This window comes from Pseudomonas sp. JL23, from assembly GCF_056933585.1.
In genome coordinates this window covers 2,333,594-2,390,716 of the sequence record NZ_CM167795.1, presented here as the reverse complement: position 1 = coordinate 2,390,716, position 57,123 = coordinate 2,333,594, and the positions used below count along the sequence as shown (strand labels likewise).

The following is a 57,123-nucleotide window of genomic DNA, read 5'->3' as shown; positions in this document are numbered from 1 at the left end:
GGTCAAGGCCATTCAGCAAGGCGACTATACAACCCCCCTGCCCGTGCCAGAGGACGCCGAACTGGGTGATCTGGCCCGGCATATCAACAATCTGGCGCGGGATCTGGAGGGCGCCAGTCAAGAACAGCAACGCGCCATCGATCAGTTGATCCGCACGCGTGAAGAGGCCGAACGTGCCAACACGGCAAAGTCCGACTTCCTGGCCATGATGAGCCACGAGCTGCGTACGCCCATGAACGGCGTACTGGGCATGCTGCAGTTGCTCGAAACCACGAAAATGACCGATGAGCAGAGCGAATATGCCGCCCTGGCTACCGAATCCACGGAACACCTGCTGCGGGTAATCAACGACATCCTCGACTTCTCGCGAATCGAGCGCAATGCCATGGAAATGGAAAGGATCGTCTTCAATCTGGTGGAATTAATCAACACCACGACCCAGGCCTTTCACCATGACGCCCAACAACGCGGGCTGACTCTGGCGGTGCATATACAGCCAGGTCTGGAAGCCTTCACCGTGCAGGGTGATCCGACGCGCATCCGGCAAATTCTGGTCAATCTGGTCGGCAACGCCTTGAAATTTACCGAAGTCGGCAGCGTACGCATCCATGCCAACTGGTGTCGCAACGCCGACGATCAGATCACCCTCATCTGCACCGTGCGCGACACCGGCATCGGCATTCCCCCGCAGCGACTGGAATCGATGTTCAATGCGTTCCAGCAGGCCGACAGCTCGATCTCCCGGCGCTATGGCGGCACCGGCCTGGGCCTGCCCATCGCCCGTACCCTGGCCGAGCGCATGGGCGGAACCTTGCGCGCCCAGAGCGAAGAGCGCTTGGGTTCGGTATTCACCCTGGACATTCCCCTGACCCTGGTGCAGCGCCCGCCCAATGTACTTGGCGTGACCGTCAGCGGCTCTTATGAAACCCAGCGCAGCTCACATGTGCTGCTGGTCGAGGACAATCCGGTCAACCGCACGGTAATCGAAGCCATGCTGCGCAGCCTGGGTCTGGAAGTCAGTGTCGCAGGCGATGGCGCCGAGGCCGTCGGCATGGTCGAAGCAGGCGAATACGCTGCGGTACTGATGGATTGCCGACTGCCGGTCATGGATGGTTATCAGGCCACGCGCCTGATCCGCCAGCATGCGCACCTGGCGAACCTGCCAATCATTGCCCTGACCGCCAATGCCCTGTACGGCGACCGCGACGCCTGTTTACAGGCGGGCATGAATGATTATTTGGCCAAACCCTTCAAACGCAGTGATTTGCAGCAGGTTTTACAGCGTTGGCTTGCCTTTGAAGCATCTGCGACTGGCGATAAATGATAAATTGCGGCAGTCTTGGCAACCGGATCGACCCCAGCCATCTGCTGGACGACAAATTTCAGTGCACAGGTGTACTTTCATTTTCCCTGTGCTGTGACTTTCACTACAACGCAATAGTCTATGGGTAGGCTGATCGCCAAGTCCCTGCGATTGAAGCACGCAAGGACCGGAGGCCGGGCACATGACCCCCTCCCTGCCGCACATGACTATTGAGGAGCTCGCATGACCAAACAAAACGCCTTTACCCGGGAAGAATTGCTGAGTTGCAGTCGCGGCGAGCTTTTCGGCCCAGGTAACGCGCAACTGCCCGCCCCCAACATGCTGATGGTCGATCGCATCACCCACATCAGCGAAGAAGGCGGCAAGTTCGGCAAAGGTGAATTGGTCGCCGAGCTGGATATCACCCCGGACCTGTGGTTCTTCGCCTGCCACTTCGAGGGCGACCCGGTCATGCCGGGCTGCCTGGGCCTTGATGCCATGTGGCAGCTGGTCGGTTTCTTCCTCGGCTGGCAGGGTCTGCCGGGCCGCGGCCGCGCCCTGGGTTCGGGCGAAGTGAAATTCTTTGGCCAGGTCCTGCCGACCGCCAAGAAAGTCACCTATAACATTCACATCAAGCGCGTTCTGCGCGGCAAGCTGAACCTGGCCATTGCCGATGGTTCGGTGAGCGTTGATGGCCGCGAGATCTACACTGCCGAAGGCCTTCGGGTCGGCGTGTTCACTTCCACTGAAAATTTCTAAGGGTATTCGCATGCGCCGCGTCGTTATCACTGGTCTGGGCATTGTTTCCTGCTTGGGCAATGACAAAGACACCGTCTCCGCCAACCTGCGTGCAAGCCGCCCTGGCATCCGTTTCAATCCGGAATATGCCGAAATGGGTCTGCGCAGCCAGGTTTCCGGCTCCATCGACCTCAACCTCGAAGAGCTGATCGATCGCAAGATCTATCGCTTCGTCGGCCACGCAGCGGCCTACGCCTACCTGGCCATGAAAGACGCCATCACTGACTCCGGCCTGACCGAAGAGCAGGTATCCAACCCGCGCACCGGCCTGATCGCCGGCAGCGGTGGCGCATCGACCCTGAACCAGATGGAAGCGCTGGATATCCTGCGCGAAAAAGGCGTCAAGCGTGTCGGCCCGTACCGCGTCACCCGGACCATGAGCAGCACGGTTTCCGCCTGCCTGGCCACCCCGTTCAAGATCAAGGGCCTGAACTACTCCATCGCTTCGGCCTGTGCCACCAGCGCGCATTGCATCGGCAACGCCATGGAACAGATCCAGCTGGGCAAGCAGGACATCGTCTTCGCCGGCGGCGGTGAAGAAGAGCACTGGAGCCAGTCGTTCCTGTTCGATGCCATGGGCGCCCTGTCGACCCAGTACAACGAAACGCCGGAAAAAGCCTCCCGCGCCTACGACGCCAAGCGTGACGGTTTCGTCATCGCTGGTGGCGGCGGCATGGTGGTGGTCGAGGAGCTGGAACACGCTCTGGCCCGCGGCGCCAAGATCTACGCGGAAATTGTCGGCTACGGCGCGACTTCCGACGGCTACGACATGGTTGCGCCGAGCGGCGAAGGCGCCATCCGCTGCATGCAGATGGCCATGGCTACCACCGAAGGCCCGATCGACTACCTGAATACCCACGGCACCTCGACCCCGGTCGGCGACGTCGCGGAAATGAAAGGTGTGCGTGAAGTCTTCGGCGCCAACGCTCCGGCCATCAGTTCGACCAAGAGCCTGTCCGGTCACTCCCTGGGCGCCGCAGGCGTTCACGAAGCGATCTACTGCATGCTGATGATGGAAGGCAACTTCATGGCTGGCTCGGCCAACATCGACGAGCTGGACCCGGAAGTGGCTGACATGCCGATCCTGACCAAGACTCGCGAAGATGCGAAGATCGATCAGGTCATGAGCAACAGCTTCGGCTTCGGCGGCACCAACGCCACGTTGATCATGAAGCGCTGGTCTGGTAAATAATCGCACCGGTAAGTAATTGCCGTCGCAGCACTACAATCAAGGCGCCCAACAGGCGCCTTTTTTGTGCCTGCAGGAAATAGCACAGCGGTTCAAGATGGGACTTTGTGGGAGCCGGCTTGCTGGCGATCGAGTGCGAAGCGCTCGCAAAGATGTCAGTGCCTGGTCCGACGCCATCGCCAGCAAGCCGGCTCCCACATGGTACACACCAGCCACAAAGACTCATTTCATTTCGAATAATTGCGCAACCCCAGAGGCCCCCATGTCCGTCATCGTCAGCAGTACCTCCAGCGAAGGCTTTCGCCACAGCGTCGACATCAACGAGCGCCACACCCTCGCCACCGACCTGCCGGTCTCTCTGGGCGGCGAAGATTCGGCGCCCTCGCCCCATGATTATTTCGATGCAGCACTGGGCTCCTGCAAGGCCCTGACCGTCAAGCTCTACGCCAGGCAACACGACATCCCCCTCACGGGCATTCGCGTCGCGGTCAGCCATGACGACAGCGAAGAGCGCAAAGGCAAATACAGCCTCAACGTCGAACTGACGCTGGAAGGCGATCTCACTGAAGAGCAGCGCACCCTGCTGCACCGTATCGCTGACCGCTGCCCGGTGCATAAACTGATGACCACCGCCGAAATCACCATCCAGACCCAGCTGGCCTGACCAGGGAGCCGAGCATGCTGATCATCAAACCCCGCGCCGAAGACGTCGAAGGCCAGCCGATCCTGCGCCCGTTGCCGTCAGCACAGTGCCGCAGCGTCGGCCCCTTCGTGTTCTTCGACCATATGCTGGAAACCGACTACCCGGCAGGCAGCGGCATGGATATCCGCCAGCACCCGCATATCGGCCTGTCGACCCTGACCTATCTGTTCGAAGGCGAGTTGCTGCACAAGGACAGCCTCGGCAGCGATCAGCGGGTACTGCCCGGCGAAGTGAGCTGGATGACTGCGGGCAGCGCCATCGCCCACGTCGAACGTACGCCCGCAGACCTGGTAGCCAAAGGCTCACGCATGCACGGCCTGCAGATCTGGCTGGCTTCGCCCAAGGACCACGAGCAAGGACCTGGGCACTACAGCCATCACCCGGCAGCCAGCCTGCCGACCAGTGACAACCTGGGTATCCGCATCCGCATGATCGCCGGCAGCGGCTTCTGCCTGACCTCCCCCGTGCCGGTGCTCTCAGGCACGCTGTATGCCGAATTGCACCTGCAGACCGCCACCACCCTGCTGATCCCCACAGAGCACGCCGAGCGCGCGCTGTACGTCCTGGAAGGCGAAGCCACCCTCGATGGTCAACCGGTAGAACCCCGCAGCCTGATCGTGCTGGACAGCGGCCAGGAAGCGATCCTCAGCGCCGACAGTGAATGCCACGCGGTATTGATCGGCGGAGAAGCCCTGGACGGGGCAAGGCGGATGAACTGGAATTTCGTTGCCAGCGACCCGACCCTGATCGACCAGGCACGGCAACGCTGGGCAGCGGGCGATTGGCCGACCGTGCCGGGGGAAATTGGCAGGATTGAGTTGCCGGGTAAACGCTGATTCAGACGGATTTTCGGACGCGTTGGAGCGAGTCTTGCCCGCGAAGGCGATGGATCAGATATCAAATATGTGTCGGGTACACCGGCCTCTTCGCGGGCAAGCCTCGCTCCAACGGGCCCAGCCCTGAGGCCGGGCCAGCTTAAATCAACCCTTGAACACTTCATCCAGCAAGTTATGCATGGACTTGAATGCTCGGGTAGCGACTTTCTCGTCGTACATCATCATGCCCGGAACATTGGCATGCGGGTCGGTGAAAGAGTGGAATGCGCCGCCGTAGCTGAGCAGTTGCCAGTCCACACCCGCGGCGTTCATCTCTTCTTCGAACGCCGGCAGTTGCTCTTTCGGCACCAACGGGTCGGAAGCGCCGTGCAAGACCAGGACCTTACCCTTGATGTTATTGGCATCGCTCGGGTTTGGTGTGTCCAGAGTGCCGTGGAAAGAGATCGCCGCCTTGAGATTGGCACCTGTACGGGCCAGTTCCAGAGCACAGCAGCCACCGAAGCAGAAGCCAAATACGGCGATCTTGTCAGCATCCACGGCAACGTCGGTTTGCGCCACGAGCTGGGCCAGGGCCGCCTTGGTACGCACGTTCAACAGTTGACGATCATTCTTCAACGGCATCATCGCCGCAGCGGCCTCGTCGTTGTTGGACGGACGTACGCTTTGCCCGTACAGGTCGGCCAACAGCACCACATAACCCTGCTCCGCGACCTTTTTGGCGATCTTCTCCGCGCCTTCACTGACACCCATCCAGTTCGGGGCCATCAACAGCCCGGGGCGCGACGAAGTGGTGTCGGCAGAATCAAACACCAGACGGCTTTCATACGGCTGGCCATCGATCTGGTAAACCACGGAACGTACAGTAACGTTGCTCATTGCTGACTCCTGACTCATTGATTAAGAAAGACAAAGGCTAAACAAACAAAACCCGCCGAAGCGGGTTTTGTTCAGAGCATCGATTTAAACCGACAATTCGACCAAAAGCTTGTTCAAACGGCGCACGTATGCGGCCGGATCCTTCAAACTGTCGCCTGCGGCCAGGGCCGCCTGATCGAACAGGATGTGGGACAGGTCGCCAAAACGCTCTTCGTTCTGCTCGGCGTCCAGCTTGCCGATCAGTGGGTGAGCCGGGTTGAACTCGAAAATCGGCTTGGAATCCGGCACTTTCTGCCCGCTGGCTTCGAGGATCTGGCGCATTTGCAGGCCCAGATCCGCTTCGCCGATGGCCAGGATCGCTGGCGAGTCGGTCAGGCGATGGGAAACGCGCACTTCGGCGACAGCATCGCCCAAGGCGGTTTTCAGGCGCTCGACCAGACCTTCCTTGTCCTTGGCGACTTCTTCCTGAGCCTTCTTGTCCTCTTCCGAGTCCAGCTTGCCCAAGTCCAGATCACCGCGCGCAACATCAACAAAGCCCTTGCCGTCAAAATCGCTGAGGTAGCTCATCAGCCATTCATCGATACGGTCGGTCAGCAGCAGCACTTCGATGCCTTTCTTGCGGAAGACTTCCAGGTGCGGGCTGTTCTTGACCTGGGCGTAGGTTTCGCCGGTCAGGTAGTAGATCTTGTCCTGACCTTCCTTGGCGCGGGCCAGGTAGTCGGCCAGGGCCACCACCTGCTCGCCGCCCTCCTCGTTGGTTGAGGCAAAGCGCAGCAGACCGGCGATTTTTTCCTTGTTGGCGAAATCTTCGGCCGGGCCTTCTTTCATGACCTGGCCGAAGTTCTTCCAGAAGCCCTTGTATTGCTCAGGCTCGTTCTTCGCCAGTTTTTCCAGCATGTCCAGCACGCGCTTGGTCAGGGCCGTCTTCATCGAATCGATGATCGGGTCCTTCTGCAGGATTTCCCGGGAGACGTTCAGAGACAGGTCATTGGAGTCGACCACGCCCTTGATGAAGCGCAGGTACAGCGGCAGGAACGACTCGGCCTGGTCCATGACGAACACGCGCTGCACGTACAGCTTCAGGCCACGCGGGGCTTCACGCTGGTACAGGTCGAACGGCGCGCGGGCCGGCACGTAAAGCAGCGAGGTGTATTCCAGCTTGCCTTCGACCTTGTTGTGGCTCCAGCTCAGCGGGTTCTCGTAGTCGTGGCCGACGTGCTTGTAGAACTCCTGGTATTCCTCGTCCTTGACCTCGGTGCGTGGTCGGGTCCACAGCGCGCTGGCGCGGTTGACGGTTTCCCACTCCAGTTCCGGGGCAGCCTCGCCTTCGGCAGCGGCCTGTTCTTTAGGCAGCTCGATCGGCAGGGCGATATGGTCGGAGTACTTCTTGATGACGTTGCGCAGGCGGTAGCCGTCAGCGAACTCGTCTTCGCCACTTTTCAAGTGCAGGACGATACGGGTGCCGCGCTCGGCCTTCTCGACGTTGGCCACTTCAAAGTCGCCCTCGCCCTTGGAGGACCAATGCACGCCTTCGCTGGCCGGGGAGCCGGCACGACGGCTGTACACGTCAACGCGGTCGGCAACGATGAAAGCGGAGTAGAAGCCCACACCGAACTGGCCGATCAGGTGCGAATCTTTCTTCTGATCACCGGACAGGTTCTTCATGAAATCGGCAGTGCCGGATTTGGCGATGGTACCCAGATGGGTAATCACATCGTCGCGGTTCATGCCGATGCCGTTGTCTTCGAGGGTGACGGTTTTCGCATCCTTGTCGAAGGTCACACGGATTTTCAGCTCGGCGCCGCCTTCGAGCAATTCTGGCTTGGCCAGGGCTTCGAAGCGCAGTTTATCGACGGCGTCAGAGGCGTTCGAGATCAATTCGCGAAGGAAGATTTCCTTGTTGGAATACAGCGAATGGATCATGAGGTGCAGCAGCTGCTTTACCTCGGTCTGGAAGCCCAGGGTTTCCTTTTGAGTTTCCACACTCATGGTCATCAAACTCCAATTGGATGGTGTAAGTCATACGACAACGGCGTCTGCCTTTGCCGAACGGCGGGATGACAACAAGGTGGGGGCTGGGCAGGAGATTTCAAGAGCAGGAAAAAGTAGATTTGCCGGATCGTGGTTCGCGCGGGCCTTGTGGCACTTCGCGGGTATTGTCCGGACGCGTCGCGATACATATTCACTACATGCTTTCTATTGTTTGCGCCGTAACGCGGCTGAAACAGTTAATTGCGGGCGATGAACATCCGGTTGAACTTAATTAAAAAGACGAGGCTCGAAAGGCACGTAGCTACTCAATAAGGAGAAACACCCCATGCGTAACACTTTAGCTTATGCCTTGATCCTGTCTGCCACCCTGGGTCTTGCCGCGTGCGACAAGAAATCCGACGACACCCAGAAAAAAGCCAATGATGCTGCACAGCAGTCGCAGGAGTCCATGCAGAAAGCACAGGACAAGGTAAACGACGCGGCCAAGGAAAGTCAGGAAGCTGCGCAAAAGAACGCTGAAGCCGCGCAACAGCGCGCGCAGGAAGCCCAGGGCCAAGCCCCGAAAACCAGCAACTAGCCTTCAACAGGCCAAGCAGTATTCAAACAACAAGGCCCGCTATTCGCGGGCCTTGTTAGTTAAGCAGGCAGACTAAGCCAATACTTCGCGACGCTTGCCTAACAGCCGGTCACACACAAATGCCACGACCAGGGTAAAGCACGCCGGCACCAGCCACGCCAGGCCCTGATCACTCAGCGGCAAGTGCGCAACGACTTGCGGCAGATGCTCGCCAAGCCCCGCACCCTTCAGCGCATCGATGATCCCGAACAGCAACGACACCAGCATCACCGGTGCGACGATGCGCCCCTGGGAATGCCAGAAACCCTTACAGAAGCTCAAGGCCACCAGAACGATGCACGGCGGGTAGATGGCCGTCAGCACCGGGATGGAGAACTGGATCAGCTTGGTCAGACCCAGATTCGAGACCAGCAGCGAGAACGCCGCCAACAGAATCACCAGGGTCTTGTAGGACAGCGGCAGCACGCGGCTGAAATACTCGGCACAGGCACAGGTCAGGCCCACTGCCGTAACCAGGCAGGCCAGGGAAATCAGCACCGCGAGAAAACCGCTGCCCAACGAACCGAAGGTGTGTTGCACATAGACGTGCAGCACAGCGGCACCGTTGCTCGCCCCCGCTGCCACGGCATGACTGCCGGAACCCAGGCGGAACAGGCTGATATAGACCAGCGCCAGGCCAAGACCGGCAATCAACCCGGCAATGATCGCGTAACGGGTGATCAGCCGGGGCGACTCGACACCACGGGAACGGATGGCATTGACGATGACAATGCCAAAGACCAGGGCACCCAAGGTGTCCATGGTCAGATAGCCATTGATAAAGCCCTGGGAGAAAGGAGAGGCGACGTAGGCAGACTCTGCGACGCCGATCTCGCCCGCCGGCAAGGCAAAGGCGGCAATGCCAAGCACCGCCAGGGCAATAATCTTCAGCGGCGCAAGGAAACGCCCTACCGTGTCCAGCAGGCGACCGGGGTAGAGGGAAATCCAGAACACCAGCAGGAAATACACCGCACTATAGATGAACAGCGCCAGGGGACTTTCGCCGGTCAGAGGCGCCAGGCCCACCTCAAAGGATACCGTCGCCGTACGCGGTGTGGCGAACAGCGGCCCTACTGCCAGATAGCAGACTGCGGCGAGAATGCCACCGGCGACCTTGCCAATGGGGCTGCTCAGGCTGTCCATGGCGCCACCGACCTTGGCTAGGGCGACCACGGTGATCACCGGCAGACCTACGGCCGTGACCAGAAAGCCCAAGGCCGCCATCCATACGTGGGGCCCGGCCTGCAAGCCGACAATGGGGGGGAAGATGATATTGCCAGCCCCTACGAACAGGGCAAACGTCATAAAACCAAGTGCCAGGATGTCCTGACCTTTCAACACTTTCATCGAGAAAACCACACTGCCAAATCGGAATTAGAGAGCGATTTCCCAATGGGTAAGGGAAATGTTGCCTGTCCTTTTAGGACAAGCCCGGCCTGTGCAACGACCCCTTGTGAGGGCCGGTAGGCACAAAATGGCGGCTAGCCTAACCAATTCGGCAATTTATTGCACTGATACAGGGCATTCCAGGCGATGAACGCACGCTTTTATGGCGACGAGCGAGAGATTTTCCGGCATCTCGGCGCTGAGCACACAGACCCCCTGTGGGACCAGCTTTAGCCGAGAAGGCATCGCGCCAGATCAGGAAAATGCCCAGCCTGTCCCGGCCCCTTCCCGGCTAAAGCCGGTCCCACAGAAAGGCTGCATTTCAAGGCCCAGAACGCACAAAGGCCACCCGAAGGTGGCCTTTGCTGGTTGCGAGTCAGTCAGCCGAAGCTTACTTGACAGCCCAACCGGTCAGCTCAGCCAGGGCTTTGCCGATATCTGCCAGGGAACGCACGGTTTTCACGCCAGCGTCTTGCAGAGCAGCGAATTTCTCGTCTGCAGTGCCTTTGCCGCCGGAGATGATTGCGCCCGCATGGCCCATGCGCTTGCCCGCAGGGGCAGTCACACCAGCGATGTAAGAAACGACTGGCTTGGTCACGTGTGCCTTGATGTAGGCAGCCGCTTCTTCTTCAGCCGAACCGCCGATCTCACCGATCATGACGATCGCTTCGGTCTTCGGGTCTTCCTGGAACAGTTTCAGGATGTCGATGAAGCTCGAGCCCGGGATCGGGTCACCGCCGATGCCGACGCAAGTCGACTGACCGAAACCGGCGTCAGTCGTCTGCTTGACAGCTTCGTAGGTCAGGGTGCCGGAACGCGACACGATACCGACCTTGCCTGGCAAGTGAATGTGACCTGGCATGATGCCGATCTTGCACTCGCCCGGAGTGATGACGCCTGGGCAGTTAGGGCCGATCAGGGTAACACCCAGCTCGTCGCACTTGACCTTGGCATCCAGCATGTCGAGGGTAGGGATACCTTCGGTGATGCAAACGATCAGTTTGATACCGCCGAAGGCAGCTTCCAGGATCGAATCTTTGCAGAAAGGAGCCGGAACGTAGATCACGCTGGCGGTAGCGCCAGTTTGCTCTACCGCTTCACGAACGGTGTTGAACACAGGCAGGTTCAGGTGAGTGGTGCCACCCTTGCCTGGCGTCACGCCGCCAACCATTTTGGTGCCGTAGGCAATGGCTTGTTCGGAGTGGAAAGTACCCTGCGAACCGGTGAAGCCCTGGCAGATAACTTTGGTGTCTTTATTGATCAGGACGCTCATTATTTGCCCTCCGCAGCTTTGACGACTTGTTGAGCAGCGTCGGTCAGGCTGGTAGCAGCGATGATGTTCAAGCCGCTTTCTGCCAGTACTTTAGCGCCCAGTTCAGCGTTGTTGCCTTCAAGGCGAACAACAACCGGGATTTTCACGCCGACTTCTTTCACTGCGCCGATGATGCCTTCGGCAATCATGTCGCAACGAACGATACCGCCGAAGATGTTGACCAGTACTGCAGCGACGTTGGTGTCGGACAGAATGATCTTGAACGCTTCGGTAACGCGTTCTTTGGTAGCACCGCCGCCCACGTCGAGGAAGTTGGCTGGTTTGCCGCCATGCAGGTTGACGATGTCCATGGTACCCATGGCCAGGCCAGCACCGTTGACCATGCAACCGATGTTACCTTCCAGGGCTACGTAGTTCAGTTCGAACTTGGCAGCGTGCGCTTCGCGCGGATCGTCCTGCGACGGATCGTGGAAAGTCTTCAGCTTAGGCTGACGGTACATGGCGTTGGCGTCGATGTTGATCTTGGCGTCGAGGCAATGCAGATCGCCGTCAGCCTTGATCACCAGCGGGTTCACTTCCAGCAGGGCCAGATCGTGATCCTGGAACAGTTTGGCCAGACCAACGAAGATCTTGGCGAACTGGGCAACTTGCTTGCCTTCCAGACCCAGTTGGAACGCCAGGTCGCGACCCTGGAATGGCTGAGCGCCAACCAATGGATCGATAGTGGCCTTGAGAATCTTCTCAGGAGTGTCGTGAGCGATCTTCTCGATGTCCACGCCACCTTCGGTGGAAGCCATGAACACGATACGACGGCTGGAACGATCCACAACAGCGCCCAGATACAGCTCTTTGGCGATGTCGGTGCAGGATTCAACCAGGATCTTGGTGACTGGCTGACCATTGGCGTCAGTCTGGTAAGTGACCAGACGCTTGCCCAGCCACTGCGAAGCGAACGCTGCTGCGTCTTCTTTGCTGCGAACCAGCTTCACGCCGCCCGCTTTACCGCGGCCACCAGCGTGAACCTGGGCTTTGACAACCCACTCGCTGCCGCCGATTTTGTCGCAAGCTTCTGCTGCTGCTTCCGGGGTGTCGACTGCGTAGCCTTTGGAAACTGGCAGGCCGTATTCAGCAAACAGCTGCTTACCCTGATACTCGTGGAGATTCATGCTTATTACCGTCTTCGTTAGGTACTGCGCATTCGGTGCTGCACATCGTGGGTGCCGCACCACCTGTGACCGCTTGTCCCGATGATTGCAGGAAGATTCCTGCAGTCACCGGGAGGTCGAGTCCAACGGACCTTCCGCGGTGAGTCTTGCTCGCAAGGCTCACGACGGGCAGTCCGTCGTGGTTTTCTTTCTTAGCGTTTTTTCTTGTTCTGGATGTGGATGGCACCGCCATTCACAGCCAGGGCTGCTTCGTGCAGCGCTTCGGACAGCGTCGGGTGGGAGAAGACCATCATGCCGATGTCTTCGGCACTGGTGCCGAACTCCATGCCGATCGCGCCCTGCTGAACCAGCTCTGCAGCGCCTGGACCAATGACGTGTACACCCAGTACACGGTCTGTCTTGGCGTCAGCGATGACCTTGACGAAACCGCCAGTGTCGTTGGCTGCCATTGCACGGCCACTGGCCGCGAACGGGAAGCTGCCGACGTTAACTTCAACGCCTTCGGCCTTCAAGGTCTGCTCGGTTTTACCAACCCACGCGATTTCCGGGTGAGTGTAGATAACCGATGGGATCAGGTCGTAGTTCATCTGGGTCTTGTGACCCTTGATGCGCTCAACCACCATGATGCCTTCTTCCGAAGCTTTGTGTGCCAGCATCAGACCACGGACCACGTCACCGATCGCGTAGACACCAGGAACGCTGGTCTCGCACTGATCGTTGACGAAGATGAAACCGCGCTCGTCGATATCGACGCCGCTATCGGCAGCCAGCAGATCGGTGGTCACAGGACGACGGCCTACCGCAACGATCAGGCGGTCAAACGTGATGTTCTGCTCACCGTCTTTGTCGGTGTAGTTGACGACAACTTCATTGCCGTTGACTTTCGAGCCAGTGACGCGAGCGCCCAGCTTGATGTCCAGACCCTGCTTGGTGAAAGTCTTCTGAGCTTCCTTGGCAACGGCTTCGTCAGCGGCTGGCAGGAACTTCTCCAGGGCTTCCAGAACAGTCACCTTGGAACCCAGACGCGACCATACCGAACCCAGTTCCAGGCCAATAACGCCAGCACCGATAACGCCCAGACGCTCAGGCACGGCCTGGAATTCCAGGGCGCCGGTGGAGTCGACGATGACGTTCTGGTCGACCGGAGCCGGTGGAATGTCGATCGGACGCGAGCCGGAAGCCAGGATGATGTTGTCGGCTTCGATGACTTCGGTGGTGCCGTCAGGCTTGGTCAGCTCGACTTTCTTGCCGGCCAGCAGTTTGCCGTGGCCTTGCAGGGAAGTGACGCCGTTAGCCTTGAACAGGCTGGCAACGCCGCCGGTCAGGCCCTTGACGATCTGGGACTTGCGGCCAACCATCGCGGCCACGTCCATCTTCACTTCGGAAGTGGAGATACCGTGTACTGCGAAGCCGTTCTTGGCTTCGTAGAACTTCCAGGAGCTGTCCAGCAGCGCCTTGGATGGAATGCAACCGACGTTCAGGCAAGTACCGCCCAGGGCCAGCTTGCCCTCCTTGTCCTGATACTTCTCGATGCAGGCAGTCGTCAGACCAAGTTGTGCAGCCTTGATCGCGGCGACATAACCGCCAGGGCCAGCGCCAATCACTACTACGTCGAATTTCTGGGACATAAAAAAGAGTTCCTCTTTAGCTGCGAGCTTCAAGCTGCGAGCTGCAAGCCGGTCCGCGGTGTCCTGCGGATTCGGCATGCGACCATTTCATTGAGTGCAACGTACAGGCCCCGGGCAGCGAGCGAACCGCTTCTATCTTGAAGCTCGTCGCTCGCAGCTCGGGGCTGCCTCATCAGATATCCAGCAGCAGACGAGCCGGATCTTCCAGCAGGTTCTTGATGGTAACCAGGAAGGTCACGGCTTCTTTGCCATCGATCAGACGGTGATCGTAGGACAGAGCCAGATACATCATCGGACGGATAACAACCTGACCGTTGATCGCCATAGGACGCTGCAGAATGTTGTGCATGCCCAGGATGGCCGCTTGCGGCGGGTTGACGATCGGAGTCGACATCATCGAGCCGAAAGTACCACCGTTGGTGATGGTGAAGGTACCGCCAGTCATCTCGTCGATGGACAGCTTGCCGTCACGGGCTTTCTTGCCGTAGGCAGCGATGCCGCCTTCGATTTCAGCCAGGCTCATCTGCTCAGCGTTGCGCAGGACCGGAACCACCAGGCCACGGTCGCTGGAAACCGCAACGCCAACGTCGGCGTAGCCGTGGTAGACGATGTCGGCACCGTCGATCGAGGCGTTGACCGCAGGGAAGCGTTTCAGCGCTTCGGTTGCAGCCTTGACGAAGAACGACATGAAGCCCAGGCGTACGCCGTTGTGGGACTTCTCGAACAGATCCTTGTACTTCGAACGCAGAGCCATGACTTCGGTCATGTCGACTTCGTTGAACGTGGTCAGCATCGCCATGTTCGACTGAGCTTCAACCAGGCGCTTGGCCACGGTGGCGCGAACGCGGGTCATCGGTACGCGCTTCTCGGTGCGGTCGCCAGCGGCGAACACAGGAGCAGCAGCGCCGGCAGCGGCAGGCTTGGCGGCAGGCGCAGCAGCTGGAGCGGATTTCTTCGCTTCAACGGCAGCGACTACGTCTTCCTTGGTCACGCGGCCATCTTTACCCGTGCCCTTGACGCTGGCCAGGTTGATGCCGTTTTCTTCAGCCAGTTTGCGGGCAGCAGGAGCAGCAACTGCGTCGTCGTCAGCAGCGGCAGGTGCGGCAGCAGCTTGCGCCGGTGCAGCAGCTGGAGCAGCGGCGGCGGCAGCAGGAGCAGCCGATGCGGTGCCACCAGCGTCCAGGGTAGCGATCAGTTCGTTGGACAGGACGGTCTCGCCCTCGCCTTTTACGATCGATGCCAGTACGCCGTCAGCTTCGGCCAGTACTTCCAGGACAACCTTGTCGGTCTCGATGTCGACCAGCAGTTCATCACGCTTGACCGCCTCGCCCGGCTTTTTGTGCCAGGTGGAAATGGTGCCGTCGGCAACGGATTCCGGGAAAGAGGGGGCTTTGATCTCGATAGCCATTATCTGTAATTCCTTAATTCGGTTTCTAATGCGCGAAGGCGTTAAACAGTGAAGGCATCTTGCAGCAGTTTTTCCTGCTGCTCGGCGTGCATCGATGCATAACCACAAGCGGGTGCTGCAGAAGCATCACGACCGGCGTACTCGAGAACGAGGTTGCGGTTGTGGTTGCCAATGCTGCGACGCAGGTGATGCTGACTGCTGTACCAGGCGCCCTGGTTCATCGGCTCTTCCTGACACCAGACCACATTGGTCAGGTTGCCGTACGGAGCGATGGCTTCCATCAGGTCGTCTTCCGGGAACGGATACAGCTGCTCGATACGCACGATGGCGATATCTTCGCGGCCTTCGGCACGACGTTTTTCCAGCAGGTCGTAGTAAACCTTGCCACTGCACAGAACCAGGCGAGTCACCTTGGCGGCATCGAGGGTGTCGATTTCCGGGATGACGGTCTGGAACGAACCGTGGGCCAGATCTTCCAGGGTCGAGATTGCCAGTTTGTGACGCAGCAACGACTTCGGAGTCAGGACAACCAGCGGCTTGCGCAGCGGACGGATCACCTGGCGACGCAGCAGATGGTAGATCTGCGCCGGCGTGGTCGGCACGCATACCTGGATGTTGTGCTCGGCACACAGCTGCAGGTAACGCTCCAGACGTGCGGAGGAGTGCTCCGGACCCTGGCCTTCATAACCGTGCGGCAGCAGCATGGTCAGACCGCACAGACGGCCCCACTTGTGCTCGCCACTGGTGATGAACTGGTCGATCACGACCTGGGCGCCGTTGGCGAAGTCGCCGAACTGGGCTTCCCAGATGACCAGGGCGTTTGGCGAGGTCGTCGAGTAGCCGTATTCGAAGGCCAGTACCGCTTCTTCCGAAAGGAAGGAGTCGTACAGGTCGAAACGTGGCTGACCGGCATACAGGTTCTGCAGAGGGATATAAGTGCTTGCATCCTTCTGGTTGTGCAGAACGGCGTGACGGTGCGAGAACGTACCACGACCGATGTCCTGGCCAGTCATACGGATCGGATGGCCTTCGAAGGCCAGCGTCGCGTATGCCATGGTTTCGGCATAGCCCCAGTTGATCGGCAGGCCACCGGCTTGCATCTTCTGGCGGTCTTCGTAGATCTTCTGCACCTGGCGCTGAACCACGAAGCCTTCCGGCAGTTCCATCAGCTTGGCCGACAGTTCCTGGAGGGTCTTGAGGTCGAAGCTGGTGTCGTGGCGCGCGGTCCAGGCATGGCCCAGGTATGGACGCCAGTCGACGAACAGTTCCTTGTTGGGCTCTTTGACCAGGCTCTTCACAACGTGCATGCCATTGTCGAGGGCGTTGCGGTACTCGTCGACCTGAGCCTGAGCGGCATCGGCAGTCAGAGCGCCGGAGTTCACCAGTGCCTCGGCATACAACTCACGGGTAGTGCGCTGCTTGGTGATCTGCTGGTACATCAACGGCTGGGTGCCGCTTGGTTCGTCAGCTTCGTTGTGGCCGCGACGACGGTAGCAGACCAGGTCGATTACCACGTCACGCTTGAACTGCATGCGGTAGTCGATGGCCAGTTGGGTCACGAAAACAACGGCTTCAGGGTCATCGCCATTCACATGGAGAATCGGCGCCTGGATCATCTTGGCAACGTCGGTGGCGTACTCGGTAGAGCGCGCGTCCAGCGGGTTGCTGATGGTGAAGCCGACCTGGTTGTTGATGACGATGTGTACGGTACCGCCGGTCTTGAAGCCGCGGGTCTGGGACATCTGGAAGGTTTCCAGAACCACACCCTGGCCTGCGAAGGCAGCATCACCGTGCAGGGAGATCGGCAGAACCTTGTCGCCAACGGAGTCGTTGCGACGATCCTGGCGGGCACGAACCGAACCTTCGACCACCGGAGAAACGATCTCCAGGTGAGACGGGTTGAACGCCATGGCCAGGTGGACTTCGCCGCCTGCGGTCATGACGTTGGACGAGAAGCCCTGGTGGTATTTGACGTCACCGGAACCCAGCTCGACCTTCTTCTTGCCTTCGAACTCGTCGAACAGCTCGCGCGGGTTCTTGCCGAAGGTGTTCACCAGCACGTTCAGACGGCCACGGTGGGCCATGCCGATGACGACTTCCTTGGTGCCGTAGGAACCGGAACGCTGGATCAGTTCGTCGAGCATCGGGATCAGGCTTTCGCCGCCTTCCAGACCGAAACGCTTGGTGCCCGGGTACTTGGTGCCCAGGTATTTTTCCAGGCCTTCGGCAGCGGTGACACGCTCCAGCAGGTGAGCCTGGATGTCGGCGGAGAACGCAGGACGCCCACGCACGCTTTCGAGGCGCTGCATGAACCAGTTGCGCTGCTCGGAATCGACGATGTGGGTGAACTCGGCGCCGATGGTGCGGCAATATGTCTGCTGCAACGCCTCGAGAATTTCGCGTAGGCTGGTCTCTTCTTTGCCGATGAACAAGTCACCTGCGCGGAAAGTCGTGTCCAGGTCGGCGTTGGTCAAACCGTAGTGGTTGATCGACAGGTCGGCGGGCACAGGACGCTGCCACAGACCCAACGGGTCGAGCTTGGCGCCTTGATGGCCACGCATACGGTAAGCCTGGATCAAACGCAGGACTTCGACCTGCTTCTTCTCGTGTTCGCTGCTCACGCTTGCGGCCGATACCGGTTGAGCGCGGCGCTGGTTTTTCGCCAGCAACACGAAATGATCGCGAATCGTCGAGTGCGATACATCGGTGGCAGAACTGCCGTCAGCTGGCAGCTTCTGAAAGTAGGTGCGCCACTCTTCTGGCACAGCGTTAGGGTCGTGCAGGTAGAGCTCGTAGAGCTCTTCCACATAGGCAGCGTTACCACCGGAAAGGTGGGCACTGTTCCACATGCGCTGCATCACGCTTTCTTGCATGCTTGGTCACCCTCGGTTAGGGGACACCACCGGCGAAAACGCCCCACAGCCTCGAAAAATCAAGCTGAAAGGAATCACGCAGATAGTCCGGGTACCAGCCCGGATGCCCCTGCTGGTCTCAATTACGTCAAATAAGAGCCGCAGCTTTGTGAGCTACCGCTCAAGTTAATACTGTGGCGCCGGCTCGAGCCTGCGCCACAGGAGTTACAGGTACAGCGGTTTACGGTGCAACAGTTGAATCTGAATCAGACGCCACTTTGCAGGAGCATGTTGCGGATATGGCCGATTGCCTTGGTAGGGTTCAGACCCTTGGGGCAAACGTTCACGCAGTTCATGATCCCGCGGCAACGGAATACGCTGAACGGATCGTCCAGGGAAGCCAGACGCTCGGCGGTCTTGTTGTCACGGCTGTCAGCCAGGAAACGGTAGGCTTGCAGCAGTGCAGCTGGACCGAGGAACTTGTCCGGGTTCCACCAGAAGGACGGGCACGAAGTCGAGCAGCAGGCGCACAGGATGCACTCGTACAGACCATCGAGCTTTTCGCGCTCTTCCGGAGTTTGCAGACGTTCGATGGCCGGAGCCGGAGTGTCGTTCAGCAAATATGGCTTCACCTTCTCGTATTGCTTGTAGAAGATGCTCATATCGACGACCAGGTCACGAATAACTGGCAAACCAGGCAGCGGACGCACCACCAGCTTGTTGTTCTTGACCACGGCGGACAGCGGCGTGATGCACGCCAGGCCGTTCTTGCCGTTGATGTTCATGCCGTCGGAACCGCACACGCCTTCACGGCACGAGCGACGATAGGAGAAACCTTCGTCCTGTTCCTTGATCAGGGCCAGTACGTCCAGAACCATCAGGTCCTTGCCACCGGTATCAACGTCGAACACCTGGGTTTTAGGCGCCGAGTCGCTGTCGGGGTTGTAACGATAAACTTCGACTTTCAACATAGCAGCCACCCTTAGTAGGTCCGAATTTTCGGTTCAAACGCCGGTACAGTCTTCGGCGCAAAGTTGACTGCACGTTTGGTAACCCGCTTCTCGCCTGGGAAGTACAGGGTGTGGCACAGCCAGTTTTCGTCGTCACGGTCTTCGAAGTCTTCGCGAGCGTGAGCACCGCGGGACTCTTTGCGCACCTCTGCAGCAACGGCAGTGGCTTCGGCGACTTCCAGCAGGTTCTGCAACTCCAGCGCTTCGATACGCGCGGTGTTGAAGCCCTGGGACTTGTCGTTGATCTTGACGTTGGCGATACGGCCACGCAGATCAGCCAGTTGCGCGATACCTTTCTGCATGTACTCGCCGGTGCGGAACACGCCGAAGTAGTTCTGCATGCAGCTTTGCAGCTCGCGGCGCAGGCTGGCGACGTCTTCGCCCTCAGTGCGCTCGTTGAGGCTGTTCAGGCGGCTCAGGGCAGCTTCGATGTCGGTGTTGCTCGCGTCAGCGTATTCAACGCCTTCGGTCAGGGCTTTTTCCAGGTGCAAGCCGGCAGCGCGGCCGAATACCACCAGGTCGAGCAGCGAGTTGCCGCCCAGACGATTGGCACCGTGAACCGATACGCAAGCCACTTCGCCTACCGCGAACAGACCCGGGATGATCTGGTCAACGCCGTTGGCGTCCTGGGTCATCGCCTGGCCATGGATGTTGGTGGCAACGCCGCCCATCATGTAGTGGCAGGTTGGAACTACCGGTACTGGCGCGACAACCGGGTCAACGTGAGCGAAGGTCTTGGACAGTTCGCAGATGCCTGGCAGACGGCTGTGCAGCACTTCCTCGCCCAGGTGGTCGAGTTTCAACATCACGTAGTCGCCATTAGGACCGCAACCGTTGCCGGCGATGATTTCTTTCACCATCGAACGGGCAACCACGTCACGACCGGCAAGGTCTTTCGCGTTCGGAGCATAACGCTCCATGAAACGCTCGCCGTGCTTGTTGATCAGGTAACCGCCTTCACCGCGGCAACCTTCGGTAACCAGTACACCGGCGCCGGCGATGCCGGTCGGGTGGAACTGCCACATTTCGATGTCCTGCACAGGCACACCGGCACGCAGCGCCATGCCGATACCGTCACCGGTATTGATCAGGGCGTTGGTGGTGGACGAGTAGATACGGCCCGCGCCGCCGGTTGCCAGTACAGTGGCCTTGGCCTTGATGTACATGGTTTCGCCGGTTTCGATGCAGATCGCGATCACACCAACGAATGCGCCGTCCTGGTTCTTCACCAGATCAACTGCGTAGTACTCGTTGAGGAAGGTGGTGCCTGCCTTCAGGTTGCCCTGGTACAGGGTGTGCAGCAGTGCGTGACCGGTACGGTCGGATGCCGCGCAGGTACGTGCAGCCTGACCGCCCTTACCGAAGTCCTTGGACTGACCACCGAACGGACGCTGATAGATACGACCGGTTTCGGTACGCGAGAACGGCAGACCCATGTGATCCAGTTCGAAGACCGCAGCCGGGCCTTCCTGACACATGTATTCGATAGCGTCCTGGTCGCCGATGTAGTCGGAACCCTTGACGGTATCGTACATGTGCCAGCGCCAGTCATCGTTCGGATCTGCCGAAGCGATGGCGCAGGTGATGCCACCCTGGGCCGATACGGTGTGGGAACGGGTCGGGAACACCTTGGTGACTACGGCAGTCTTGTGGCCGCCTTCAGCCAGTTGCAGTGCTGCACGCATGCCAGCGCCGCCGCCGCCAATGATGATGGCGTCGAATGAAAGTGTATTTATGCTAGACATGAATCAGATACCCCAAAGAATCTGCACACCCCAGACGAAGTAAGCGAACATCGCAACGCCGCAAACAGCCTGGAACAGGAAACGCACAGCAGTCGCAGACTTGCCCAGCGCCATCGGCGTCAGGTAGTCAGTCGCGATGGTCCACATGCCGACCCAGGCGTGAGCGCCCAGAGCGACCAGAGCCAGCAGGCTGAAGATGCGCATTGCAGTATGGGAGTACAGGCCGTGCCACTGGGCATAGTCGATGCCAGGGTGCGCGACCACGTATCCGATCAGGAAAATGAAATAAGCCGCGAGCACGACAGCGGAGACGCGTTGCGCCATCCAGTCGTAGAGGCCCGAACGCGAGAGGTTCGTAACGCTGGTTACCATATCCAAACTCCTGCCAGAACGATCAGCACCAGGGAAACGGCGATGATGATTTTCGAGCCCAGTCGTCCGCCTTCCAGCGTCTCACCGACACCCGCATCCATGATCAAGTGACGAATGCCCGCCACCAGGTGATACAGCAAGGAGGACAGGAGACCCCACACAACGAACTTGGCCAGAGGGCTGGTCAAGCATGCCTTCACCTCGCCGAAACCTTCCTCGGAACCCAGCGACTTGCTCAATGCGTAAAGCATGATGGCAAGGCCCAGGAAGAGAATGATGCCGGAGACGCGATGAAGAAATGACGTTACGCCGGTGATGGGGAGTTTGATGGTCCTTAGGTCTAGGTTTACAGGTCGTTGGCTTTTCACGGCTTTTTTCACACTGAAGAGCCCCTAACAATCAGGGCAAGTTGTTGGGAAGTGCACTGGTCAGGTACCCACCACCCAGGGAGTGACGCCCCCCAGTAAAACAGGCCCAAAAGCCACTGGCGGTCGGACGGCGAGTATAGACAGTTAGCCAACTAATGACAACGCGCAGGCCTCCCCCTAATAGCGGATTGCATTAGCGGGACAAAAGGCGTAAATGGCAGGGAAATTCGACAAAAACAGGGCTTCAAAGCCTTCTGTAGCAAGACTTTAAGCAAATTGACTTTAGGATTTATCTCACTATAGTGATGCGGGCCCTGCGTGGGGGGTCTGTCTGATGATTTGAAGCATAAATAGGAGGCCATATGGCTGACAAAAAAGCGCAGTTGATCATCGAGGGCGCTGCCCCCGTCGAGCTGCCCATTCTGACCGGCACCGTAGGTCCCGACGTTATTGACGTACGCGGTCTTACCGCCACCGGCCGCTTCACATTCGACCCTGGTTTCATGTCGACCGCCTCTTGCGAGTCGAAGATCACCTATATCGATGGTGACAAAGGCATCCTGCTGCATCGCGGCTACCCGATCGAACAGCTGGCTGACCAGTCCGACTACCTGGAAACCTGCTACCTGCTGCTCAATGGCGAACTGCCAAACGCCGAGCAGAAGGCACAATTCGTCGTCACCGTGAAAAACCACACCATGGTGCACGAGCAGTTGAAGACCTTCTTCAACGGCTTCCGTCGCGACGCCCACCCGATGGCCGTCATGTGCGGTGTTGTAGGCGCCCTGTCGGCGTTCTACCACGACTCGCTGGACATCAATAACCCGCAGCACCGCGAAATCTCCGCGATCCGCCTGGTCGCCAAGATGCCGACCCTGGCCGCGATGGTCTACAAGTATTCCATGGGCCAGCCCATGATGTACCCACGCAACGACCTGAGCTACGCCGAGAACTTCCTGCACATGATGTTCAACACCCCGTGCGAGATCAAACCGATCAGCCCGGTACTGGCCAGCGCGATGGACAAGATCTTCATCCTCCACGCCGACCACGAACAGAACGCCTCGACGTCCACCGTGCGCATGGCGGGCTCCTCGGGCGCCAACCCGTTCGCCTGTATCGCCGCCGGCATCGCAGCCCTGTGGGGCCCGGCACACGGCGGCGCCAACGAAGCCGTATTGACCATGCTCGATGAAATCGGCGATGTCTCCAACATCGACAAGTTCATCGCCAAGGCCAAGGACAAGAACGATCCGTTCAAGCTCATGGGCTTCGGTCACCGCGTTTACAAAAACCGCGACCCGCGCGCCACCGTGATGAAGCAGACCTGCGACGAAGTCCTGCGCGAGCTGGGCATCAACAACGATCCGCAGCTGGAACTGGCCATGCGCCTGGAAGAGATCGCCCTGACCGATCCTTACTTCATCGAGCGCTCGCTGTACCCGAACGTCGACTTCTACTCGGGAATCATCCTCAAGGCGATCGGCATTCCAACCAGCATGTTCACCGTGATCTTCGCCCTGGCGCGGACCGTCGGCTGGATCTCGCACTGGAAGGAAATGCTCTCCAGCCCGTACAAGATTGGCCGTCCACGCCAGCTGTACACCGGCTACGAGCCTCGCGACATCGTGCCACTCGACAAGCGCAAATAAGCGACTCGAACGCACAAAAAAGGGCTGCCGATTGGCAGCCCTTTTTTGATGTAACCATCTGAATTGAAATGCAATTCCTGTAGGAGCGCCTTCAGCCGCGAGAGCGCCATCCCGGCTAAAGCCGGTCCTACTTCTCAGCCACTTCCTTCAACGCCTTCAAGGTATTGAACGGTGCATCGACAACGAACTTGTTGGCCAGCCACGACGGCACGCTACCGCCCGGTTCGGTGTGCACCTGATAGGTCACAGCAGTCTGGTTCGGCCCCTTGGGCACGAACTTCCAGAAGCCATCGACGGCAGCCACACGGACAAAACCCTTCTCTTCCGGGAGGTACTTGGGCTGCCCTTCCAGCTTGCGCGTCAGGCTGCCATCAGCACCGTTGACACTGGTCACCAACAGCACCGAATCCCGCGGCGTGACCGGCCATGGCGTATTGAACTGGGTGTAGGTCCAGACCTTATCGCCATCCTGCTTGAGCGCCTTCTGGCTCTTGCACTCGTGAATCCACTTGCAGGCGCCCGCCACATCCTCCTGGAAGCTGCGGACCTTGGCCATGCTGGCGTTGATCACCGTTTCGCCGCGATAGGCCTTGTACTTGGAACCGGCCACATCACTCAGGGAAACCTTGATCCCGTCTTCGTCCTTGGCCACCTGCCAGTCTTCGGCCTGGGCCACCCCGGCCACCAATACAGTCAGACCGCAAGCCAGCGCTATTCGATGCAGCGAACTCATTGTTTTATTCCTTATTGTCGAAGTTCCAGCCAATCAATTCCGCCGAAATATGTTTTTCAGGCAACTGCCGTGGCCTTCTCCCACCAGCCGATCAAACGAATGGCGTCCGCCTGACTGCTGCCACAGACATCCTCGGCCGCAACAAAGCGCCCGCAGACCGCCGGGCGCTCGGGCTTGCCGAACAGATTGCACAGCAGTTCGACCGACAGATGCAGGCAACGTTCTCCGGCGGGCTTGCCATTTGGCATGCCGGGAATGGGCGAAGTGATGGAGGGCGCGATGCAGCAGGCACCACATCCCGAACGGCAGTCCATGAGACACAAACCTTCATTGAAAAAGACGAGACGCAGGATATTACCCGCTAAAACGACCGTTTGAAAACAGGACGATGAACTGCACAGGGTTTACTGCTTGAACTTGAAATCCAGCGCTGCACCTTCGATGTCATGCCGATCGTTGTTACGCATCTGTAGCTGCATCTCATTGCTCAACAAGCGGCCATTGAGCTGGAACGCCTCTTTGTCACTGGCGTCCTTGGTGCTGAACATCGGCGGCAGGATTGGCTTGTGCGGCGCCGTAATAACCCCTTTGGGCGGGGTCATCTGCTGCACCAGTTCCGGTGGCAGGCTCAGATCCAGCTTGGGCTGGCTCAGGCGCGTGTCCTTGACCACTTCCCTGGCGGGCTTGCTCTTGTTGACCACCGGCTCACGCTTGAGCGTCGCCGTAGAAGTTTGCGATGTGGCCTTGGGGGCTGGCAACTTCAGCGCATCAGCCTTGACCTGGGCTTCCTTGATCGGCGAAGTCTTGACTGGCGCAGACTTGGCCGCCACCACCGGAACTACCGGCACATTGGGCTTGAGCTCATGCACAGGCGCCTGGTCCGCTACGGTAGGCGACACCTTGGCCACCGGTGTCTGCTCCACCTCAGCCTCGACCACGGGCGCCACAGCAACGGGCGGCAGCGCCTGCACAGGAGCTGCAGGCGCCTTGGCAGCGGCCTGGGGCGCGCTGACAGGGGTTTCGGTCTTGGGCTTGGGCACAGGCGGCTGCTGAGCATCACAGGCGCTCAGCAGGGCAATGATCAACAATCCGGCAAAACGGGAAACATTCATAGGCAGAACTGACAACGGCAGAGGTCCATATGCTGGCCTGTTGCAGACCAACTGACAAGACGGAAAGAAATAACCCGTAAATATAGTGACCGCGCCCCTACGAATAAGATCAATAAGCGTGCGCCGCCTCATGGCAAAGCTGCTTGGCCAACATGCCCAACGTCATCAGCGCGCGATCTGCCTCGCGATTCCACGGCATACCGCAGTTGAGGCGGATGCAGTGGTTGAACTGTTCGGTATTACTGAAGATCAGCCCCGGCGCAATGCTAATGCCCTGCTCCAGCGCCCGCACGTGCAGTTCCTGGGTATTGACCCGCCCCGGCAGGCTGACCCACAGGATGAAACCGCCCAACGGCCTGCTCATCTGCGTTCCTTCGGGGAAATGCTGCTGCACACCCAACTGGAAAGCACTGAGATTTTTCCGATATTCCTGTCGGATAAAGCGCAGGTGCCGGTCGTAACCGCCATTTTCCAGGTAGGCCGCCACCCCCATCTGGGTCACGCTGCAGGCCGAATGAGTCGTAAACGTCTGCAGGCGCTGGATATCCGCCTGATACTTGCCCGCAATCATCCAGCCAATACGCACGCCCGGTGAAAGCGTCTTGGTAAAGCTGGAGCAGTAGATAACCCGGCCAAGGCGATCAAAGGATTTCAGCGACTTGGTACGCCCCTGCTCGAACATCAGCTCGCCGTAAACATCATCCTCGACGATCTGGATATCGAAGTCAGAAGCCAGGCGCAGCAAGTGTTTCTGCCGCTCTTCGGGCATGGTGCTACCCAGGGGGTTGCTCAAGCGCGAGGTGAGCACCAACGTCTTGATCGACCACTGGTTGGCCGCCAGCTGCAAGGCCTCCAGACTGATACCGGTGACCGGATCACTGGGGATCTCGATAACCTTCAGGCCCAGCAGATCGGCCAGTTGCAGCAAGCCGTAATAGGTCGGCGACTCCGCTGCGATCAGATCGCCCGGACGAGTCAGAACCCGCAGTGCCATCTGCAGCGCATCGACGCAACCGTGGGTGATGACCACTTCGGACGGATCGACCACCACCCCGGCATCGCGCATGCGGATCGCGACCTGACGGCGCAATGGCTCAAAACCGGGGCTGAACATGTAGCTGAAGGCCCGCGGGCTCTGGAACCGGGTGACCTTGGCGATCTGCTGGTGCAAGGCCCGCACCGGCAGGTAATCGACATGAGGTACGGCGGCGCCCAGGGGAAACACGCCCTCGCGGCGGGACTCCACCAGCACCTGCTGAATGATGCTGCTGCGGGTGACCAGGCCAGGCCGCTCGACCCGCGCAATATCGGGGGTCGGTGCCGTCAAGGCGGGCGTCTGGTGCACATAGTAGCCCGACTGCGGCCGCGCCCGGATCAATCCCTGATCTTCCAGGTTGGCATAAGCCTGCAGCACCGTGGCATGACTGACGTTTAGCTGCGAACTCATCTTGCGCACCGAAGGCACGCGCTCGCCGGGCTGATAAACGCCCCGACGAATGTCCTCGGCCAACTGCTGAGAAATGCGTTGATAAAGCAAAAGATTAGTCATGACCCAGGCCTCGATCCTTGCCGACAGCAGGTTTCCAAAATGAAAACAGTCGGTAATTTACCGCAATAGTTTCGAAGTGTACTGGGACAGTTTGACGCAGGGCCAGCACTATTGCGCATTGCCAAAAAATAATTTATGGCAAATATGCCAATATGCAGGGTGTTTACGCATAAAAAATCCCGGGCTCGCATCCGAGATCGGGATTTTTTTGATTTTTTTTTAGCGAGCGGCGCCCAAGTGGCCTTTTTCGTCAGAAAAAACGATCTCGACCCGACGATTCATCGCCCGACCACGCTCGGAAGTGTTCGCCGCCACGGCAAATTGATCGCCGTAACCCTGCACCTGAATACGCTTTTCAGCGATTCCCAGATCAGTCAGCACATCGGCGACGACCTGGGCCCGGTCCTTGGACAGTTGCAGGTTCTCGTCCTTGTCACCGGTACTGTCGGTATAGCCCTCGATACGCACGATGCGCGCCGGGTTGAGCTGAAGGAACTGCACCAGTTTCAGCACCGTGCGATTGGCCGATGTTTTCAGCTCGGCCTGACCGGTATCAAACAGCGTATCGCCGAGAGTCAGGACCAGGCCGCGATCGGTCTGGGTCGTGGCCAGTGCGACAATCTGGTCTTCCAGCCACTGTCCCTGGCGCTGGGCACTGGCCAGCTTGGCTTCACGCAATGCCAGCTGCAGACGCTGGCGTTCGAGTTCCTGCCTGGCCAGGTTTTCCTGATTGAGCATCAGATGACTGTGCTCCCGGGCAATGGCACTGTAACGACTGCTCAGGTAAGCGTAGTGACTGACATCAGTACTGCTGCCCAGGTAACCAGAAAGACGATCAGCGCGGCTCAGCAGCTCACCGGCACGAATCACATCCCGTGGCGCGCTGCGCAGCACATCAGGATCTTCCTTCACTTTCTGGAAATCGGCACCGGCCTGCCGCAAAGCCTGATCGCTGTCCTGATGCCCGGCGCAACCGTACAGTCCGGCCGAACCCAGCAATAAACAAACACTGATTAAGCGAGGAACGCGATTCATTGCGCACTCCCCAACTGTTTATGCAGGCGATTGAGCCGGGTATCGAGCTGATGCAATTGTTCTTCACTCTTGGCCACCAGCACCTTGGCCTCAGCCAGGCGCGCATCCAGCTCAGCCTCTTCGGCTTGCATGCGCGCATCCTTGTAGGATTTGCCAAGCATGGCGGAACGCGCCTGGGCATATTTTGCCTGAGCCATCTGCAGCTCGTCCTGGTCATCGGTGGCGCCGACAGCCTTGGCCTGCTCGATGGCCTGCTCGGTCAATTTCAGTTGTTCGGTGGGCGCCGGATCACTGGCGCAACCGGCCAGGCCGGCCACTGCCAGGGCGGCGAATAGAGGGCGGATACTCACAAAAACGTTCCTACTTATTTAGAACACTGCTGCTGCCAGCTTGCTGCAACTGAGCCTTCCAGAGATCAAGGTTGCGCTTGACCGCTGCGTCCGACAGCCCGGAGGCGGAGGATTCTGTCATCTTTTTTGCCAACTGTCCGCGCAACCACGGGTCGTTGCAGGCGGAATTGAACGACAGCGCCAGATAAAAACCGGGCTTGTCCAGAGGCAATGGCTGCGGCATCAAGTCGTTTGCGAAGCCAAGGGTCTGACTCAACGCCATACCTGCGTAGTGTCCGGCGAGCACATATTCGACCTGACCCAGCATCAGTTTCTGAAAAGCCTGGGCAAGATTGGGCACACGCTCCAGGGTCAAATGCTCCTGGGTGGAAGTTTCAAAAGAGCGGGTCAGCCGGGTTTTCTCCGAGATGGCGCCGGGATGGCCTTTCAGGTCGATCAGCAGATTGAAGGGCACTGCCTGGCTCTTGCGAGTCCAGACCATGATTTCATTGCGCACGATGGGCGGATGGATGTAGTCCAGGGCTTCCAGCTCTTCGACATTCAGCGGCGCATCGGCCAGCAGGTCCATGCGCCCGCTGCGTACTTCATCCAGGGCCTGACCGCGCTTGCCGCCATAGAGAAGCTCGACCTTGATACCCAACTCCCCCGCCACCTGCTTGAGGATATCGGCGTTGGCACCGATCAGTTGCTTGGGGTCTGCCGGATCGCGCCATAGATAAGGTGGCGCATCCGGACTGCCGGTCACGATCAGCCGTTCGCACTTGCCGACAGCAAACGCCAACGACGGTAACAACGAAAGCCCGAGCATCAATGCTGACAGCGGCTTTACCTGGCCCATGAATCCTTCCTTTATTTAATGCAATAAAAAACCCGCTCCTGAAGAACATGGGACCCCATGGCAAGCCACGGATTCCACGCTCCCCGAAAGAACGGGTGATTTATAAGCTGGAGGGCGTTCTGCAGGAGCGGCTTTAACCGCGAGAACGCCCTCCCGGCTAAAGCCGGTCGTACGTTAAACCAGCTTTTCCAACTCAGGCACAGCTTCGAACAGGTCAGCAACCAGGCCATAGTCAGCCACCTGGAAGATCGGTGCTTCTTCGTCCTTATTGATCGCAACGATCACCTTGGAGTCTTTCATACCGGCCAAATGCTGGATCGCGCCGGAGATACCGACGGCGATGTATAGCTGAGGCGCGACGATCTTGCCGGTCTGGCCGACCTGCATGTCGTTCGGTACGAAACCGGCGTCGACCGCAGCGCGGGAAGCGCCGACCGCTGCACCGAGTTTGTCCGCCAGGGCGTACAGATGCTTGAAATTGTCGCCGTTCTGCATGCCGCGGCCGCCGGAAACGACGATCTTGGCAGCGGTCAGTTCAGGACGATCGGACTTGGCCAGCTCTTCACCGACGAAGGACGATTTGCCTGCATCGTGAGCGGCGGCGACTGCTTCAACCGCAGCCGAACCACCTTCGGCGGCAACCGGGTCGAAACCGGTGGCACGCACGGTGATAACCTTGACCGCAGCCGAGGACTGAACGGTAGCAATGGCGTTACCGGCATAGATCGGGCGCTTGAAGGTGTCGGCGCTTTCAACCGAAATGATCTCGGATATCTGGTCAACGTCCAGTTGCGCGGCAACCCGCGGCAGAATGTTTTTGCCGTTGGAAGTCGCAGCCGCCAGGATGTGGCTGTAGCCAGCACCCAGCTCAGCAACGAGCGGAGCAACGTTTTCCGGCAACTGATGGGCGTAGGCAGCGTTGTCAGCCAGCAGCACTTTGGCCACACCAGCGATTTTTGCCGCCGCATCGGCCACGGCAGCCACACCGGCGCCTGCGACCAGTACATTGATGTCGCCACCGATCTTAACGGCAGCAGCCACGGTGTTCAGAGTGGCCGGAGCCAGGGTCTTACCGTCGTGTTCAGCGATTACCAAGATAGTCATGTCAGATTACCTTCGCTTCGTTTTTCAGTTTCTCGACCAGTTCAGCCACCGACTTGACCTTGATGCCAGCGCTGCGGGCAGCCGGCGCTTCGACTTTCAGGGTCTTGGTGGTGGAGGCCGTGGAGACACCCAGAGCGTCCGGAGTCAGCACTTCGAGAGGCTTCTTCTTGGCTTTCATGATGTTCGGCAGCGAGGCGTAGCGTGGCTCGTTCAGACGCAGGTCCGTAGTCACGATCGCTGGCAGGCTCAGGGAAACGGTCTGCAGGCCGCCGTCGATTTCGCGGGTCACGGCAACCTTGTCACCGGCCACTTCGACTTTCGACGCGAAGGTACCTTGAGCGTAACCGCTCAGGGCTGCCAGCATTTGGCCAGTCTGGTTGTTGTCGCTGTCGATGGCTTGTTTGCCAAGGATCACCAGTTGAGGCTGTTCCTTGTCGACCACAGCCTTGAGCAGCTTGGCCACGGCCAGGGAGTTCAGTTCATCAGCGGATTCAACGAGGATGGCGCGGTCAGCACCCAGAGCCAGCGCGGTACGCAGTTGCTCCTGAGCAGTGGTCGGGCCGACGGAAACGACGACGATCTCGGTCGCTACGCCTTTCTCTTTCAGGCGCACGGCCTCTTCCACGGCGATTTCGCAGAAAGGGTTCATCGACATTTTGACGTTGGCCAGATCAACGCCGGAGTTGTCCGCTTTGACGCGAACCTTGACGTTGTAGTCGACCACACGTTTGACAGCTACAAGAACCTTCATGGATTCCTCGTTTCTCTCCGGTGAAAAGAAGTCGCCCGGCATCAGCCAGGCGATGAATGCGCGTCAGTGTAAAGAACACCTCTGAAAACACTGTATTCGTGCTTGCTGAAGGGGGAATTCGGCAAAAACATTCGTCCGCATCCAGCAATCACAGCCGTAGACCACAAGGGTGTGTAAACTTCATCCCCCTGCCGCCCCGCAAGGGGTGAGGCTGGTCTGTCACGCGGCTCGCAATGTCTTTAGAGGTGTTCCTGGATCAACAGCCAGGCGCTGTACAAACACCCAATAAGCGCAAAACCGCCCGTATCTTGACCGGAACGCCTTTTCTGGTCAATACGACAAAACTGCCAGTCACGAGCCCCGCCTCTATGATTTATCAGGCTTGCAGCTAATTCAAACAAACGTTTGTATTGGACCGCAAGGGTGGTGTAGATATAATGCGCCCCTTGTGTAATGACGTTTGGGCCAACCACCCTTCATACGTCGCTTTTTATACGTCATATAAAAAAACACCGTAGAGCCTTGAGTAGGAGATAGCCTGTGGAACGCGAATACATGGAATTCGACGTGGTCATCGTCGGAGCCGGCCCCGCCGGGCTTTCTGCCGCTTGCCGCCTGAAGCAAAAAGCAGCCGATGCAGGTCAAGAGATCAGCGTCTGCGTGGTGGAGAAAGGCTCGGAAGTCGGTGCCCACATTCTGTCCGGCGCAGTGTTCGAACCCCGCGCCCTCAACGAGCTGTTTCCCAACTGGCAGGAACTCGGCGCACCGCTGAACACGCCGGTCAAGCGCGATGACATCTATGTACTGCGCAGCGCCGACAGCGCCACCAAGGTGCCGGACCTGTTCGTACCCAAGACCATGCACAACCATGGCAACTATATTATCTCCCTGGGCAACCTGTGCCGCTGGCTGGCCCAGCAGGCAGAAAACCTGGGCGTGGAGATCTACCCCGGTTTCGCCGCACAGGAAGCCCTGTTCGACGACAACGGTGTCGTGCGCGGCATCATTACCGGCGATCTGGGCGTTGACCGCGAAGGCAACCCCAAGGAAGGCCTGTACACCCCCGGCATGGAACTGCGCGGCAAATATACGCTGTTCGCCGAAGGCTGCCGTGGCCATATCGGCAAGCAACTGATCAAGCGCTTCAAGCTGGACGACGAGTCCGACGTGCAGCACTACGGCATCGGTCTCAAGGAAATCTGGGAAGTCGACCCGGCCAAGCATGAACAGGGTCTGGTAGTACACACCGCCGGCTGGCCGCTGGACGACAACAACATGGGCGGTTCCTTCCTTTATCACCTGGAAAACAATCAGGTGGTGGTGGGTCTGATCGTTGACCTGTCGTACAGCAATCCGTACCTGTCGCCGTTCGACGAATTCCAGCGCTACAAGCACCACCCGGTGATCAAGCAGTACCTGGAAGGCGGCAAACGCATCAGCTATGGCGCCCGCGCCATCTGTAAAGGCGGGCTGAACTCGCTGCCGAAAATGGTCTTCCCCGGCGGCGCGCTGATCGGCTGCGACCTGGGCACCCTGAACTTCGCCAAGATCAAGGGCAGCCACACCGCGATGAAATCCGGCATGCTCGCCGCTGAAGCCATCGCCGACGTGCTGTTCGCCGGCAATGAAGGCGGCGACACCCTTAATAGCTATGTTCAGGCCTTCAAGGGCAGTTGGTTGCAGGAAGAGCTGTTCGGCAGCCGCAACTTCGGCCCGGCCCTGCACAAGTTCGGCGCGATCATGGGCGGTGCGTTCAACTTCATCGACCAGAATATCTTCGCGGGCAAACTGCCGTTTACCCTGCACGACACCAAGCCGGACTACGCCTGCCTCAAGCTGGCGGCCGACTCGAAGAAGATCGACTACCCCAAACCCGACGGCAAGCTCAGCTTCGACAAGCTCAGCTCGGTGTTCATCTCCGGCACCAACCACGAAGAAGAACAGCCTTGCCACCTGAAGCTGACCGACCCGAGCATCCCGATCGGCACCAACCTGCCACTGTATGACGAGCCGGCCCAGCGCTACTGCCCGGCGGGTGTGTACGAAGTGGTGACCAAGGAAGACGGTGAGAAGCGCTTCCAGATCAACGCGCAGAACTGCGTGCACTGCAAAACCTGCGACATCAAGGACCCGTCCCAGAACATCACCTGGGTCACCCCGGAAGGCGCAGGCGGGCCAACGTACCCTAATATGTAAGAGTGACAGCTTTTAGCTGCAAGCTTCGAGCTTCGAGCTTCGAGCTATCAGCCATGAGCTGCGAGAAAGGCTCCTTCGGGGGCCTTTTTGCTGTCTGCGATAAATACGGCAGCGCGACTGCCCTCCTCCCCCGGATTACGCTGAAAGTAGCGTTTATATTCGCGACTGAACTGCGACGTGCTCTGATAGCCGACCCGCAACGCCACCTGGGCCACGCCCAAGCCTTCGACGATCAACAGATGCTGAGCCTTGAGCAGCCGCAGGCGCTTGAGGTACTGCACCGGCGACAACAGGGTGCTGCGCTTGAAATGCTCATGGAAGGTCGAGGCGCTCATGTTCGCCTGGCGCGCCAGGGTCTCGACATTCAGCGGCTCCGAGAAATGGCTGTGCAAATAAGCCAGCGAGCCGGCCACACGGGCAAAATGGCTTTGCTGGGTGACCAATGCCCGCAATACCCCCGACTGCGGGCCGCGCAAGGCCGCATACAAGACTTCCCGCAGGCGCGCCTGACCCATGGCCTGACATTCGCGCGGATCGTGCAGGCAGCGCAACAGCCGCTCCACGCTCTCGCGCATCGCCGCATCGAGGACCACCGAGGTCATGGACTCCGGCGTCTGCGCCTCGACTATCTGGTCCGGCTCTTCGCCCAATGCCTGGACCAGCTCGCCCAGCACCACCCGGTCGATCGCCACCGACACACCGAACAGCGGCTCCTCGGGCGTGGCAAAGGTCTCGCACATGAACGGCACCGACAGCGCCTGTACCAGGTAATGCCCGGCGCCGTAGTCCAGGGTGCGGGTGCCCAGGGTCGCGAACTTGCCGCCCTGGGCGATGATCATCAGGCTCGGCTCGTAGATCTGCGGGCTGCTGGCGACATAGGTATAGAGGGAGACCACGTTGACTTGCGGCAAGCGTGTCGCCACGAAACCCGGCCGCGTGGCCAAGGGCTTGATAAGCGCGACAAGGGCGGCATTGGCGTTGGAATGGTAGGACTGCAACATGAAAGACCCGGCAGAGGATTAGACAGCCCTATCATCGCAGATCTGCCCCGCGAGGCGATCACCCCGCGACGGGCGCTGGAGGAATAGGCATGACACTCGGAGGAATCATCATCGTCAGTAAGGGCAGCCTGCTGGACAATGGCCGCCTTCAATCTGACACACATTAGCGAGGTTCATCATGTACACAGCCATCGGTTACGCCGCCCAGACATCGACCGCTCCCCTGGCCCCCATGACCTTCGAACGCCGCGCCCCACGGGCCGACGATGTGGCCATCGAGATCCTCTACTGCGGCGTATGCCACTCGGATATCCACCAGGCGCGCAACGAGTGGGGTTTTGCCACCTACCCGCTGATGCCCGGCCATGAAATCGTCGGCAAGGTCACCGCTATCGGCGCCAATGTCAGCAAGTTCAAGGTCGGCGACCTGGTCGGCGTCGGATGCCTGGTCGACTCCTGCCGCACCTGCGAAGCCTGCACGGCGGACCTGGAGCAGTATTGCGTCGAAGGCCCGACCCAGACCTATGCCGGGCACGACCGCATCGACGGCAGCCTGACCATGGGCGGCTACTCCAGCGCCATCGTAGTCAGCGACCGATTCGTCGTCAGCATTCCGGCCAAGCTCGATCTGGCCAGCGCCGCGCCGATCCTGTGCGCCGGCATCACCACCTACTCGCCGCTGAAGCATTTCGGTGTCAAGGCCGGTGACAAGGTCGGCGTACTGGGCATGGGCGGCCTCGGTCATATGGGCATCAAGTTCGCCAAGGCCATGGGCGCTGAAGTGACCCTGTTCACCCGCTCCCAGGCCAAGGCCGAAGAAGCCCGTCGTCAGGGTGCCGACCATGTGATCGTGTCCACCGACGAGCAGCAGATGCAGGCCGCAGCCGGTCAGTTCGACTACCTGCTGGACACCATTCCGGTGCAACACGACCTCAACCCCTACCTCAACACCCTGAAGTTCGACGGCGTGCATATCCTGGTCGGCCTGATCGAACCGATCAACCCGCCGGTGCATGCGGTGAACCTGGTGATGAAGCGTCGCGTGCTGGCCGGCTCGATGATCGGCGGCCTGGCAGAAACCCAGGAAGTCCTCGACTTCTGCGCCGAGCACGACATCACCTGTGATATCGAAATGCTGGATATCCGCAATATCAACGACGCATTCGAACGCGTGATCAAGGGTGATGTGAAATATCGCTTTGTGATAGATATGGCAACGCTGAAGGCATAACCCCGTAGGACCGGCTTTAGCCGGGAGGTCGACGGCAAAACCGATAGACTTTTATCGAATATGCCACCGCCCTCCCGGCTAAAGCCGGTCCTACAACCGTCATTTAGCCCCCAACTCCGCCGACAACCGCCCTGCCGTCTCCTTGATCAGCGGCACCAGTTCGGCCATCTTCTCAAGCGGCATGTACGGCACCGTACTGGCGATGCTGATCCCGGCAATGATCTGCTTGCTGGCATCACGAATCGGCGCCGCGACGCAGCGGATCGACGGTTCGTTGTCTTCCAGGTCGAAGGCATAACCGCCCTGCACATATTCCAGCATGCGCTCACGCACCTGTTCCCAAGACTGCTCCTCATGGCTGGGCCACAGTGGATTGCGCCCGCCTGCTGGCAGGCTGAGCTGATACAGGCGCTGCCATTGCGCTTCACTGCTGTCGAGCAACAACGCCTTGCCGATGCCGGTCCGGGCCAGGGGCATGCGATGACCGACCCGCGAGCGCATCTCCGGGCCATTGCGGCCAGGGTTCTTGTGCAGGTACAGCACTTCATCGCCATCACGCACGGCCAGGTGCACGGTGTCGCCAGTCAGCTCCGACAGGTGATCCAGATACGGCCGCGCCAGCATGGCCAGAGGCACTTCTTCCCGGGCCTGGAAGCCCAGTTCGATCAGTTTCGGCCCCAGCAGATAGCCGACCTGGGGTAACACCCGCAGGTAACGCTCCTCCACCAGGCAACTGGCCAGGCGATGGGTAGTGCTGCGGGTAGTGCCGATCAGCCGGGCGATTTCCTTGAGGTCGCGGGCGCCGCTGGCGACGGCCTGGATCACGCCAAGGCCGCGCAGCAGGGTCTGTGTGCCCGTGGGCGCTGCACCGGGGGCTTCGGGTTGCGGGGGTTCAAGCTGCATATCACGCCTTATCCGATCAAAAAGCTGACGGCATTATCGCCGCCAGCCCGGGCTGATGTCACAACTCAATACGCTCGACCTTGCCCACCAGCAGGATATAGGACAGCGCGCCAATCAATGCCAGCACCGAGATATAGGTAATGGCCGGGGCGAACGAGTCACCCGTGGCGAGAAAACCGATAACGATGGGCGTGGCAATGGCCGACAGGTTGCCGATGAAGTTGAAGGTGCCGCCGGTCAGGCCCAACAGACGCGCCGGGGCCAGGGTCGAGACCAACGACCAGGTGATCGATGCCAGACCGTTGCCGAAGAACGCCAGGGCCAGAAAAGCGATGACCAGCGGTGTTGACTCAACGAAGTTGGCGCCAATGATGGACGTCGAAATCAGCAGCCCGGCAATGATCGGCAGCTTGCGCGCAAAGCCCACGGTGTAGCCGCGACGGATCAGCCAGTCGGAGAAGAAGCCCGAGCACAGCACACCGACAAAGGCCGCGAGGAACGGCAGCGAGGCCAGCAAGCCCGACTTGATGAAGTCCATGCCACGGTATTTCACCAGATAGGTGGGGAACCAGGTCAGGAAGAACCACAGGGTCGAGTTCAGGCAGAACTGCCCCAGGTAAATGCCCCACAGCTTGCGCTTGCTCAGCACAATGCCCAGGTCTGCCCAGCTGAAGCCGTGCTGCTTCTTGCTGACGTCCGTCTGGATATCCACCAGCCCGCCGCCTTCGCGGATCAGATCGATTTCCCCGGCGTTAACGCCTTTGAAGTCCCGTGGCTCGCGGTAAACCATGTACCAGATTGCCGCCCAGATAATCCCGATGACACCGGTACTGACGAAGACCATGTGCCAGCCAAATGTGGCTTGCAGCCAGGCAAGGACCGGCGTCAGGAACGCCAGACCGACGAACTGCCCGGAGGTATAGAAACCAATGGCCGTAGCCCGTTCGCGCTCGGGGAACCAGGTGGTGACCACGCGGCTGTTGATCGGGTACGCAGGGGCTTCCAGAGCACCGACGGCCATGCGCAGGACGAACAGCGCAACAAAGCTGCCAGCAAAACCGAGCATCACCGTGGCCAAGGACCACAGGGCCAGGGCGGCGGTATAGAGGATGCGCGGCGGCACCCGGTCTACCAGCCAGCCACCGGGCAACTGCATAGCGGCGTAGGTCCAGCCGAAGGCCGAGAACACCAGACCGACGTGGACCGGGTCGATACCCAGTTCACTGGTCAGGGCCGGGGCGGCAATGGACAGGTTGCTGCGGTCCAGATAATTGATCACTACGGTGATAAACAACAGGACCATGATGAAGAAGCGCTTGCGCGTCGGCGTAGCCAACGCCGCGCTATCGAGTGTGCGTGTCTGCATGGGGTTTGCCTCTTCTTATGGTTATTGAGGTCTGGGAAGAACACCGCGGGACCGGCTTTAGCCGGGAAAGGGCCGGTGCATCCGCCGCATGTCCTCGGTCAATCCAAGCGCCTTCCCGGCTGAAGCCGGTCCCACCAATCTCATTTCAATTCCAATGATCAGGTGTTCCTTTGGTGAGAGTCAGGCCCTTACCACTCGGCAAAACTGCCATCGGCATGGCGCCAGATCGGGTTGCGCCAGCGGTGGCCGATGGCGGCGCGTTCCTTGACGTATTCCTCGTTGATCTCGATGCCCAGGCCCGGGCCGTTGGGGATCTTGACCATGCCCTTGTCGTAGTCGAACACCTCTGGATTCTTGATGTAGTCCAGCAGATCGTTGCTCTCGTTGTAGTGGATGCCCAGGCTCTGTTCCTGAATGAAGGCGTTGTAGCAGGCCGCATCCAGTTGCAGGCAAGCCGCCAGGGCGATCGGCCCCAGCGGGCAATGCAGGGCCAGGGCAACGTCGTAGGCTTCGGCCATATTGGCGATCTTGCGGGTTTCGGTGATGCCACCGGCGTGGGAAGCATCCGGCTGGATGATGTCGACGTAGCCTTCGCTGAGCACGCGCTTGAAGTCCCAGCGCGAGAACAGCCGCTCGCCCAGGGCAATCGGCGTACTGGTCAGGGGCGCCAGCTCTTTCAGGGCTTCATAGTTTTCGCTGAGCACCGGCTCTTCAATGAACATCAGCTTGTAGGGGTCCAGCTCTTTCATCAGCACCTTGGCCATGGGCTTGTGCACCCGGCCATGGAAGTCCACGCCGATGCCGACGTTCGGGCCCACGGCATCACGCACTGCCGCCACGTTGGCAAGAGCCAGGTCGACTTTGTCGAAGGTGTCGAGAAATTGCAGCTCTTCGGTGCCGTTCATCTTCACCGCAGTGAAACCGCGCTCCACTGCTTCTTTCGCGGCACGGGCGGTATCGGCCGGACGGTCGCCACCGATCCACGAGTAGACGCGGATCTTGTCGCGCACCTGGCCGCCGAGCAGGTCGCTGACCGACACGCCCAGATGCTTGCCCTTGATATCCCACAGGGCCTGGTCGATCCCGGCCAGGGCGCTCATGTGCACCGCGCCACCGCGATAGAAGCCGCCGCGGTAGAGCACAGTCCAGATGTCTTCGATATTGCGCGGGTCCTTGCCGATCAGGTAATCGGACAGTTCTTCCACTGCCGCCGCCACGGTATGGGCGCGGCCCTCGACGACTGGCTCACCCCAGCCGGTGATGCCCTGGTCGGTCTCGACCTTGAGGAAACACCAGCGCGGCGGCACGATATAAGTGGTGAGTTTGGTGATTTTCATAACGAATGCTCTCTTGTTCGATAGAGATGCCCGCAGGCATCGATCACTATTGTTTATTCCACGCGGCCACATAAGCCTCGGCGCTGGCACCCACTTGCGCGGCGCTCATGCCCGGCTTGAACAAGCCCGAGCCCAGGCCGAAACCCTTGACCCCCGCGCTGATGAACGGCGCCATATTGTCTGGCGTGATGCCCCCCACCGGCAGCAGCACCGTGCCCGCCGGCAAGACCGCCAGCCAAGCCTTGACCACCGCCGGACCCATTTGCTCGGCGGGAAACATCTTCAGTACATCGGCGCCTTCAGCCAGGGCGGCAAAAGCTTCGGTCGGTGTCGCCACGCCCGGAGACAGGAACAACCCTGCCGCCTTGGCGGCGCGCAGTACCACCGGATCGCTGTGGGGCATGACGATCACCTGACCGCCGGCGTCCTTGACCTGATTGACCTGTTCCGGGGTCAGCACCGTCCCGGCACCGATCAGACAATCCGCGGGCAACAGCGAACGCAGCAGGCGAATGCTGTCGTAAGGCTGCGGCGAATTGAGCGGCACCTCGATGACGCGGATCCCGGCGTCGTACAACACCGTGCCGATGGCTTCGGCTTCCTGCGGGCGCAGGCCGCGCAGGATCGCGACCAGACCGTTTTGTGTCAGTGCTTGTTTGAGCATCTCAGACCTCTTCTTCAATAGGTGCCAGCAGGCCAGCCTGGACCGCGACCTGCCAGAGGCCTCGCTCGGTGGCCTGGGCCGCCACGCGGACTTGGGCAAAACCGCAGGCCGCCAGAGCCCGGCCATAGCGCAGGCACAGGGCGTCGCTGCCGATCAGGACCACGGCGGGGAGTTGTTCGTGATTGCGCCACAGCAAGGCGGCAAGGCTGGCCAGTTCATGGCCGATCAACAGGCCAGACAAGTAATCAGCCTGGGCCGTGGCGTCGAGCTGCCCGGTCAGGCCTAGGGTGCGGGTACTGAAGATGGTCGACAGCGGCCCGGCCGCGCCTTCTGCTGACAGCGCTATCTGCAGGCCACGATCAAAGGCTTCAGCGGCGAACTCGGCGCCGCGCTGCATGGTCCGGCCAAGAATGGTGTGGGCACAGAGCGCAGCGTAGACCTCGCCGGTCATGAAGGTATCGAAATGGACGATGTTGTCATCGACCACCCGCACCCACTTTGAATGGCTGCCGGGCAAGCCGATCAACAGCGGCTGGGCTTTCTCGACCTCGGCAAGACTGGCCAGGACGCCCAGTACCTGGGTTTCTTCGCCGCGCATGACATTGGGCAGGAGCGAACGCTGCAAGACGCCGGGAATGATATGCACATCGACCCCACGCCGGCTGCGCACGACCTGCAAGGCCTCACTGAGCCCGGCCACACTGGCGGGGGTTTCGCGGTAAGTGGCCTCGCGCCAGCCCTGGGCGCTGCCGACCATGCCGCAGGCAATCACCGGCAGATCCGGCTGAGCATCGAGCCAGTCACCACAGGCCTCGTCGAAGGCCAGTTCAAAACCGTCGGCGCACATCACGCCGCCAATGGCACGGGGGGTCGACGGCAGTTGCATGATGCCCGCAGACAGCGAGCGATGTTCCAGGACCTGGCCCTGTTCGCCAAGTCGATATGCCCGCAGGGAGGTTGTCCCCCAGTCGAGCGCAATCAAGTGCGCCTGCATCGCTTTCACCTTTTTGTAATTGGATATTCAAGCAGTGGGTGCGGGGCAGACTATAAACCTGATCGGCGAATTATCTCAATATGTAAATATCAATCCCATATTTTGGGATTTGAATTTTTGCTCGGTGTGCTTTGATTTGCGCCCTTGATATAGAGTAGGCAGCGTTAAACACGATGATGAATGGAGGCTTCATGAAACTGATCGGTATGCTCGACTCGCCCTACGTAAGGCGCGTGGCCATTTCCCTGGAACTCTACGGCGTGGAATTCGAACACCAGGCGCTGTCGGTGTTCAGCACCTTCGCCGAGTTCTCGCGGATCAACCCGGTGGTCAAGGCGCCGACCCTGCTGCTGGATGACGGCACGCTGCTGATGGACTCCAACCTGATACTCGACTACTTCGAGACCCTGGCACCGGCTTCACACAAGCTGTTCCCGCAACAGCCCGACGCCCGCGCAAAAGACCTGGAACTGACCGGCCTGGCCTTGGCGGCCTGTGAGAAAAGCGTGCAGATCGTCTACGAGCACAACCTGCGCCCGACCGAGAAACTCCACGAGCCATGGCTGGAGCGGGTCACCGGGCAGTTGCTGGCGGCCTATGGATTGCTGGAAAAACGCCTGCCGGACAGCCCAAGCCTGACTCAGGGCAGCCTGACGGCGGCGGTTGCCTGGTCCTTTACCCAGTTGATGATTGCATCCGTGGTCAAGGCCGAGGTCTTTCCTCGCCTGCAACAGCACACCGCACTGCTGGAACAGCATCCGGCGTTTCAGCGTTATCCCATGCAATAAGCTGTTTTAGGGCGGCCAGCTGCCGCGCGGCAAACATCTGACCGTAGGAGCGGCTTTAGCCGGGAGAACATCATCAGCTTCAAGACGCCCTCCCGGCTAAAGCCGGCCCTACAGAAACCGCACTCCAGTTTGAGAAACAAACATGACCAATCTCGACCACAGCTCATATGTAACCACGACCGAAGCCCTGGAAGAGCTGTACGGCACCGTGGCCCGTCCGTCGCTGATGAAAGAAGTCGATCACATTCACCCCGCCTACCGGCCTTTTATAGAGGCAGCGCCCTTCGCCATCCTCGCCTCGGCCGGGCCCGACGGGCTTGATGCCTCGCCCCGAGGTGACCAGGCGGGCTTCGTACATATCGAAGACGAGAAGACCCTGTATCTGCCGGACCGGCGCGGCAATAACCGCCTCGACACGCTGCGCAACATCATCGACGACCCACGCGTGGCCCTGCTGTTTCTGGTGCCGGGGGTCGGTGAAACCCTGCGGGTCAACGGCACCGCGCAGATCTGCGTTGAGCCGCAGCTGCGTGCGCGCTTTGCAGTAAAAGGTCAGCTGCCGAAAACCGTACTGCGCATCAACGTGACCAGCGTCTACTTCCAGTGCAGCAGAGCGGTGATCCGCGCCGGCCTGTGGGATGTCGGCCGCCAGATAGAGCGCAGCGCACTGCCGACGGCTGGGCAGATTCTCAAGGATATCTCGGCAGCGGAAATCGACGGCGAGGCCTACGACAAGGCTTTGCCGGGGCGTATTGCCGACACCTTGTATTGATCGACGTTGCTGCGAAACGCTACTGCGTCCTGCCCCCCCACACCCTCTCGACGATCCGCACCGCCACAACGATATAGAGCACACACAGCACCCTGCCTGTCATGACTTTTGCCACTGTCGTTCGAGAACTGGATTGAGCATAGCGGGTGGGTCAGAGTGCCCCGGCGAGCATCATCGGACAAAGGCAAGCGCGCTTCAGATTTACATCTGCGACCTATTACGGCCATCGTCCGCATCACTATTGATGTACTATGGCATCACTTATGATGCTAGCAATGAGGGGTCATCCATGAGAACTACCGTTACGATTGACGATGCCTTGTACGAGCGCGCCCTTGAGGTTGCCGACCCCAATATGGACAAGGCCGATTTGTTTCGCGAAGCAATACAGATGTTTGTTCGCTTTCAAGCTGCCAAACGCCTGGCAGCCCTGGGCTCGGCAATGCCATGTATGGAGGACGTTCCCCGTCGCAGAGACGAGTCTGAATAATGGATGTATTAGTCGACACCTCGGTTTGGGTGGCGCATTTTCGAGCACGCAACCAGGCCCTGGTAACGCTGCTGGAACAGGATCGCGTACTGATACATCCAATGGTTCTGGGTGAACTAGCGTGCGGCACCCCGCCTGACAGGGTCAAGACGCTGGCCGATCTATCGAGCCTGAAGCATTGCCAGCAACCCACCTTGAACGAAGTGATGACATTCATAGAACGGCACAAGCTGTATGGTTTGGGCTGCGGTCTGGTCGACATGATGCTATTGGCATCTGCATTAATCACCCGCGCCAGCCTGTGGACATTGGATAAACGATTGGCCAGTTTGGCCACACGACTGGGGATAAATCACCAGACTGTTTGAAGCTCATGACTGCAACAAAAAAACGCCCCTCAATGAGGGGCGTTTTTTTGAACCTGGCAAAAGCGAATCAACGCTCCAGCAAAATCCGCAGCATGCGGCGCAGCGGCTCGGCCGCGCCCCACAGCAGTTGGTCGCCCACGGTGAAGGCGCCCAGGTATTGCGAGCCCATGTTCAGCTTGCGCAGGCGGCCTACCGGGATGCTCATGGTGCCGGTCACGACGGTCGGGCTCAGTTCCTGAATGCTCGCTTCGCGGTGGTTTGGCACCAGCTTGACCCAAGGGTTGTGCGAAGCGATCAGGCCTTCGATGTCGGCGATCGGCACGTCCTTGTTCAGCTTGATGGTCAACGCCTGGCTGTGGCAGCGCATGGCGCCGATCCGCACGCAGATACCGTCCACCGGGATCGGGCTCTTGAAGCGACCGAGGATCTTGTTGGTCTCGGCCTGGCCTTTCCACTCTTCGCGGCTCTGACCGTTCGGCAGTTCCTTGTCGATCCAGGGAATCAGGCTGCCAGCCAATGGCACGCCGAAGTTCTCGGTCGGATAGGACTCGCTGCGCATGGCCTCGGCCACCTTGCGGTCGATGTCGAGGATGGCGCTGGCCGGGTTGGCCAGGTCATCTGCGACGGCCGCGTGGGTGGTGCCCATCTGCTTGATCAGTTCACGCATGTTCTGCGCACCGGCACCCGAGGCCGCCTGATACGTCATGACGTTCATCCACTCGACCAGACCGGCCTCGAACAGACCGCCCAGGCCCATCAGCATCAGGCTGACGGTACAGTTGCCGCCGATGTAGTTCTTGGTGCCGGCGTCCAGCTGCTGATCAATCACCTTGCGGTTGACCGGGTCGAGGATGATCACGGCATCGTCCTGCATGCGCAGGGACGAGGCGGCATCGATCCAGTAACCCTGCCAGCCGGCTTCGCGCAGCTTGGGGAACACCTCGTTGGTGTAGTCGCCACCCTGGCAGGTCAGAACCACGTCGAGGGTTTTCAGCTCGTCGATGTTGTACGCATCCTTCAAGGCTGCGACATCCTTGCCCACTGAAGGGGCCTGGCCACCGACATTGGACGTGGTGAAGAACACCGGCTCGATCAGATCGAAATCCTGCTCTTCGCGCATCCGCTGCATGAGCACGGAACCTACCATGCCACGCCAACCGATCAGACCTACACGTTTCATCGCAACTACACCTTTTACAAAAAGTGGGCCACGCCTCAAGGGCGGGCCGCAAATATTACAGATTCCGCAGCGCGGCGACTACGGCGTCACCCATTTCCTGAGTGCCGACCTTCGCCTTGCCTTCAGACCAGATGTCGCCGGTGCGCAGACCTTGATCCAGCACCAGGCTCACGGCCTTCTCGATGGCTTCGGCGGCAGCGTGCTGGTTGAAGCTGTAACGCAGCATCATCGATACCGACAGGATGGTCGCCAACGGGTTGGCAATGCCTTTGCCGGCGATGTCCGGAGCCGAACCGTGGCAAGGCTCGTACATGCCCTTATTGTTCGAATCCAGGGACGCCGATGGCAGCATGCCGATGGAACCGGTGAGCATCGACGCTTCGTCGGAGAGGATATCGCCGAACATGTTGTCGGTAACCATCACGTCGAACTGCTTCGGTGCACGCACCAGCTGCATCGCTGCGTTGTCGACATACATGTGGCTCAGCTCGACGTCCGGGTAATCCTTGGCCACCTGCTCGACCACTTCACGCCACAGCTGGCTGGAGGCCAGGACGTTGGCCTTGTCCACCGAGCACAGCTTCTTGCCACGCACACGGGCCATGTCGAAACCGACACGGGCGATACGGCGGATTTCGCTTTCCGAGTACGGCAGCGTGTCGTAAGCCTGACGCTCGCCATTATCCAGCTCGCGGGTGCCACGTGGCGCGCCGAAGTAGATACCACCGGTCAGTTCGCGAACGATGAGGATATCAAGGCCAGCAACAATTTCCGGCTTCAGGCTCGATGCATCGGCCAGTTGCGGGTAGAGAATCGCCGGACGCAGGTTGGCGAACAGGCCCAGTTGGGCACGAATCTTCAGCAGACCACGCTCAGGACGGATATCACGCTCGATCGCATCCCACTTCGGCCCACCCACGGCGCCCAGCAGCACGGCATCGGCAGCACGGGCCCGGTCCAGGGTCTCGTCGGCCAATGGCACGCCATGCTTGTCGATGGCCGCGCCACCGATCACGTCGTGGCTGAACTCGAAGCCCAGTTGATATTTCGTATTGGCCAGCTCCAGCACCTTGACCGCTTCGGCCATGATTTCCGGACCAATACCATCACCTGGGAGAATCAGAATCTGCTTGCTCATAACATCCTCTTGTCAAACAACGCACAACTATTCGAATTAATGCGACCTGTGGGACCGGCTTCAGCCGGGAAGACGTCGACACATTCACGTCAGCTTTCCCGGCTAAAGCCGGTCCCACAAGATCCGGGCAATACCTCGGATTCGCTTACTTAAACAACCACGGCTGGGTCGCGCGATGCTTGCCTTCAAACGTGGCGATGGCGTCGGCGTCCATCAAGGTCAGGCCGATATCGTCCAGGCCGTTGAGCAGGCAGTGCTTGCGAAATGCATCGATTTCGAAGCTCAGTACCTTGCCATCAGGACGGGTCACGGTCTGGGCGGCCAGGTCGATATTCAATTGGTAGCCAGGGTTGGCTTCAACCTGCTGGAACAGCTCATCGACATCGGCGTCGCTGAGGATAATCGGCAGCAGGCCGTTCTTGAAGCTGTTGTTGAAGAAGATATCGGCATAGCTGGGCGCGATCACGCTGCGAAAACCATATTCCTCCAGGGCCCACGGCGCATGTTCACGGCTGGAGCCACAACCGAAATTCTCCCGGGCCAGCAGAACACTGGCACCCTGATAGCGTTCGTGGTTGAGCACGAAGTCCTTGTTCAGGGGACGCTTGGAGTTGTCCTGGTAAGGCTGGCCCACGTCCAGGTAGCGCCACTCGTCGAACAGGTTCGGGCCGAAACCGGTGCGTTTGATCGACTTGAGGAACTGCTTGGGGATGATCTGATCGGTATCGACGTTGGCACGATCCAGAGGAGCGACAAGGCCGTTGTGCTGAGTAAAGGCTTTCATGTTGGGCTCCTTAGTGCTGCATCAAATCGCGAACGTCGATGAAACGACCGTTGATCGCGGCCGCTGCCGCCATCGCCGGGCTGACCAGATGGGTACGGCCGCCGGCGCCCTGACGGCCTTCGAAGTTACGGTTGGACGTGGACGCGCAATGCTCGCCCGTCTCCAGGCGATCAGGGTTCATCGCCAGGCACATGGAGCAACCCGGCTCACGCCATTCGAAACCAGCCTCGATAAAGATCTCGTGCAAGCCCTCCTGCTCGGCCTGCGCCTTGACCAGGCCCGAGCCCGGTACGACGATGGCCTGCTTGATGGTCGAGGCGACTTTACGGCCCTTGGCTACGTCCGCCGCCGCGCGCAGGTCTTCGATCCGCGAGTTGGTGCAGGAGCCGATGAAGACGCGGTCCAGCTGGATGTCGGTAATCGCCTGATTGGCCTTGAGGCCCATGTACTTCAGGGCGCGCTCGATGGAGCCACGCTTGACCAGGTCATCTTCCTTCGCCGGATCCGGCACGTTCTGATCAACGGCCAGAACCATCTCAGGCGAAGTACCCCAACTGACCTGCGGCTTGATCTGGGTCGCGTCGAGTTCGACCACGGTGTCGAATACCGCGTCCGGGTCGGATACCAGGTCCTTCCACGCCTCTACAGCCAGGTCCCACTCGGCGCCCTTGGGCGAGAACGGGCGGCCCTTGACGTATTCGACGGTCTTTTCATCGGTGGCCACCATGCCGACACGGGCACCGGCCTCGATGGACATGTTGCAGATGGTCATGCGCCCTTCGACGGACAGGTCCCGGATCGCGCTGCCGGCGAACTCGATGGCATGGCCGTTACCGCCGGCGGTGCCGATCTTGCCGATCACGGCCAGGACGATGTCCTTGGCCGTCACGCCGAAGGGCAGCTTGCCTTCGACCAGAACCTGCATGTTCTTCATTTTCTTGGCGACCAGGCACTGGGTGGCGAGTACGTGCTCGACTTCCGACGTACCGATGCCGTGGGCCAGGGCGCCGAATGCGCCGTGGGTCGAGGTGTGCGAGTCGCCGCAGACCACGCTCATGCCAGGCAGGGTGGCGCCCTGCTCCGGGCCGATCACGTGAACGATACCCTGACGCGGGTCATTCATCTTGAATTCGGTAATGCCATATTCATCGCAGTTGTCGTCGAGGGTCTGCACCTGCAGGCGCGATACCTGATCGACGATGGACTCGATACCACCCTTGCGCTCCGGCGTCGTCGGAACGTTGTGGTCCGGAGTGGCAACGATGCTGTCGACACGCCAGGGTTTGCGCTTGGCCAGGCGCAGGCCTTCGAAAGCCTGGGGCGAAGTCACTTCATGGATGATATGGCGGTCAATGTAGATCAGCGCCGACCCATCGTCGCGCTGCTTGACCAAATGCGAATCCCAAAGCTTGTCATAGAGCGTTTTGCCGGCCATCAGACGGTTTCCTCATCAGCTTGTTTCTATGCCTTGGGTGCTCGAAGTTCGATGACCCCTTGGCTTGTGGGGGTGATCGTATGAAATATGCTTAAATAACTCAAATTCATAATTTTTATGCTTTGGATAACTAACTGGAATTCGACCATGGACCTGGCCAACCTCAATGCCTTTATTGCCATCGCTGAGACCGGCAGCTTCTCCGGCGCCGGGGAACGCCTGCACCTGACCCAGCCGGCCATCAGTAAACGTATTGCCGGACTTGAGCAGCAACTGGGCGTGCGCCTGTTCGATCGCCTGGGCCGGGAAGTCAGCCTGACCGAGGCCGGCAGGGCACTGCTGCCACGGGCCTACCAGATCCTCAACGTGCTGGATGACACGCGCCGGGCCTTGACCAACCTCACCGGCGAAGTGACCGGTCGCCTGACTCTGGCAACCAGCCATCACATTGGCCTGCACCGGCTGCCTCCTTTATTAAGGGAGTTCACACGTCGCTATCCCCAGGTCGCCCTGGATATCCAGTTCCTCGACTCGGAGGTGGCCTACGAAGAAATCCTCCATGGCCGCGCCGAACTGGCGGTAATCACCCTGGCGCCTGAGCCCCACACGCTGGTGCGGGCGGTGCCGGTGTGGGATGACCCACTGGATTTTGTCTGCGCCCCCGAGCACCCCCTGGCCAACAGCGGGCCGATCACGCTGCCGGATATCGTCCGCTTTCCGGCGGTGTTCCCAGGCGAAAACACTTTTACCCACCATATCGTCAAAGGCCTCTGCGAAGCCCAGGGCCTCAAGCCGGATATCGCCATGAGCACCAACTATATGGAGACCATCAAAATGATGGTTTCCATTGGCCTCGCATGGAGCGTGCTTCCGCGTACTATGCTCGATGAGCAGGTCGCCCGTATTCCGCTGCCGGAGATACAACTGACCCGCCAGCTAGGCTACATTCTGCATACCGAGCGGACACTCTCGAATGCGGCACGGGCCTTCATGGCATTACTGGATGCACAACAGGCCCCGTAACACGAGCGCAGTGTGCTGTAGCGCGACCCAGGTAGTTGCCTCAACGATCGTCTTACCAGCTTTTTCCTATAAGGCTCGTGATCAAATGCCCAACCCCTTGGACAGCCGCACCTTTCAATTGCCAGGTCATGCGCAATCAGGACCGGACGAGTCGTCGGAGCAACGTTTCGCGGCCTTGTACAATCTGAGCCCCAACCTCGTGCTGCTCAGCCGCCTCGAGGATGGCCTGGTCTGCGCGGTCAACCAGCACGTGGAAACCCTGCTGGGCTGGCGGCCAGAAGAGATTATCGGCCGCACCACCCTGCAGATGGGTCTGTGGCCCGATCCCCGGCAGCGCCAGCAACTCATTGCCCTGGCCCTGGAAAGCGAAGCCCAGGCCAGCCTCGACGTGCAGCTCAGGACCCGTGACGGCCGCAGTCTGGAAGGCACCTATTACGTCCAGCGGGTCGAACTGCATGACGGCCTCTACCTGCTTGGCTCGTTTCTCGATAACAGCCAGCACAAACACACCCAACAGGCCCTCAGCGACAGTCAGGAACGCCTGGACCTGGCCCTGGACTCGGCGCAGATGGGCATCTGGGACTGGCATATCCCCAGCGACATGCTCTACTGCTCCGGCCGCGCCGCCGAACTGCATGGCCTGCCTGACGAGCCGTTCCATGAGTCCATGGACGCCTTCTTCGCCCAGGCCTGCCTGTCCGAACGCGATAACCTGCGCCGGGCCTATGACGGAATGCGCCAGGGCGCAGGCGGCAACCAGCAACTGACCTATCGCCTGCCCCTCAAAGACGGTTCGGTGCGCTACCTCGATTGCCGCGCCCGCCTGCACCTGAATGCCAGCGGCCAGCCATTGCGCATGGCCGGCACCCTGCTCGATATCTCCGAGCAGGTTGAACGGGAAAAACGCCTGAAGACCTCGGAAGAGAAGTTCGCCAGTCTGTTCCAGGTCAGCCCCTACCCGGTCTGCGTCACCCACTTGGACACCAGCGAATTCATCGAGATCAATCCGGCATTCAGCCAGGTATTCGGCTGGAAGGCCGAGGAAATCATCGGCCTGGACGTCAAGCAGACCAGTTTCTGGGCCGACCCCTTGCAGCGGCTGAAACGCAACCAGCAGATCATCGACGAAGGCGAAGTCAACAACCTGCAAGTGGTGTTGCGCAGTAAAGCCGGTGAGGACCTGACCTGTCTGGTCAGCAGCCGCCTGATCGTGGTCGACGAACAACCCTGCATCGTCACCACCCTGCGCGACATCAGCCAGCAGCAACGGGCCCAGGCCGCCCTGCAGGCCAGCGAAGAGAAATTCGCCAAGGCGTTCTATTCCAGCCCCGACGCCATCACCATCACCGAGGAAGAGACCGGCCGCTATCTGGAGATCAATACCGGTTTCTGCCGCCTGACCGGCTACACCCCGGACGACGTGATCGGCCGTACTGCCCGGGAAGTCGGCATCTGGGCCGACCCGCAACAGCGCCTGCAGATGCTCGAAGAGTTGCGCGACAAGGGCCGGGTCCATCACCGGGAAATGATCGGTCGCAAGAAGAACGGTGAATCGTTATCCGTGGAATTGTCCATCGAGCCGATCATCCTCAACGAGACCGCTTGCCTGCTCATCACCGCCCGCGACCTCACCCAGTTGAAAAACGCCCAGGCGCAGATCGAGCACCTGGCCTATCACGACCCTCTGACCAACCTGCCCAACCGCGCCCTGCTGATGGAACGCCTGAGCGAGCAGATCGAACTGCTCAAACGCCATGACCGGCGTGGCGCCCTGCTGTTCCTCGACCTCGATCACTTCAAGCACATCAACGACTCCCTCGGCCATCCGGTGGGTGACGCCGTATTGAAAGTGGTCACCGCACGCCTGGAAGCCAGTGTGCGCCTGGAGGATACCGTGGCACGCCTGGGCGGCGACGAGTTCGTGGTGCTGCTCAGTGAACTGGACGGCAGCCGCAGCGAAGTCATCGAGCAGGTTTATGAACTGGCCAATACCCTGCGCGAGATCCTTGCCGAGCCGATGTTCCTCGACGGCCAACGCCTGCAGGTGACGCCGAGCATGGGTATCGCCCTGATTCCCGATCACGGCTCCAATCCGGCCGACTTGCTCAAGCGCGCCGATATCGCCCTGTACCGCGCCAAGGATTCGGGGCGCAACACCACCCAGCTATTCCAGAACAGCATGCAGAAGGCCGCCAGCGATCGCCTGCGCCTGGAAAACGATCTGCGCCTGGCCCTGGTGCGAGGCGAGTTCATGCTCAACTACCAACCCCAGGTCGATGCGCGCGGCAGCCGCATCATCGGTGCCGAGGCCCTGCTGCGCTGGCTCCACCCGGAAAACGGCACACTGCCGCCGACCCGTTTCATCGAGGTCCTGGAAGAAAGCGGGATGATTCTGGAAGTGGGCAGTTGGGTCCTGGAGGAAGCCTGCAAGGCTTGCGGACAGCTATTGCGGGACAACCTGATCGACCCGCAGGCCTTCAAGCTCTGCGTCAATATCAGCCCCCGGCAGTTCCGCCAGAACGACTTTGTCGAGCGGGTCGAACGCAGCCTGAACAGCAATGGCGTGCCCAGCAACCTGCTCAAGCTGGAAATCACCGAAGGCGTGGTGATCCAGAACCTGGACGACACCATCGCGAAAATGCGCCGCCTGAAAAAACTCGGCATCAGTTTTGCCATGGACGACTTCGGCACCGGCTACTCGTCCCTGACCTACCTCAAGCGCCTGCCGGTAGACGCCCTGAAGATCGACCAGTCGTTCGTCCGCGACGCCACCACCGACCCCAATGACGCCGAGATCATCCGCGCCATCGTCGCCATGGCCCAGAGCCTCAATCTGATCGTGATCGCCGAAGGCGTGGAAAAACCCGAACAGCTGGAGTTTCTCGAGCAACTGGGCTGCTACCTGTATCAGGGCTATCTGTTCAGCGAGCCGCTGAATACGGATGAGTTCGCGCAGTTATTGCGTAGCCGCCAATAAAGTGGGACCGGCTTCAGCCGGGAAAGCACTGTTACAGGCAGCTGAAATTCAGCGACTGTACCAATGCCTTCCCGGCTAAAGCCGGTCCCACAGGAGCGGCCTTAGCTGGCGGGTATTACATCAGGGTCTTCTGACCGGCAATCGGAATCCGCTTGGCCTTGGCCTCTTCCGGCACCAGGCGCAGCAGGTCGATGTTCAACAGGCCGTTGGTCAGGCCCGCGCTCTTGACCTCAATGTGATCAGCCAGGCGGAACGACAGCTTGAACGCACGCTGGGCGATGCCCTGGTGCAGGAAGGTCACGCCTTCCGCGCTGTTCTCACGCTTGGCGCCGGTCACCGTAAGGACGCCCTTTTCGACCTGAAGCTCCAGGTCATCTTCCTGGAAGCCTGCTGCCGCGATGACGATGCGGTACTGATCTTCAGCGTGCTTCTCGACGTTGTAGGGAGGGTAGCTGCCAGCGGTTTCGTTACGGGCGGCCGATTCGAACAGGTCGTTGAAACGGTCAAAGCCAACGGAATGACGGAACAGTGGAGCCAGAGAAAATGCAGCAGTCATTTGGTATATCTCCTGAAATTCAGCGAGTGGTTCAGAGCTTTCGGACTCTATTGACGCGACCCGAATTCGGCATCGCGTAACCCTTAAATAGGGACCACCAAATGCATTTCAAGCGTTTTTTCGAAGATTTTTTTCAGGCCGCTTCCGGCATCCGATAACCCAGCAAGTGACCAATACGCGTGCAATCGGTCTCGCGGCGCAGCGCGTCAAACAGCACCACGGCTTCGGGATAGCTCTTGGTCAGCAGCACCACCCATTGCTTGAGACGTCCCGGCGCCTGGATCTCGTTGAGCTTCTCCAGGCAGCGGCGCCAGAAGGTATGCAGCATCGGTTGCAGCTCGGCCCAGGTCATGGGCGTGACCTCTTCCCCGGCCTGTGCCGCAGCAATCTGCCGGGCCAGATCAGGTCGCGCCACCAGGCCGCGACCGATCATGATGTCCCGCGCGCCACAGATTTCCCGGCAGCGGCGCCAGTCGTCCACGGTCCAGATTTCGCCGTTGGCGATCACCGGCACCTTGACCACTTCCTGGATTTTGCCGATCCACTCCCAGTGCGCCGGTGGCTTGTAGCCATCGACCTTGGTCCGTGCGTGCACAACGATCTGCGCCGCGCCGCCATCGGCCAGGGCCCTGGCGCAATCAAGGGCACCGTCGGTGTTTTCGTAGCCCAGGCGCATCTTCGCGGTGACCGGAATGTCCTTGGGCACGGCCCGACGCACCTGACTGACGATATCGTGCAGCAAATCCGGTTCCCTGAGCAGGATCGCCCCGCCGCGGGAACGGTTGACGGTCTTGGCCGGGCAGCCGAAGTTCAGGTCCAGCACCGGCGCGCCGAGTTCGCAGGCAAACGCTGCGTTCTCGGCCAGACACACCGGATCGGAACCCAGCAGTTGCAGGCGCAGCGGTGTGCCAGCGGCAGTCTTGGCGTCAGTGTGCAGCTCGGAGGCCAGCTTGTAGAAATAGCTGGCCGGCATCACGCGCTCGGTCACCCGGATGAATTCGGTCACGCACCAGTCAATGCCGCCGACTTGCGTCAGCACATTACGCAGGATGTCGTCGACCAGTCCCTCCATGGGCGCCAGAGCAATTTGCATGGGTCACACTCGAAAAAAAGTCCGGCAGTTTACTCAGTGGTGATCGGCTTGGAAACAATCGCCTGACCGTAGCCCTCGATAAACTCGGCGGGCATGCGTTTGGGCTTGCCGCTGGACAGTTCGATGCAGACAAAAGTGGTCTGCGCCCGTAGCAGGGTCACGCCATCGCTGGCCCGGCGCAGCTGGAAGCGGCGAGTCATGCGCAGGCGCTGATCCCAGTCGACGATCCAGGTGGCCAGTTGCAGCTCATCACCCTCATAGGCCGCCGCCAGGTAATCCACCTCATGGCGGACCACCGCCATGGCCCGGTCCAGATTGCGATAGACCGTCAGGTCCAGGCCCAGGCGCTGGGAGTGGCGCCAGGCGCAACGTTCCAGCCAACTGACATACACCGCATTATTGGCGTGCCCCAGACCATCGATATCTTGCGCCATGACCGTCAGATCGATAACGAATGGCGTTGCCAAATCCCAGACCATGCTTGCTCCCGCTACACAAACCATTTGAATTTATATGGGACCAGATTCATGTGAGAGCGAATTCAATGGGAGCGAATTTATTCGCGAAAATCCCATACACTTTACGCATGCTCCGCACCTGAGCTGAAGCCTTCGCGGATAAATCCGCTCCCACACTTCGTTCCCGAATCAAAGGTCAGTGTAACGGATTGCCTCAGACCACAGCCGACTTCGCCGCCCGTAACACTCGATCTGACAGCTCGCTGCTGCCCAACGCCCGGGCCAGGGCCATACCACCGAGCATCAGCGCAACATCGGCGAGGACCTTGTCGGCCTCTTCAGGGCGCGACGCCAGTTGCGCCATCATCAGCTCAAGATGCTCGCACAATACACTCTGGAAGCTCTCGGGAAAGCGGGTCAGCTCACCAACCATGGACGGCAAGGGGCAAGCGCTTCGGGGGTCATCGCGGTGCTTGCGCGACAGATAGAACGCTGCCACCAGCGCCCTGCGCTCGTCCCCGGACAATCGGTCATCGACCTGCGCCACCATATTGCGTCGTTGCTGCAACAGGCTGCTGAACGCCTCAAGCATCAAGGCTTCCTTGCTGTCGAAATGCGCGTAGAAGCCGCCAACGGTCAGCCCGGCAGCGCCCATGATTTCGCTGACACTGGGGTCAGCCGGGCCGCGACTGATCAGCGCACAACTGGCGGCTTCGAGAATGCGTTCACGGGTCTGGGCTTTCTTGTCGTTCATGCTGCCTCCCCAAATTACACGGATAATATTATATTCGTCATAACAATTGGCAAGGCAAAATTTGAATTTAAGGCCGCTGGAGCGAGTTGGCGGCCAGTCAGCAAATTGCTCAGAGAGGGATAGGCAGGAGAGAGGGAAATTAAAACCCCAGAAAAACAAAAGGGCCATTCAATAATCGAATGACCCTTGGTCTCGCAGAGCGAGAAATCGTGGCGTCCCCTAGGGGACTCGAACCCCTGTTACCGCCGTGAAAGGGCGGTGTCCTAGGCCACTAGACGAAGGGGACGCAAAACCTTCAGTCAGGTTCACTGATGTGAACCCTGGCAAAAATTGGTGGAGCTAAGCGGGATCGAACCGCTGACCTCCTGCATGCCATGCAGGCGCTCTCCCAGCTGAGCTATAGCCCCGGATTTATCGCCTCGCGGCGGAACAGAACCTTGCGGCGCTGCTTCTTGTAACTTGGCGTCCCCTAGGGGACTCGAACCCCTGTTACCGCCGTGAAAGGGCGGTGTCCTAGGCCACTAGACGAAGGGGACAAACCTTTTGCGTACCGTGTTCGGTGCTGGTTCCGAAACACTTGGCACTTAACATTTCAAGGCAGTGTAGCTTAACCTTGAAACCTTAAATTTGGTGGAGCTTAGCGGGATCGAACCGCTGACCTCCTGCATGCCATGCAGGCGCTCTCCCAGCTGAGCTAAAGCCCCACATCAGTGGACGGGGCGCATGTTAAGGCCGAGGCCGGGGTCTGTCAAATTTATTTTCAACTTTTTTTAAAGTTTTTCGTCGGGATAACAATCACTTACCCGCAGCACCCGCAAATCCGAGGCTGAAACAGCCAGCGCGCCCTCCTTCTGTTCGCGGGCAAGCCTCGCTCCAACGGATACACATCTGACCGTAGGAGCGGGGCTTGCCCGCGAAGCATTCGAAGGCGCTTGGGCGTCAGGCAATGGCACCCAACAGCTTTTCCCATTCCTTGTTTTCTTTCTTCGACACACCACCGAGCAGTTCGATGGCCTGGCGCAGGCGGAAACGGGTCAGGTCCGGGCCGAGGATCTCCATGGCATCGAGCACCGACACCGAGCTGGCCTGGCCAGTGATGGCAGCGAACATCAGCGGCATGGCGTCACGCAGCTTCAGCTCCAGGTGTTCCACCACCGCCTGGATGCAGCCGGTGATGGCATCTTTTTCCCACTGACGCAGGGATTCCAGCTTCCACAGGATCAACTGCATGACCTGACGCACCTGATCGACCGAGAGCTTCTTGTGCTCGAACAGCCTGGCATCCGGGGTCACGCCACCGGCGAAGAAGAAACTGGCCAGCGGCGCGACCTGGCTGAAGGTTTCCACCCGGCCCTGTACGTGCGGGGCGATCTTCATCATGTACTCGGGGTTGAGCGCCCAGGTCTGCAGGCGGCTGGCGAACTCTTCCACCGGCAATTCGCGCAGCCACTGGCCGTTGAGCCAGGACAGCTTCTCGATATCGAAGATAGGTCCGCCAAGGGAGACGCGGGACAGGTCGAAGTGTTCGACCATTTCCGCGAGGGAGAACTTCTCGCGCTCGTCCGGCATCGACCAGCCCATGCGGCCCAAGTAGTTGAGCATGGCTTCGGGCATGAAGCCCATGCGCTCGTAGAAGGTCACCGAGGTCGGGTTCTTGCGCTTGGACAGCTTGCTCTTGTCCGGGTTACGCAACAGCGGCATGTAGCACAGCTGCGGCTTGTCCCAGCCGAAGTATTCGTAGAGCAGGATCAGTTTCGGCGCCGACGGCAGCCACTCTTCGCCGCGCAGCACATGGGTGATGCCCATCAGGTGGTCGTCGACCACGTTGGCCAGGAAGTAGGTCGGCAGGCCATCGGTCTTCATCAGCACCTGCATGTCCATGCGATCCCACGGGATCTCGACTTCGCCACGCAGCATGTCCGGTACCACGCAGACGCCTTCGCTCGGCACCTTCATGCGGATCACATGAGGCTCACCGGCAGCCAGGCGGCGCTGCACTTCTTCGGCCGACAGCAACAGGGCGCGGCCGTCATAGCGCGGGGTTTCACCGCGGGCCATCTGCTCGGCGCGCATCTGGTCCAGCTCTTCGGCGGTGCAGAAGCACGGGAAGGCGTGGCCCAGGTCGACCAGTTGCTGCGCGTACTTCTGATAGATATCGCCGCGCTCGCTCTGCCGGTACGGGCCGTGGGGGCCGCCGACGTCAGGGCCTTCGCTCCACTCGATACCCAGCCAGCGCAGGGCGTCGAAAATCTGCTGCTCCGACTCGCGGGTCGAACGCAACTGATCGGTGTCCTCGATGCGCAGGATGAACTCGCCACCGTGCTGCTTGGCGAAGCAGTAGTTGAAGAGTGCGATATAAGCCGTGCCGACATGGGGGTCGCCAGTTGGCGAGGGCGCGATGCGAGTGCGAACGGTGGTCATGGATAATTCCGGATAGGTCAAACAAGCCGTGAATCTTAACAGGGCCGGGGCTTGCCGCTCCAGCGCCGCAGGGCAAACGCGTCTGTGGCACTGAATACCGGAATATCAATTGCAGTCATTACGACAACGATAGCTATAGGCCAGTCGCAAACGCTGCTAATGTTTCGAGATGGAACATATCCATACCATGATTGGGAATGAGCCTGTCGGAGCCGACTTGCTGGCGATGGCGTTAGATCAGTCACCTTTGCGAGCGTTTCGCACTCGATCGCCAGCAAGTCGGCTCCTACATCCATAGGACCTGCTCCGAAAATAATAAGAGTCGCCATGCCCGCCAAACTCAAACTTCGCCTGTCCATCTTCCTGATCCTGGTGCTGCTGATCGCCGGTGCGTTCTTCGCCCAATGGTGGTTCAAGGGCCGCTTCGTCGAAACCACCGACAACGCCTACGTTCAGGGCGAGATCACTCGTATTTCCAGCCAGTTGGGCGCGCGCGTCGAGCAGGTATTGGTGCAGGACAACCAGCATGTGGAGAAAGGCCAGTTGCTG

Annotated in this window: 52 protein-coding genes and 4 tRNA genes (2 of these 56 only partly in view); 16 read left to right on the top strand and 40 right to left on the bottom strand. The window is 59.7% G+C overall.

Annotated elements, in window-relative coordinates; all coding sequences use genetic code 11:
- From AC1Z24_RS11245 to AC1Z24_RS11225, 5 genes are all read left to right on the top strand, one after another.
- Positions 1-1,324 carry the 3' portion of an ATP-binding protein gene (locus AC1Z24_RS11245; RefSeq protein ID WP_483745695.1) on the top strand. The gene continues 611 nt to the left of window position 1, outside the view, so only the last 1,324 of its 1,935 coding nucleotides appear in the window; its start codon lies beyond the left edge, outside the window; its stop codon occupies positions 1,322-1,324.
- A gap of 222 nt (positions 1,325-1,546) precedes the next feature.
- Complete coding sequence (fabA, locus tag AC1Z24_RS11240; RefSeq protein ID WP_259100371.1) at positions 1,547-2,062, top strand: 3-hydroxyacyl-[acyl-carrier-protein] dehydratase FabA; 516 nt, start codon at positions 1,547-1,549, stop codon at positions 2,060-2,062.
- A gap of 10 nt (positions 2,063-2,072) precedes the next feature.
- The gene (fabB, locus tag AC1Z24_RS11235) at positions 2,073-3,293 is read left to right on the top strand and encodes a beta-ketoacyl-ACP synthase I (protein ID WP_259100373.1); all 1,221 of its coding nucleotides are present in this window, start codon (positions 2,073-2,075) and stop codon (positions 3,291-3,293) included.
- Between the two features lie 259 nt (positions 3,294-3,552).
- Positions 3,553-3,954 (top strand): OsmC family protein, encoded by a 402-nt coding sequence (locus tag AC1Z24_RS11230; protein ID WP_483745694.1) that lies wholly within the window; start codon positions 3,553-3,555, stop codon positions 3,952-3,954.
- A 14-nt stretch (positions 3,955-3,968) separates the two neighbouring features.
- Complete coding sequence (locus tag AC1Z24_RS11225; RefSeq protein ID WP_483745693.1) at positions 3,969-4,829, top strand: pirin family protein; 861 nt, start codon at positions 3,969-3,971, stop codon at positions 4,827-4,829.
- A 144-nt stretch (positions 4,830-4,973) separates the two neighbouring features.
- Here AC1Z24_RS11225 and AC1Z24_RS11220 read toward each other — a convergent pair whose 3' ends face one another.
- Together AC1Z24_RS11220 and htpG are read right to left on the bottom strand one after the other, a co-directional pair.
- Entirely contained in the window at positions 4,974-5,705 is a 732-nt protein-coding gene (locus AC1Z24_RS11220) for a dienelactone hydrolase family protein (protein WP_483745692.1), read from the bottom strand.
- An 84-nt stretch (positions 5,706-5,789) separates the two neighbouring features.
- Positions 5,790-7,694, bottom strand: coding sequence for a molecular chaperone HtpG (gene htpG / locus AC1Z24_RS11215; RefSeq protein WP_483745691.1), 1,905 nt, complete (start codon positions 7,692-7,694; stop codon positions 5,790-5,792).
- Between the two features lie 328 nt (positions 7,695-8,022).
- On the opposite strand from htpG, the gene AC1Z24_RS11210 reads away from it, so the two are divergent.
- The gene (locus AC1Z24_RS11210) at positions 8,023-8,274 is read left to right on the top strand and encodes a hypothetical protein (RefSeq protein WP_483745690.1); all 252 of its coding nucleotides are present in this window, start codon (positions 8,023-8,025) and stop codon (positions 8,272-8,274) included.
- Positions 8,275-8,346: 72 nt separating this feature from the next.
- Here the strand turns inward: AC1Z24_RS11210 and brnQ are convergent, their stop codons facing one another.
- From brnQ to sdhC, 10 genes are all read right to left on the bottom strand, one after another.
- Positions 8,347-9,660 (bottom strand): branched-chain amino acid transport system II carrier protein, encoded by a 1,314-nt coding sequence (brnQ, locus tag AC1Z24_RS11205; protein ID WP_483745689.1) that lies wholly within the window; start codon positions 9,658-9,660, stop codon positions 8,347-8,349.
- A gap of 430 nt (positions 9,661-10,090) precedes the next feature.
- A complete protein-coding gene (gene sucD, locus AC1Z24_RS11200) occupies positions 10,091-10,972 on the bottom strand; it encodes a succinate--CoA ligase subunit alpha (protein ID WP_483745688.1) in 882 nt (293 codons plus the stop codon).
- Positions 10,972-12,138: an ADP-forming succinate--CoA ligase subunit beta gene (gene sucC / locus AC1Z24_RS11195; RefSeq protein ID WP_259100382.1), complete on the bottom strand. Its 1,167-nt coding sequence runs from the start codon at positions 12,136-12,138 to the stop codon at positions 10,972-10,974. The genes sucD and sucC overlap by 1 nt, the downstream gene beginning before the upstream one ends.
- A 191-nt stretch (positions 12,139-12,329) precedes the next feature.
- Complete coding sequence (gene lpdA, locus AC1Z24_RS11190) at positions 12,330-13,766, bottom strand: dihydrolipoyl dehydrogenase (RefSeq protein WP_483745687.1); 1,437 nt, start codon at positions 13,764-13,766, stop codon at positions 12,330-12,332.
- A 172-nt stretch (positions 13,767-13,938) separates the two neighbouring features.
- Positions 13,939-15,174, bottom strand: coding sequence for a 2-oxoglutarate dehydrogenase complex dihydrolipoyllysine-residue succinyltransferase (gene odhB, locus AC1Z24_RS11185; protein WP_259100384.1), 1,236 nt, complete (start codon positions 15,172-15,174; stop codon positions 13,939-13,941).
- Between the two features lie 41 nt (positions 15,175-15,215).
- Positions 15,216-18,047: a 2-oxoglutarate dehydrogenase E1 component gene (locus AC1Z24_RS11180; RefSeq protein ID WP_483745686.1), complete on the bottom strand. Its 2,832-nt coding sequence runs from the start codon at positions 18,045-18,047 to the stop codon at positions 15,216-15,218.
- 245 nt (positions 18,048-18,292) lie between these two features.
- Positions 18,293-18,997 (bottom strand): succinate dehydrogenase iron-sulfur subunit, encoded by a 705-nt coding sequence (locus AC1Z24_RS11175; protein WP_259100386.1) that lies wholly within the window; start codon positions 18,995-18,997, stop codon positions 18,293-18,295.
- 11 nt (positions 18,998-19,008) lie between these two features.
- Positions 19,009-20,781 (bottom strand): succinate dehydrogenase flavoprotein subunit, encoded by a 1,773-nt coding sequence (gene sdhA / locus AC1Z24_RS11170; protein ID WP_483745685.1) that lies wholly within the window; start codon positions 20,779-20,781, stop codon positions 19,009-19,011.
- 3 nt (positions 20,782-20,784) lie between these two features.
- Positions 20,785-21,153, bottom strand: a complete 369-nt coding sequence (gene sdhD / locus AC1Z24_RS11165; protein WP_259100388.1) for a succinate dehydrogenase, hydrophobic membrane anchor protein — start codon at positions 21,151-21,153, stop codon at positions 20,785-20,787.
- Positions 21,147-21,533 carry a succinate dehydrogenase, cytochrome b556 subunit gene (gene sdhC, locus AC1Z24_RS11160; RefSeq protein ID WP_259100389.1) on the bottom strand — a complete coding sequence of 129 codons (387 nt, stop codon included), beginning with the start codon at positions 21,531-21,533 and terminating at the stop codon, positions 21,147-21,149. Before sdhC ends, sdhD begins: the two co-directional genes overlap by 7 nt.
- 350 nt (positions 21,534-21,883) lie before the next feature.
- On the opposite strand from sdhC, the gene gltA reads away from it, so the two are divergent.
- On the top strand, positions 21,884-23,173 hold the full coding sequence (gene gltA / locus AC1Z24_RS11155) for a citrate synthase (protein WP_259100390.1): 1,290 nt from the start codon (positions 21,884-21,886) through the stop codon (positions 23,171-23,173).
- A gap of 127 nt (positions 23,174-23,300) precedes the next feature.
- On the opposite strand, the gene AC1Z24_RS11150 is transcribed toward gltA, so the two are convergent.
- From AC1Z24_RS11150 to AC1Z24_RS11110, 9 genes are all read right to left on the bottom strand, one after another.
- The gene (locus tag AC1Z24_RS11150; RefSeq protein WP_483745684.1) at positions 23,301-23,906 is read right to left on the bottom strand and encodes an START domain-containing protein; all 606 of its coding nucleotides are present in this window, start codon (positions 23,904-23,906) and stop codon (positions 23,301-23,303) included.
- Between the two features lie 56 nt (positions 23,907-23,962).
- Positions 23,963-24,220, bottom strand: coding sequence for a YkgJ family cysteine cluster protein (locus AC1Z24_RS11145; protein ID WP_483745683.1), 258 nt, complete (start codon positions 24,218-24,220; stop codon positions 23,963-23,965).
- 90 nt (positions 24,221-24,310) lie between these two features.
- Positions 24,311-25,033, bottom strand: a complete 723-nt coding sequence (locus AC1Z24_RS11140) for a translation initiation factor 2 (protein ID WP_483745682.1) — start codon at positions 25,031-25,033, stop codon at positions 24,311-24,313.
- A 94-nt stretch (positions 25,034-25,127) separates the two neighbouring features.
- Entirely contained in the window at positions 25,128-26,567 is a 1,440-nt protein-coding gene (locus tag AC1Z24_RS11135; protein ID WP_483745681.1) for an aminotransferase-like domain-containing protein, read from the bottom strand.
- A 219-nt stretch (positions 26,568-26,786) separates the two neighbouring features.
- Positions 26,787-27,602, bottom strand: a complete 816-nt coding sequence (locus AC1Z24_RS11130) for an OmpA family protein (RefSeq protein ID WP_483745680.1) — start codon at positions 27,600-27,602, stop codon at positions 26,787-26,789.
- On the bottom strand, positions 27,599-27,952 hold the full coding sequence (locus tag AC1Z24_RS11125) for a DUF4398 domain-containing protein (RefSeq protein WP_483745679.1): 354 nt from the start codon (positions 27,950-27,952) through the stop codon (positions 27,599-27,601). Before AC1Z24_RS11125 ends, AC1Z24_RS11130 begins: the two co-directional genes overlap by 4 nt.
- 10 nt (positions 27,953-27,962) lie before the next feature.
- Entirely contained in the window at positions 27,963-28,790 is an 828-nt protein-coding gene (locus AC1Z24_RS11120) for a substrate-binding periplasmic protein (RefSeq protein WP_483745678.1), read from the bottom strand.
- Positions 28,791-28,964: 174 nt separating this feature from the next.
- Positions 28,965-29,894 (bottom strand): electron transfer flavoprotein subunit alpha/FixB family protein, encoded by a 930-nt coding sequence (locus AC1Z24_RS11115; protein ID WP_483745677.1) that lies wholly within the window; start codon positions 29,892-29,894, stop codon positions 28,965-28,967.
- 1 nt (position 29,895) lies between these two features.
- Positions 29,896-30,645, bottom strand: coding sequence for an electron transfer flavoprotein subunit beta/FixA family protein (locus AC1Z24_RS11110; protein ID WP_483745676.1), 750 nt, complete (start codon positions 30,643-30,645; stop codon positions 29,896-29,898).
- A 540-nt stretch (positions 30,646-31,185) separates the two neighbouring features.
- Here AC1Z24_RS11110 and AC1Z24_RS11105 point away from each other — a divergent pair.
- Entirely contained in the window at positions 31,186-32,841 is a 1,656-nt protein-coding gene (locus tag AC1Z24_RS11105) for an electron transfer flavoprotein-ubiquinone oxidoreductase (RefSeq protein ID WP_483745675.1), read from the top strand.
- Positions 32,842-32,888: 47 nt separating this feature from the next.
- On the opposite strand, the gene AC1Z24_RS11100 is transcribed toward AC1Z24_RS11105, so the two are convergent.
- Complete coding sequence (locus AC1Z24_RS11100; protein ID WP_483745674.1) at positions 32,889-33,842, bottom strand: AraC family transcriptional regulator; 954 nt, start codon at positions 33,840-33,842, stop codon at positions 32,889-32,891.
- A gap of 178 nt (positions 33,843-34,020) precedes the next feature.
- On the opposite strand from AC1Z24_RS11100, the gene AC1Z24_RS11095 reads away from it, so the two are divergent.
- A complete protein-coding gene (locus AC1Z24_RS11095; protein ID WP_259100406.1) occupies positions 34,021-35,073 on the top strand; it encodes an NAD(P)-dependent alcohol dehydrogenase in 1,053 nt (350 codons plus the stop codon).
- Positions 35,074-35,172: 99 nt separating this feature from the next.
- Here AC1Z24_RS11095 and AC1Z24_RS11090 read toward each other — a convergent pair whose 3' ends face one another.
- The 5 genes from AC1Z24_RS11090 to AC1Z24_RS11070 form a co-directional block, all read right to left on the bottom strand.
- Positions 35,173-35,976, bottom strand: a complete 804-nt coding sequence (locus AC1Z24_RS11090) for an IclR family transcriptional regulator (RefSeq protein WP_483745673.1) — start codon at positions 35,974-35,976, stop codon at positions 35,173-35,175.
- A 58-nt stretch (positions 35,977-36,034) separates the two neighbouring features.
- Complete coding sequence (locus AC1Z24_RS11085) at positions 36,035-37,342, bottom strand: MFS transporter (protein WP_483745672.1); 1,308 nt, start codon at positions 37,340-37,342, stop codon at positions 36,035-36,037.
- 188 nt (positions 37,343-37,530) lie between these two features.
- Entirely contained in the window at positions 37,531-38,679 is a 1,149-nt protein-coding gene (gene dgoD, locus AC1Z24_RS11080) for a galactonate dehydratase (RefSeq protein ID WP_259100410.1), read from the bottom strand.
- Between the two features lie 46 nt (positions 38,680-38,725).
- Complete coding sequence (locus tag AC1Z24_RS11075; protein WP_483745671.1) at positions 38,726-39,343, bottom strand: 2-dehydro-3-deoxy-6-phosphogalactonate aldolase; 618 nt, start codon at positions 39,341-39,343, stop codon at positions 38,726-38,728.
- Position 39,344: 1 nt separating this feature from the next.
- On the bottom strand, positions 39,345-40,337 hold the full coding sequence (locus AC1Z24_RS11070) for a 2-dehydro-3-deoxygalactonokinase (RefSeq protein ID WP_483745670.1): 993 nt from the start codon (positions 40,335-40,337) through the stop codon (positions 39,345-39,347).
- A gap of 191 nt (positions 40,338-40,528) precedes the next feature.
- On the opposite strand from AC1Z24_RS11070, the gene AC1Z24_RS11065 reads away from it, so the two are divergent.
- The 4 genes from AC1Z24_RS11065 to AC1Z24_RS11050 all read left to right on the top strand — a co-directional run bounded on the left by AC1Z24_RS11065 (position 40,529) and on the right by AC1Z24_RS11050 (position 42,755).
- Positions 40,529-41,125: a glutathione S-transferase gene (locus AC1Z24_RS11065; protein ID WP_483745669.1), complete on the top strand. Its 597-nt coding sequence runs from the start codon at positions 40,529-40,531 to the stop codon at positions 41,123-41,125.
- Positions 41,126-41,267: 142 nt separating this feature from the next.
- Positions 41,268-41,897: a pyridoxamine 5'-phosphate oxidase family protein gene (locus AC1Z24_RS11060; RefSeq protein ID WP_483745668.1), complete on the top strand. Its 630-nt coding sequence runs from the start codon at positions 41,268-41,270 to the stop codon at positions 41,895-41,897.
- Positions 41,898-42,186: 289 nt separating this feature from the next.
- Positions 42,187-42,387: a type II toxin-antitoxin system VapB family antitoxin gene (locus AC1Z24_RS11055; RefSeq protein ID WP_483745667.1), complete on the top strand. Its 201-nt coding sequence runs from the start codon at positions 42,187-42,189 to the stop codon at positions 42,385-42,387.
- Positions 42,384-42,755: a type II toxin-antitoxin system VapC family toxin gene (locus AC1Z24_RS11050; protein ID WP_483746596.1), complete on the top strand. Its 372-nt coding sequence runs from the start codon at positions 42,384-42,386 to the stop codon at positions 42,753-42,755. Before AC1Z24_RS11055 ends, AC1Z24_RS11050 begins: the two co-directional genes overlap by 4 nt.
- 67 nt (positions 42,756-42,822) lie before the next feature.
- Here the strand turns inward: AC1Z24_RS11050 and asd are convergent, their stop codons facing one another.
- The 4 genes from asd to leuC form a co-directional block, all read right to left on the bottom strand.
- Complete coding sequence (gene asd, locus AC1Z24_RS11045; protein WP_483745666.1) at positions 42,823-43,935, bottom strand: aspartate-semialdehyde dehydrogenase; 1,113 nt, start codon at positions 43,933-43,935, stop codon at positions 42,823-42,825.
- A gap of 55 nt (positions 43,936-43,990) precedes the next feature.
- Positions 43,991-45,073, bottom strand: a complete 1,083-nt coding sequence (gene leuB, locus AC1Z24_RS11040) for a 3-isopropylmalate dehydrogenase (RefSeq protein ID WP_483745665.1) — start codon at positions 45,071-45,073, stop codon at positions 43,991-43,993.
- 145 nt (positions 45,074-45,218) lie between these two features.
- Positions 45,219-45,857 (bottom strand): 3-isopropylmalate dehydratase small subunit, encoded by a 639-nt coding sequence (gene leuD / locus AC1Z24_RS11035; RefSeq protein ID WP_483745664.1) that lies wholly within the window; start codon positions 45,855-45,857, stop codon positions 45,219-45,221.
- Between the two features lie 10 nt (positions 45,858-45,867).
- Positions 45,868-47,292 (bottom strand): 3-isopropylmalate dehydratase large subunit, encoded by a 1,425-nt coding sequence (gene leuC, locus AC1Z24_RS11030; RefSeq protein ID WP_259100418.1) that lies wholly within the window; start codon positions 47,290-47,292, stop codon positions 45,868-45,870.
- 147 nt (positions 47,293-47,439) lie between these two features.
- On the opposite strand from leuC, the gene AC1Z24_RS11025 reads away from it, so the two are divergent.
- Together AC1Z24_RS11025 and AC1Z24_RS11020 are read left to right on the top strand one after the other, a co-directional pair.
- Complete coding sequence (locus AC1Z24_RS11025) at positions 47,440-48,315, top strand: LysR family transcriptional regulator (RefSeq protein ID WP_483745663.1); 876 nt, start codon at positions 47,440-47,442, stop codon at positions 48,313-48,315.
- Between the two features lie 85 nt (positions 48,316-48,400).
- The gene (locus tag AC1Z24_RS11020) at positions 48,401-51,292 is read left to right on the top strand and encodes a sensor domain-containing protein (protein ID WP_483745662.1); all 2,892 of its coding nucleotides are present in this window, start codon (positions 48,401-48,403) and stop codon (positions 51,290-51,292) included.
- Positions 51,293-51,407: 115 nt separating this feature from the next.
- Here AC1Z24_RS11020 and AC1Z24_RS11015 read toward each other — a convergent pair whose 3' ends face one another.
- From AC1Z24_RS11015 to gltX, 9 genes are all read right to left on the bottom strand, one after another.
- A complete protein-coding gene (locus AC1Z24_RS11015; protein WP_483745661.1) occupies positions 51,408-51,848 on the bottom strand; it encodes an Hsp20 family protein in 441 nt (146 codons plus the stop codon).
- Positions 51,849-51,981: 133 nt separating this feature from the next.
- Positions 51,982-52,941 carry a tRNA dihydrouridine synthase gene (locus tag AC1Z24_RS11010; RefSeq protein WP_259100424.1) on the bottom strand — a complete coding sequence of 320 codons (960 nt, stop codon included), beginning with the start codon at positions 52,939-52,941 and terminating at the stop codon, positions 51,982-51,984.
- A 29-nt stretch (positions 52,942-52,970) separates the two neighbouring features.
- A complete protein-coding gene (locus AC1Z24_RS11005; RefSeq protein WP_259100425.1) occupies positions 52,971-53,420 on the bottom strand; it encodes an acyl-CoA thioesterase in 450 nt (149 codons plus the stop codon).
- Between the two features lie 193 nt (positions 53,421-53,613).
- Positions 53,614-54,153: a TetR/AcrR family transcriptional regulator gene (locus AC1Z24_RS11000; protein WP_483745660.1), complete on the bottom strand. Its 540-nt coding sequence runs from the start codon at positions 54,151-54,153 to the stop codon at positions 53,614-53,616.
- Positions 54,154-54,363: 210 nt separating this feature from the next.
- Positions 54,364-54,439 (bottom strand) — tRNA-Glu (locus AC1Z24_RS10995).
- Between the two features lie 45 nt (positions 54,440-54,484).
- Positions 54,485-54,560: transfer RNA gene (locus tag AC1Z24_RS10990), tRNA-Ala, on the bottom strand.
- A gap of 53 nt (positions 54,561-54,613) precedes the next feature.
- A tRNA-Glu gene (locus tag AC1Z24_RS10985) sits at positions 54,614-54,689 on the bottom strand.
- A 92-nt stretch (positions 54,690-54,781) separates the two neighbouring features.
- Positions 54,782-54,857 (bottom strand) — tRNA-Ala (locus AC1Z24_RS10980).
- Between the two features lie 235 nt (positions 54,858-55,092).
- A complete protein-coding gene (gene gltX, locus AC1Z24_RS10975; protein WP_483745659.1) occupies positions 55,093-56,574 on the bottom strand; it encodes a glutamate--tRNA ligase in 1,482 nt (493 codons plus the stop codon).
- 327 nt (positions 56,575-56,901) lie between these two features.
- On the opposite strand from gltX, the gene AC1Z24_RS10970 reads away from it, so the two are divergent.
- Positions 56,902-57,123, top strand: partial view of an HlyD family secretion protein gene (locus AC1Z24_RS10970; RefSeq protein ID WP_483745658.1) — the 5' end (the start) only. The gene runs 834 nt beyond the window's last position; 222 of the gene's 1,056 nt are visible here — the first part of the coding sequence; the start codon lies at positions 56,902-56,904; the stop codon falls past the right edge of the window.

Coding starts and splice junctions, on each gene's coding strand:
- AC1Z24_RS11085 (WP_483745672.1), bottom strand. CDS start 37,342: ATGCAGACACGCACACTCGATAGCGCGGCGTTGGCTACGCCGACGCGC.
- lpdA (WP_483745687.1), bottom strand. CDS start 13,766: ATGTCCCAGAAATTCGACGTAGTAGTGATTGGCGCTGGCCCTGGCGGT.
- AC1Z24_RS11005 (WP_259100425.1), bottom strand. CDS start 53,420: ATGGTCTGGGATTTGGCAACGCCATTCGTTATCGATCTGACGGTCATG.
- AC1Z24_RS11225 (WP_483745693.1), top strand. CDS start 3,969: ATGCTGATCATCAAACCCCGCGCCGAAGACGTCGAAGGCCAGCCGATC.
- gltA (WP_259100390.1), top strand. CDS start 21,884: ATGGCTGACAAAAAAGCGCAGTTGATCATCGAGGGCGCTGCCCCCGTC.
- leuD (WP_483745664.1), bottom strand. CDS start 45,857: ATGAAAGCCTTTACTCAGCACAACGGCCTTGTCGCTCCTCTGGATCGT.
- fabB (WP_259100373.1), top strand. CDS start 2,073: ATGCGCCGCGTCGTTATCACTGGTCTGGGCATTGTTTCCTGCTTGGGC.
- AC1Z24_RS11220 (WP_483745692.1), bottom strand. CDS start 5,705: ATGAGCAACGTTACTGTACGTTCCGTGGTTTACCAGATCGATGGCCAG.
- AC1Z24_RS11000 (WP_483745660.1), bottom strand. CDS start 54,153: ATGAACGACAAGAAAGCCCAGACCCGTGAACGCATTCTCGAAGCCGCC.
- AC1Z24_RS11145 (WP_483745683.1), bottom strand. CDS start 24,220: ATGGACTGCCGTTCGGGATGTGGTGCCTGCTGCATCGCGCCCTCCATC.
- AC1Z24_RS11070 (WP_483745670.1), bottom strand. CDS start 40,337: ATGCAGGCGCACTTGATTGCGCTCGACTGGGGGACAACCTCCCTGCGG.
- AC1Z24_RS11115 (WP_483745677.1), bottom strand. CDS start 29,894: ATGACTATCTTGGTAATCGCTGAACACGACGGTAAGACCCTGGCTCCG.
- AC1Z24_RS11210 (WP_483745690.1), top strand. CDS start 8,023: ATGCGTAACACTTTAGCTTATGCCTTGATCCTGTCTGCCACCCTGGGT.
- AC1Z24_RS11135 (WP_483745681.1), bottom strand. CDS start 26,567: ATGACTAATCTTTTGCTTTATCAACGCATTTCTCAGCAGTTGGCCGAG.
- AC1Z24_RS11075 (WP_483745671.1), bottom strand. CDS start 39,343: ATGCTCAAACAAGCACTGACACAAAACGGTCTGGTCGCGATCCTGCGC.
- AC1Z24_RS11055 (WP_483745667.1), top strand. CDS start 42,187: ATGAGAACTACCGTTACGATTGACGATGCCTTGTACGAGCGCGCCCTT.
- fabA (WP_259100371.1), top strand. CDS start 1,547: ATGACCAAACAAAACGCCTTTACCCGGGAAGAATTGCTGAGTTGCAGT.
- AC1Z24_RS11095 (WP_259100406.1), top strand. CDS start 34,021: ATGTACACAGCCATCGGTTACGCCGCCCAGACATCGACCGCTCCCCTG.
- sdhA (WP_483745685.1), bottom strand. CDS start 20,781: ATGTCTAGCATAAATACACTTTCATTCGACGCCATCATCATTGGCGGC.
- AC1Z24_RS11150 (WP_483745684.1), bottom strand. CDS start 23,906: ATGAGTTCGCTGCATCGAATAGCGCTGGCTTGCGGTCTGACTGTATTG.
- AC1Z24_RS11175 (WP_259100386.1), bottom strand. CDS start 18,997: ATGTTGAAAGTCGAAGTTTATCGTTACAACCCCGACAGCGACTCGGCG.
- leuC (WP_259100418.1), bottom strand. CDS start 47,292: ATGGCCGGCAAAACGCTCTATGACAAGCTTTGGGATTCGCATTTGGTC.
- AC1Z24_RS11060 (WP_483745668.1), top strand. CDS start 41,268: ATGACCAATCTCGACCACAGCTCATATGTAACCACGACCGAAGCCCTG.
- AC1Z24_RS11010 (WP_259100424.1), bottom strand. CDS start 52,941: ATGCAAATTGCTCTGGCGCCCATGGAGGGACTGGTCGACGACATCCTG.
- AC1Z24_RS11100 (WP_483745674.1), bottom strand. CDS start 33,842: ATGTTGCAGTCCTACCATTCCAACGCCAATGCCGCCCTTGTCGCGCTT.
- brnQ (WP_483745689.1), bottom strand. CDS start 9,660: ATGAAAGTGTTGAAAGGTCAGGACATCCTGGCACTTGGTTTTATGACG.
- AC1Z24_RS11090 (WP_483745673.1), bottom strand. CDS start 35,976: ATGCAGCTTGAACCCCCGCAACCCGAAGCCCCCGGTGCAGCGCCCACG.
- AC1Z24_RS11230 (WP_483745694.1), top strand. CDS start 3,553: ATGTCCGTCATCGTCAGCAGTACCTCCAGCGAAGGCTTTCGCCACAGC.
- sucD (WP_483745688.1), bottom strand. CDS start 10,972: ATGAGCGTCCTGATCAATAAAGACACCAAAGTTATCTGCCAGGGCTTC.
- odhB (WP_259100384.1), bottom strand. CDS start 15,174: ATGGCTATCGAGATCAAAGCCCCCTCTTTCCCGGAATCCGTTGCCGAC.
- asd (WP_483745666.1), bottom strand. CDS start 43,935: ATGAAACGTGTAGGTCTGATCGGTTGGCGTGGCATGGTAGGTTCCGTG.
- AC1Z24_RS11180 (WP_483745686.1), bottom strand. CDS start 18,047: ATGCAAGAAAGCGTGATGCAGCGCATGTGGAACAGTGCCCACCTTTCC.
- AC1Z24_RS11025 (WP_483745663.1), top strand. CDS start 47,440: ATGGACCTGGCCAACCTCAATGCCTTTATTGCCATCGCTGAGACCGGC.
- AC1Z24_RS11110 (WP_483745676.1), bottom strand. CDS start 30,645: ATGAAGGTTCTTGTAGCTGTCAAACGTGTGGTCGACTACAACGTCAAG.
- htpG (WP_483745691.1), bottom strand. CDS start 7,694: ATGAGTGTGGAAACTCAAAAGGAAACCCTGGGCTTCCAGACCGAGGTA.
- AC1Z24_RS11065 (WP_483745669.1), top strand. CDS start 40,529: ATGAAACTGATCGGTATGCTCGACTCGCCCTACGTAAGGCGCGTGGCC.
- sucC (WP_259100382.1), bottom strand. CDS start 12,138: ATGAATCTCCACGAGTATCAGGGTAAGCAGCTGTTTGCTGAATACGGC.
- AC1Z24_RS11130 (WP_483745680.1), bottom strand. CDS start 27,602: ATGAATCGCGTTCCTCGCTTAATCAGTGTTTGTTTATTGCTGGGTTCG.
- leuB (WP_483745665.1), bottom strand. CDS start 45,073: ATGAGCAAGCAGATTCTGATTCTCCCAGGTGATGGTATTGGTCCGGAA.
- AC1Z24_RS11020 (WP_483745662.1), top strand. CDS start 48,401: ATGCCCAACCCCTTGGACAGCCGCACCTTTCAATTGCCAGGTCATGCG.
- gltX (WP_483745659.1), bottom strand. CDS start 56,574: ATGACCACCGTTCGCACTCGCATCGCGCCCTCGCCAACTGGCGACCCC.
- dgoD (WP_259100410.1), bottom strand. CDS start 38,679: ATGAAAATCACCAAACTCACCACTTATATCGTGCCGCCGCGCTGGTGT.
- AC1Z24_RS11120 (WP_483745678.1), bottom strand. CDS start 28,790: ATGGGCCAGGTAAAGCCGCTGTCAGCATTGATGCTCGGGCTTTCGTTG.
- sdhD (WP_259100388.1), bottom strand. CDS start 21,153: ATGGTAACCAGCGTTACGAACCTCTCGCGTTCGGGCCTCTACGACTGG.
- AC1Z24_RS11015 (WP_483745661.1), bottom strand. CDS start 51,848: ATGACTGCTGCATTTTCTCTGGCTCCACTGTTCCGTCATTCCGTTGGC.